The sequence below is a fragment of the Arthrobacter sp. TmtSoilC51 genome, from assembly GCF_055388015.1.
This window is the reverse complement of the sequence record NZ_AP035877.1, coordinates 4302658-4359540: the sequence shown is the minus strand read 5'-3', so window position 1 is coordinate 4359540 and position 56883 is coordinate 4302658. Positions and strand designations below refer to the sequence as shown.

The 56883-nt window shown below is 62.6% G+C and carries 52 protein-coding genes (2 of these 52 cut by a window edge); 21 read left to right on the top strand and 31 right to left on the bottom strand.

Features of this window, described 5'->3' with window-relative positions; all coding sequences use genetic code 11:
• The 3 genes from ACZ5G6_RS19845 to ACZ5G6_RS19835 form a co-directional block, all read left to right on the top strand.
• Window positions 1-554, top strand: partial view of a beta-ketoacyl-ACP synthase III gene (locus ACZ5G6_RS19845; protein WP_498687521.1) — the 3' portion only. 421 nt of this gene lie to the left of the window's left edge; the window shows 554 of its 975 coding nt (coding positions 422-975); the start codon falls outside the window, past its left edge; its stop codon occupies window positions 552-554.
• 88 nt (window positions 555-642) lie between these two features.
• Window positions 643-888 (top strand): acyl carrier protein, encoded by a 246-nt coding sequence (locus ACZ5G6_RS19840; RefSeq protein ID WP_498687519.1) that lies wholly within the window; start codon window positions 643-645, stop codon window positions 886-888.
• A 55-nt stretch (window positions 889-943) separates the two neighbouring features.
• Window positions 944-1555, top strand: coding sequence for a flavodoxin family protein (locus tag ACZ5G6_RS19835; RefSeq protein ID WP_223934522.1), 612 nt, complete (start codon window positions 944-946; stop codon window positions 1553-1555).
• 111 nt (window positions 1556-1666) lie between these two features.
• Here ACZ5G6_RS19835 and ACZ5G6_RS19830 read toward each other — a convergent pair whose 3' ends face one another.
• The 3 genes from ACZ5G6_RS19830 to ACZ5G6_RS19820 all read right to left on the bottom strand — a co-directional run bounded on the left by ACZ5G6_RS19830 (window position 1667) and on the right by ACZ5G6_RS19820 (window position 3574).
• Entirely contained in the window at window positions 1667-2365 is a 699-nt protein-coding gene (locus ACZ5G6_RS19830; RefSeq protein WP_498687516.1) for a thioesterase II family protein, read from the bottom strand.
• A 3-nt stretch (window positions 2366-2368) separates the two neighbouring features.
• Window positions 2369-2776 (bottom strand): winged helix-turn-helix transcriptional regulator, encoded by a 408-nt coding sequence (locus ACZ5G6_RS19825; RefSeq protein ID WP_223934520.1) that lies wholly within the window; start codon window positions 2774-2776, stop codon window positions 2369-2371.
• 78 nt (window positions 2777-2854) lie between these two features.
• Window positions 2855-3574 (bottom strand): HAD family hydrolase, encoded by a 720-nt coding sequence (locus ACZ5G6_RS19820; RefSeq protein WP_498687513.1) that lies wholly within the window; start codon window positions 3572-3574, stop codon window positions 2855-2857.
• 166 nt (window positions 3575-3740) lie between these two features.
• Between ACZ5G6_RS19820 and ACZ5G6_RS19815 the strand changes: the two genes are divergently transcribed.
• From ACZ5G6_RS19815 to ACZ5G6_RS19795, 5 genes are all read left to right on the top strand, one after another.
• Window positions 3741-4418 carry an FMN-dependent NADH-azoreductase gene (locus ACZ5G6_RS19815; protein WP_498687510.1) on the top strand — a complete coding sequence of 226 codons (678 nt, stop codon included), beginning with the start codon at window positions 3741-3743 and terminating at the stop codon, window positions 4416-4418.
• Between the two features lie 9 nt (window positions 4419-4427).
• Complete coding sequence (locus ACZ5G6_RS19810) at window positions 4428-5132, top strand: AAA family ATPase (protein WP_223934517.1); 705 nt, start codon at window positions 4428-4430, stop codon at window positions 5130-5132.
• A 105-nt stretch (window positions 5133-5237) separates the two neighbouring features.
• Window positions 5238-6140 (top strand): helix-turn-helix transcriptional regulator, encoded by a 903-nt coding sequence (locus ACZ5G6_RS19805; RefSeq protein ID WP_498687507.1) that lies wholly within the window; start codon window positions 5238-5240, stop codon window positions 6138-6140.
• Between the two features lie 72 nt (window positions 6141-6212).
• Window positions 6213-7946 carry an ABC transporter ATP-binding protein gene (locus ACZ5G6_RS19800; RefSeq protein ID WP_223934515.1) on the top strand — a complete coding sequence of 578 codons (1734 nt, stop codon included), beginning with the start codon at window positions 6213-6215 and terminating at the stop codon, window positions 7944-7946.
• On the top strand, window positions 7943-9916 hold the full coding sequence (locus tag ACZ5G6_RS19795) for an ABC transporter ATP-binding protein (protein ID WP_498687505.1): 1974 nt from the start codon (window positions 7943-7945) through the stop codon (window positions 9914-9916). The genes ACZ5G6_RS19800 and ACZ5G6_RS19795 overlap by 4 nt, the downstream gene beginning before the upstream one ends.
• A 26-nt stretch (window positions 9917-9942) precedes the next feature.
• On the opposite strand, the gene ACZ5G6_RS19790 is transcribed toward ACZ5G6_RS19795, so the two are convergent.
• A complete protein-coding gene (locus ACZ5G6_RS19790) occupies window positions 9943-10515 on the bottom strand; it encodes an MOSC domain-containing protein (protein ID WP_498687503.1) in 573 nt (190 codons plus the stop codon).
• 90 nt (window positions 10516-10605) lie between these two features.
• Here ACZ5G6_RS19790 and ACZ5G6_RS19785 point away from each other — a divergent pair, with 90 nt between their 5' ends.
• Window positions 10606-11385, top strand: a complete 780-nt coding sequence (locus tag ACZ5G6_RS19785) for an alpha/beta fold hydrolase (RefSeq protein ID WP_498687502.1) — start codon at window positions 10606-10608, stop codon at window positions 11383-11385.
• Window positions 11386-11445: 60 nt separating this feature from the next.
• Here ACZ5G6_RS19785 and ACZ5G6_RS19780 read toward each other — a convergent pair whose 3' ends face one another.
• From ACZ5G6_RS19780 to ACZ5G6_RS19765, 4 genes are all read right to left on the bottom strand, one after another.
• A complete protein-coding gene (locus ACZ5G6_RS19780; RefSeq protein WP_498687500.1) occupies window positions 11446-12807 on the bottom strand; it encodes a phenylacetate--CoA ligase family protein in 1362 nt (453 codons plus the stop codon).
• Between the two features lie 10 nt (window positions 12808-12817).
• Window positions 12818-15184: a heavy metal translocating P-type ATPase gene (locus ACZ5G6_RS19775; protein ID WP_498687498.1), complete on the bottom strand. Its 2367-nt coding sequence runs from the start codon at window positions 15182-15184 to the stop codon at window positions 12818-12820.
• 87 nt (window positions 15185-15271) lie between these two features.
• On the bottom strand, window positions 15272-15538 hold the full coding sequence (locus ACZ5G6_RS19770) for an SHOCT domain-containing protein (protein ID WP_498687496.1): 267 nt from the start codon (window positions 15536-15538) through the stop codon (window positions 15272-15274).
• Between the two features lie 174 nt (window positions 15539-15712).
• Window positions 15713-16210, bottom strand: a complete 498-nt coding sequence (locus tag ACZ5G6_RS19765; RefSeq protein ID WP_498691965.1) for an NUDIX hydrolase — start codon at window positions 16208-16210, stop codon at window positions 15713-15715.
• Window positions 16211-16452: 242 nt separating this feature from the next.
• Between ACZ5G6_RS19765 and ACZ5G6_RS19760 the strand changes: the two genes are divergently transcribed.
• Window positions 16453-17823 (top strand): hypothetical protein, encoded by a 1371-nt coding sequence (locus ACZ5G6_RS19760; RefSeq protein ID WP_498687494.1) that lies wholly within the window; start codon window positions 16453-16455, stop codon window positions 17821-17823.
• 79 nt (window positions 17824-17902) lie between these two features.
• On the opposite strand, the gene ACZ5G6_RS19755 is transcribed toward ACZ5G6_RS19760, so the two are convergent.
• From ACZ5G6_RS19755 to ACZ5G6_RS19740, 4 genes are all read right to left on the bottom strand, one after another.
• The gene (locus ACZ5G6_RS19755) at window positions 17903-18079 is read right to left on the bottom strand and encodes a hypothetical protein (RefSeq protein WP_223934508.1); all 177 of its coding nucleotides are present in this window, start codon (window positions 18077-18079) and stop codon (window positions 17903-17905) included.
• A gap of 7 nt (window positions 18080-18086) precedes the next feature.
• Entirely contained in the window at window positions 18087-19202 is a 1116-nt protein-coding gene (locus tag ACZ5G6_RS19750) for a glycosyltransferase family 2 protein (RefSeq protein WP_223934507.1), read from the bottom strand.
• 191 nt (window positions 19203-19393) lie between these two features.
• On the bottom strand, window positions 19394-19564 hold the full coding sequence (locus ACZ5G6_RS19745) for a hypothetical protein (protein ID WP_216926503.1): 171 nt from the start codon (window positions 19562-19564) through the stop codon (window positions 19394-19396).
• A gap of 180 nt (window positions 19565-19744) precedes the next feature.
• Window positions 19745-20575, bottom strand: a complete 831-nt coding sequence (locus ACZ5G6_RS19740) for an oxidoreductase (protein WP_223934506.1) — start codon at window positions 20573-20575, stop codon at window positions 19745-19747.
• A 355-nt stretch (window positions 20576-20930) separates the two neighbouring features.
• Here ACZ5G6_RS19740 and ACZ5G6_RS19735 point away from each other — a divergent pair, with 355 nt between their 5' ends.
• On the top strand, window positions 20931-22949 hold the full coding sequence (locus ACZ5G6_RS19735; RefSeq protein WP_498687491.1) for a rhamnogalacturonan lyase: 2019 nt from the start codon (window positions 20931-20933) through the stop codon (window positions 22947-22949).
• Between the two features lie 79 nt (window positions 22950-23028).
• On the opposite strand, the gene ACZ5G6_RS19730 is transcribed toward ACZ5G6_RS19735, so the two are convergent.
• The 4 genes from ACZ5G6_RS19730 to ACZ5G6_RS19715 form a co-directional block, all read right to left on the bottom strand.
• Entirely contained in the window at window positions 23029-23670 is a 642-nt protein-coding gene (locus ACZ5G6_RS19730) for an SRPBCC family protein (protein WP_498687490.1), read from the bottom strand.
• 68 nt (window positions 23671-23738) lie between these two features.
• Window positions 23739-24995 carry a metal-dependent hydrolase family protein gene (locus ACZ5G6_RS19725; protein WP_498687489.1) on the bottom strand — a complete coding sequence of 419 codons (1257 nt, stop codon included), beginning with the start codon at window positions 24993-24995 and terminating at the stop codon, window positions 23739-23741.
• A 1-nt stretch (window position 24996) separates the two neighbouring features.
• Entirely contained in the window at window positions 24997-25491 is a 495-nt protein-coding gene (locus ACZ5G6_RS19720) for a GAF domain-containing protein (RefSeq protein WP_498687487.1), read from the bottom strand.
• Between the two features lie 11 nt (window positions 25492-25502).
• Window positions 25503-26897: an MFS transporter gene (locus ACZ5G6_RS19715; protein ID WP_498687485.1), complete on the bottom strand. Its 1395-nt coding sequence runs from the start codon at window positions 26895-26897 to the stop codon at window positions 25503-25505.
• 108 nt (window positions 26898-27005) lie between these two features.
• Here ACZ5G6_RS19715 and ACZ5G6_RS19710 point away from each other — a divergent pair, with 108 nt between their 5' ends.
• Window positions 27006-27884, top strand: a complete 879-nt coding sequence (locus ACZ5G6_RS19710) for a MurR/RpiR family transcriptional regulator (protein ID WP_223934500.1) — start codon at window positions 27006-27008, stop codon at window positions 27882-27884.
• 20 nt (window positions 27885-27904) lie between these two features.
• Here the strand turns inward: ACZ5G6_RS19710 and ACZ5G6_RS19705 are convergent, their stop codons facing one another.
• Window positions 27905-30565 carry an exo-rhamnogalacturonan lyase family protein gene (locus ACZ5G6_RS19705; protein WP_498687483.1) on the bottom strand — a complete coding sequence of 887 codons (2661 nt, stop codon included), beginning with the start codon at window positions 30563-30565 and terminating at the stop codon, window positions 27905-27907.
• Between the two features lie 167 nt (window positions 30566-30732).
• Between ACZ5G6_RS19705 and ACZ5G6_RS19700 the strand changes: the two genes are divergently transcribed.
• From ACZ5G6_RS19700 to ACZ5G6_RS19675, 6 genes are all read left to right on the top strand, one after another.
• Window positions 30733-31080, top strand: a complete 348-nt coding sequence (locus ACZ5G6_RS19700; RefSeq protein ID WP_498687482.1) for an ArsR/SmtB family transcription factor — start codon at window positions 30733-30735, stop codon at window positions 31078-31080.
• Between the two features lie 13 nt (window positions 31081-31093).
• On the top strand, window positions 31094-31591 hold the full coding sequence (locus tag ACZ5G6_RS19695) for an SRPBCC family protein (protein ID WP_498687480.1): 498 nt from the start codon (window positions 31094-31096) through the stop codon (window positions 31589-31591).
• Between the two features lie 162 nt (window positions 31592-31753).
• Window positions 31754-32332, top strand: coding sequence for an adenylate kinase (locus tag ACZ5G6_RS19690; protein ID WP_223934496.1), 579 nt, complete (start codon window positions 31754-31756; stop codon window positions 32330-32332).
• Window positions 32333-32590: 258 nt separating this feature from the next.
• Window positions 32591-34903, top strand: a complete 2313-nt coding sequence (locus tag ACZ5G6_RS19685) for a SulP family inorganic anion transporter (RefSeq protein WP_498687478.1) — start codon at window positions 32591-32593, stop codon at window positions 34901-34903.
• A 530-nt stretch (window positions 34904-35433) separates the two neighbouring features.
• Window positions 35434-36492, top strand: a complete 1059-nt coding sequence (locus tag ACZ5G6_RS19680; protein WP_498687476.1) for an FG-GAP repeat domain-containing protein — start codon at window positions 35434-35436, stop codon at window positions 36490-36492.
• Between the two features lie 97 nt (window positions 36493-36589).
• Window positions 36590-37195 (top strand): DnaJ family domain-containing protein, encoded by a 606-nt coding sequence (locus ACZ5G6_RS19675; RefSeq protein WP_498687474.1) that lies wholly within the window; start codon window positions 36590-36592, stop codon window positions 37193-37195.
• 133 nt (window positions 37196-37328) lie between these two features.
• Here ACZ5G6_RS19675 and ACZ5G6_RS19670 read toward each other — a convergent pair whose 3' ends face one another.
• The 5 genes from ACZ5G6_RS19670 to ACZ5G6_RS19650 all read right to left on the bottom strand — a co-directional run bounded on the left by ACZ5G6_RS19670 (window position 37329) and on the right by ACZ5G6_RS19650 (window position 43854).
• Complete coding sequence (locus tag ACZ5G6_RS19670) at window positions 37329-38651, bottom strand: ammonium transporter (protein WP_498687472.1); 1323 nt, start codon at window positions 38649-38651, stop codon at window positions 37329-37331.
• A 194-nt stretch (window positions 38652-38845) separates the two neighbouring features.
• Window positions 38846-40105 (bottom strand): MFS transporter, encoded by a 1260-nt coding sequence (locus tag ACZ5G6_RS19665; protein ID WP_498687470.1) that lies wholly within the window; start codon window positions 40103-40105, stop codon window positions 38846-38848.
• Between the two features lie 134 nt (window positions 40106-40239).
• Window positions 40240-40971 carry a glutamine amidotransferase gene (locus ACZ5G6_RS19660; RefSeq protein WP_498687468.1) on the bottom strand — a complete coding sequence of 244 codons (732 nt, stop codon included), beginning with the start codon at window positions 40969-40971 and terminating at the stop codon, window positions 40240-40242.
• Window positions 40972-41067: 96 nt separating this feature from the next.
• Window positions 41068-43248 (bottom strand): transglycosylase domain-containing protein, encoded by a 2181-nt coding sequence (locus ACZ5G6_RS19655; protein WP_498687466.1) that lies wholly within the window; start codon window positions 43246-43248, stop codon window positions 41068-41070.
• 105 nt (window positions 43249-43353) lie between these two features.
• The gene (locus ACZ5G6_RS19650) at window positions 43354-43854 is read right to left on the bottom strand and encodes a sensor histidine kinase (protein WP_498687463.1); all 501 of its coding nucleotides are present in this window, start codon (window positions 43852-43854) and stop codon (window positions 43354-43356) included.
• A gap of 475 nt (window positions 43855-44329) precedes the next feature.
• Here ACZ5G6_RS19650 and ACZ5G6_RS19645 point away from each other — a divergent pair, with 475 nt between their 5' ends.
• Window positions 44330-44626, top strand: coding sequence for a hypothetical protein (locus ACZ5G6_RS19645; protein ID WP_498687462.1), 297 nt, complete (start codon window positions 44330-44332; stop codon window positions 44624-44626).
• 81 nt (window positions 44627-44707) lie between these two features.
• Here ACZ5G6_RS19645 and ACZ5G6_RS19640 read toward each other — a convergent pair whose 3' ends face one another.
• From ACZ5G6_RS19640 to ACZ5G6_RS19625, 4 genes are read right to left on the bottom strand one after another with little or no spacing between them, the layout of a single operon-like run.
• Window positions 44708-45520 (bottom strand): bifunctional allantoicase/(S)-ureidoglycine aminohydrolase, encoded by an 813-nt coding sequence (locus ACZ5G6_RS19640; protein WP_223934488.1) that lies wholly within the window; start codon window positions 45518-45520, stop codon window positions 44708-44710.
• Window positions 45521-45533: 13 nt separating this feature from the next.
• Window positions 45534-46796 (bottom strand): DUF6986 family protein, encoded by a 1263-nt coding sequence (locus ACZ5G6_RS19635; RefSeq protein WP_498687459.1) that lies wholly within the window; start codon window positions 46794-46796, stop codon window positions 45534-45536.
• A gap of 1 nt (window position 46797) precedes the next feature.
• Window positions 46798-48411, bottom strand: coding sequence for a malate synthase A (gene aceB / locus ACZ5G6_RS19630; RefSeq protein ID WP_498687457.1), 1614 nt, complete (start codon window positions 48409-48411; stop codon window positions 46798-46800).
• Between the two features lie 16 nt (window positions 48412-48427).
• Window positions 48428-49828 (bottom strand): NAD-dependent malic enzyme, encoded by a 1401-nt coding sequence (locus ACZ5G6_RS19625; RefSeq protein WP_223934485.1) that lies wholly within the window; start codon window positions 49826-49828, stop codon window positions 48428-48430.
• Between the two features lie 221 nt (window positions 49829-50049).
• On the opposite strand from ACZ5G6_RS19625, the gene ACZ5G6_RS19620 reads away from it, so the two are divergent.
• Window positions 50050-50805, top strand: coding sequence for an IclR family transcriptional regulator (locus tag ACZ5G6_RS19620; RefSeq protein ID WP_223934484.1), 756 nt, complete (start codon window positions 50050-50052; stop codon window positions 50803-50805).
• A 108-nt stretch (window positions 50806-50913) separates the two neighbouring features.
• Here ACZ5G6_RS19620 and ACZ5G6_RS19615 read toward each other — a convergent pair whose 3' ends face one another.
• From ACZ5G6_RS19615 to pucL, 3 genes are all read right to left on the bottom strand, one after another.
• Window positions 50914-52134 (bottom strand): integrase core domain-containing protein, encoded by a 1221-nt coding sequence (locus ACZ5G6_RS19615; protein ID WP_223933130.1) that lies wholly within the window; start codon window positions 52132-52134, stop codon window positions 50914-50916.
• A 234-nt stretch (window positions 52135-52368) separates the two neighbouring features.
• The gene (locus tag ACZ5G6_RS19610; RefSeq protein ID WP_223934483.1) at window positions 52369-53877 is read right to left on the bottom strand and encodes a nucleobase:cation symporter-2 family protein; all 1509 of its coding nucleotides are present in this window, start codon (window positions 53875-53877) and stop codon (window positions 52369-52371) included.
• A 156-nt stretch (window positions 53878-54033) separates the two neighbouring features.
• Window positions 54034-54948, bottom strand: a complete 915-nt coding sequence (pucL, locus tag ACZ5G6_RS19605; RefSeq protein ID WP_223934482.1) for a factor-independent urate hydroxylase — start codon at window positions 54946-54948, stop codon at window positions 54034-54036.
• A gap of 370 nt (window positions 54949-55318) precedes the next feature.
• Between pucL and ACZ5G6_RS19600 the strand changes: the two genes are divergently transcribed.
• Complete coding sequence (locus tag ACZ5G6_RS19600; protein WP_175538651.1) at window positions 55319-55495, top strand: hypothetical protein; 177 nt, start codon at window positions 55319-55321, stop codon at window positions 55493-55495.
• 174 nt (window positions 55496-55669) lie between these two features.
• On the opposite strand, the gene ACZ5G6_RS19595 is transcribed toward ACZ5G6_RS19600, so the two are convergent.
• Both ACZ5G6_RS19595 and ACZ5G6_RS19590 read right to left on the bottom strand, forming a co-directional pair.
• Window positions 55670-56605 (bottom strand): type IV toxin-antitoxin system AbiEi family antitoxin domain-containing protein, encoded by a 936-nt coding sequence (locus ACZ5G6_RS19595; protein ID WP_498687454.1) that lies wholly within the window; start codon window positions 56603-56605, stop codon window positions 55670-55672.
• A gap of 151 nt (window positions 56606-56756) precedes the next feature.
• Window positions 56757-56883 carry the 3' end of an 8-oxoguanine deaminase gene (locus ACZ5G6_RS19590; protein ID WP_223934480.1) on the bottom strand. 1217 nt of this gene lie beyond the right edge of the window, so the window shows 127 of its 1344 coding nt (coding positions 1218-1344); its start codon lies beyond the right edge, outside the window; it ends in the stop codon at window positions 56757-56759.

Genomic DNA, 56883 nt, shown 5'->3' with positions numbered 1-56883 from the left:
ACACCTTCACCCGACTGCTCGATCCGACGGACCGGACCACCTCGGTGATATTCGGAGACGGAGCGGGAGCGGCTTATCTGTCGGCCGGAACAGCAGACGAACCCGGGGCCATCAAGGCGTCAACGCTCCACTCCGATGGCAAGGGCGAAACGCTCATCCAAGTGCCGGAAGGTCCGGGTTCATTCTTTGAGATGCAGGGCAAGGAGGTTTTCACGCAGGCGGTCGCAGCGATGTCCGGTTCCGTGCACACCGTGCTCGCCAGCGCTGGCTGGGCTGCCGATGACGTGGATTCCTTGATTGCACACCAAGCGAACCTTCGGATCCTGAACACCGTTGCTTCCGTGACCGGCATCCCAGCATCCCGGGCCGAGGTCCACCTGGACAGGGTAGGCAATACGTCAGCCGCGTCCATTCCGTTGGCCATGACCGACGCCGGAACCAAAGGCCACAGGAGCCCCGGAGACAAGGTGGTCCTGACTGCCTTTGGCGGAGGAACCACCTGGGGAGCCATTGCCATGACATGGCCATCGATCTCGGTTGTCGACCCGCACTAGGGCCGGACACTGATTCCTGCAGGCCGGGGTGCCGTGCAGGACCACTGTGGCACCGGCTAACCCGGGCTACTTGTAAAAGGGGGAAGCAATGGAAATTACAGCTATGGACGTCGTAGAGGCGATTGGGTCCACCATGGACGAGCTCGGCCACATGGGACCGGACGACTCGTTCTCTGACCTTGACATCGATTCACTGTCACTTGTTGAAGCCGCCGTGATCCTTAGCAACAAATTCGGTGTTCGCGTGGATGAATTCGAGCTCACCGAGGCGGGCAGCGCCCGCGCCGCAGCCAGCATGGTCACCGAAAAGCTGGCCCTGCAGCCCGCTATCTAGTCACACCATCACAAGAAGACGCACAGACCACACAGTACAAACAGTAAGGACACCCATGGCCACTCCGGCGATTGCAGTTGTTTATTATTCAGGCTCGGGCCACACCAGGATCCTGGCAGACGCAGTGGTTTCCGCTGCCGCCGCCACCGGAACCACAACGGCTCTCCTGCGCGTGGATGAGCTGACCCAGGAATCCTGGGATTTCATCGACCAGGCAGACGCCATCATTTTCGGAGCCCCCACGTACATGGGAACCGCGCCATCAGCATTCCATGCGTTCGCCGAGAAGACCGCAGGCCGCTGGGCGGTGCAGAAATGGCACAACAAGCTGGGTGCCGGCTTTACCAATGCCGCCTGCAAGGCTGGTGACAAGAATTCCACCCTGGACTACTTCTCCACTTTCGCAGCCCAGCACGGCATGAACTGGATCAACCTGGGCCTGCTCCCGGGATGGAAGAGCACCAAGGGCACCGAAAACGATCTCAACCGCTTTGGCTACTTCAATGGTGCCGCCGCCCAGACATTCTCGGACGTCGGTGTGGACGGCGTGCACCCCGCAGACATCGCTACCGCCGAGCATCTGGGGCGGCGGGTTGCGGAAATGACCGCTATATTCGCCGCCGGCAAGACCGCCCTTGACCGCGAACTGGTCAGCGCGGGAGCCTAGGCCATCTCGTTTCAGGGCCACTGAAAAAGCCTGGCGACGCCCATATCCGGGCGTCGCCAGGCGTTTTCCATGGCGCCGAAGTGTTTGCGTGTCACAACCCCGGTTCAGGTGTCACAAGGGGGCATGCATGTCATAGCTGGCGTCGGCGGACAGAGTGGCTGCCACGATTGCCCTGACCTTCGGGTTGCCGATATGGAACAGATGGCCCCCTGCCGCGACATCGATCAATCGTGGCTTCTGCGCGCACCAGTCCGCCCAGCGCCGCGACTCCGAAGCCGTAACCACAGGATCATCAGAGCTGTAGAGAACTGTGGCCGGCACCTTCAACTGGCGGGCGGGCAGCCTGCCGGGATAGCTCTCCAACAATGCCAGATCCTCAAGCAGCACTTCCCGGGCCCGCTCGGACAGGGCGGTCGTGCTGAGCACGTGCTCGGACAGGGCGGTTACGGACTGCGGAGTCCCGGACCGGGCGCCGGAAGCGGCTGCCGCGGCAGCACCGGCGTCGTACATTCCCGACGGCGGCCGCGCGGCTGCGAGGAAGACGTGCAGCACCCGCCCACTGTCCTGAAGCCGAAGGGCGGACTCGAAGGCGAGCACCCCCCCCATGCTGTGGCCATAGAGCGCCAGTTGGCCCGCCTGCGAGCCTGCGATTTGTTTCGCCATGAGGGCCGCCGCGGCGCCAACGGAACGGAAATCCCTGCCGCGGTATCCCAGCTTGGTGACATGCACGCCGTCAAACCGCCAGCCAGCAAAACTGGCTGTGGTTCCGCCGGCGTGGTGCAGGCAAAACAGGTGGATGCCGGCATCCACGCGCTAGTTGAAAGCGAGCCGGTGGCGGTCGTGTTCCATGCGGGACGCGGCGACGTCGTCCATGTGTTCCTCGGCCCACTCCTTCATCTCGAAGATGATCCGCAGCAGCGAATGTCCGCGCGGAGTGAGCTCGTAGTCGGTTCGCACGGGGACGGAGACTGTCACATGCCGTAAGACCAGTCCATCCCGTTCAAGCGAGCGGAGCGTGGAGGTCAACATTTTCTGGCTTGCGCCGGGTATCCGTTTGCGGAGGTCGCTGTGGCGCTGCTGCCCGTCCTCCAAGGCGAGCATCACCAACGTGACCCACTTGCTGCTGATGGCCTCAAGCAGTTGGCGTGCCGGGCAAAGATCCAGGGACGCGTTGTAGTGCTTCCGGGCCTTCATGCGTTTCTGTTCAGCCGTGAGAGTCATATCCCCAATACTTTCCTCATCAAATGGACTGCTTGCCACAGCATACTTGGGGGTCGTTGCAGGTGGGGAACCGGTGACTCAAACCTTCACTGCGGAAGCGGGTACCAGGTCCGACGCCGGTACGGGGTCCGGAGCGTTCTGAGCCGCCGGGGTGACCAGCAGGGATTCCCCGGCCAACGCCATGAAGGGAAGATCTGAACTGTGGTCCCCATAGGCGAAGCTGCGTGACAGGTCCACCGAGAACCGGGCAGCGTGCGCTGCCACGGCCCTCGCCTTGGCGTCACCTACCAAGGCCTCCTCGATGTCGCCGGTATAGATGCCATTCGCAGCAGTAGGGAACGTGCACAGCAGCTCAAGGTGCGGCCACCGCCGTCGAACCCGTACCAAAGCTGGCTCGAACGACGCACTGACGGCCACGATGCGCCGCCCCGCCGCGGTGTGCTTGTCCAGGAGGGAAGCCACGGGTTCCAGGAAGGCCCAGCTGTCCGGTGACGCGGCCTGGAAAGCTGCCCAGCGCTCGCCGAGTTCCTGGACCTCCCTCACGCTGCGGCCCTGCCACCAGCTGAAGTAGCGGGCGTTCGTCACGGATCTTGGTACGCCGTTCCTGGCTGCAGCCCGCAGGCCCTCAAGGAAGTCCTCCGCCTCGGCTTCGCGGAAGTGGCCGGCATCGAAGCGGAGGAACTCGAAGATGGTGTTGTAGCCAGTGACGGTACCGTCGATGTCGGTGTAGGCGGCCTGGGACGGGCCACGGCGTGAGCCGCCGCTGATGCCCTGCAAGGGGTTTCCGGATTCTTCCACAGGAAGAATCCTATGGACCGCTGCGGCAATTTGAAGCCTTCCAAGGGAGGGCACTTTCAGGTGCCCTAGGCACAAAAAAGTGCGCTCTTACGCGCTGGTCCGATGTCCATGAGGATCGAATGCGGGGCACAAAGCGTCCCCGCAGCAAAGCCTCGAAAGGAAGCCAATGCCTACTATCCTCCACATCAATGCCTCTCCCCGCTACGCCAACAGCGACTCCCTGCGGTTGGCCCGGCACTTCATCGACTCCGTGCAGGCTGCCGGTCCGGAGAGCTTTGAGCTGGAGACCCTGAACTTGTTCGACGACGGTGCGTTGCCTGTTTTCGGTCGGATCGCGGCCGCCGCCAAGATGGCTGTCTTCACCGGACAGGACCAGACGCCGGAGCAGGTTGCCGCTTGGGAGTCCGCCCGCGCTGTCTTCGATCAGTTCGCTGCAGCCGATGCATACGTCTTCAACATCCCCATGTGGAACTCGGGCGTCCCCTACGTGCTGAAGCAGTGGATCGACATCATCACCCAGCCCGGCTGGAGCTTCGGCTTTGACCCGGAGCAGGGCTACCGCGGACTCATGGAAGGCAAGCAGGCCCTTGCGATCCACACCAGCGGGGTTTACGCTCCGGGTGTTCCGGCCGCTTTCGGATCCGACTTCAGCAGCACCTTCTTCGCTGACTGGCTGAACTTTGTGGGCATCGAGGACGCAACGCAGGTCCGCTTCGCTCCCACGGTCCTCAATGGCGACGTCGATGGCACGCGCCAGGTTGCAGAAGCGGACCTGAGCGATGCTGCAATCGAGTTCGCAGGCAAGCTCAGCGCCGCGGGTACCCTCCAGCTCGTCAACGACTAGGAGCTCCTTGTGCGCATCGGCATTTCGGGTACCTATTCGTCGGGCAAGACGTTCACGTCCATGGCCTTGTCCCACTACACGGGGTTGCCCCGCACCAAGGCCAGGACCATGCGGGAAATCCTGCCCGAAGCCGCACCTGGCAAAACCCTCGAGGAATGCACCGCCGCGGAGCTCATCCAGATGATCGTGACCCGTCACGTGGAGCGTGCAGTGTACGAGGACAAGCTCTCGGCCGGTTTCATCTCCGACGGTTCATCGCTGCAGGAATGGATCTACGGGTCCGTGCGGGTTTCCCTCGGGCTGAACCCCAGTGCATCAGCACACCTGGCGGCGGGGGAGAGCGTGGAGAAGACTCCGGAACTGGCATTCTTCGAAGAGGTGATGACCAGTCTGGGCAACAGTTTCAAGACGCACGTAAAGAACTCATTCGATGTGTTCGTGCACCTGAAGAACGAGCTTCCGCTTTCTGCTGATGGACACCGCCCGGTCAACGATCAATTCCGGAACATGTCGGATGAGATCCTGCAGCAAACCATGGACGAGTTGGGGATCCCCTTCCATGTTGTGTCCGGTTCCGTGCAGGAGCGTCTGGTCCAGATTGCTTCCCTGTTCAACCTTGAGCCGCGGATGAGTCCCCAGGACGCCACACGCCTGGCAGCAGAGGAATACGCGCAGCTGGACGTCCGCTCCGAACGTGAGCGGGTCCTGCAGTAACAGGAAACATCCGCCTGGATCCTGCTCACCGGTTCGTCCGGCCAACCGCTGCGCCGTAGCTGCACAGCGGTTGGCCGGACGCTCGTCTTTTCACTGGAGACCACATTGCCAACCGACCAGCCCCTTTTCAATCAAGCCCGCTCCAACCACGCCCGCCTCGGCGAGTTCTTCCGCACGCGCCGGGAGCAGACCCGTCCGGAAGATGTCGGGTTACCAGTCAGCCCACGACGCCGGACGCCCGGACTCAGGCGCGAAGAGGTGGCCGTCCTGGCCAATGTTGGTGTCTCCTGGTACACGTGGCTGGAGCAGGGGCGGGCCATCGGCGCCTCGGAGGAAATCCTCGATGCCATTTCGAACGCACTGCTGCTTAGCCATGAGGACCGGACCTACGTACGACGCCTTGCGTACGGGCGCCGTTCGGGCCCTGCCGGCAACGCGGTCAGCACGGCTGGCGGTCCGACGTTGGGCCATGCCGCCGGTCACAACTTCGACGTCGACGACGCCCAGCTCGCCCTGCTGCAGCAGCTGGTGGATGCCATAGCGAATCCCAGCTACATCGCTGACCCTTTCTGGACAGTCGTGGCCATGAATTCCGCCGCCGCGGAAACCTTCGATACCCGTGTGGGCGAGAGCTGCCTCCAACGCTTCTTTACCGATCCGGAGCTTGCCCGCCCACACGTGCACAAGGAGATGATGGCCCGCTCCATGGTGGCCCAGTTCCGGGCGCAATCGGCCAACTTCCCGGATGATCACCGTTTCGATGCCATGGCACGCGGCCTATGCCAGGTCTCGGAAGCCTTCCGGGAATTATGGCAACGGCAAGTGGTTGGCGATTCGTACCATGTGGATGTTGTGTATGACCACCCGGCGGTAGGCCGCCTCAGCTTTGCTCCCATGGTGCTGGGTGTCCCGCAGTTCCGTGCCCTCCGCCTTTTCACGTACCTGCCTAAAAGCGGAACCGGAACGCAGGCTGCCCTGCAAGGTTTGAACAGGAAAGCAGTGGTCTGAGATTCCCTCTAGTTGCCCACAGCAACCAGACGTAAACTGGCCTTCGGTTCACTACCTTGGTTCGGAGTGCGCATGCTTTGGAAGGTTCTAATCCGGTTCCTGAAACCGCACCAGCGGTTGCTGATCGCCGTCGTCGTTTTTCAATTGGCGCAATCCATCGCCTCGCTTTACCTGCCTACGCTCAACGCCGACATCATCGATAACGGCGTCGCCACCGGCGATACCGACTACATCCTGCGCATGGGCGGCCTCATGCTGCTGATCACCCTGCTGCAGATCGCGTGTGCAGTGGTGGCCGTGTACTTTGGCGCGAAGGCAGCCATGGGAATGGGCCGCGACCTGAGGGACGCCATCTTTGGCAGGGTGGGGGAGTTCTCCGAGCAGGAGGTCACAAAGTTCGGGGCGCCGTCCCTGATTACCCGATCCACCAACGATGTCCAACAAGTGCAGCAACTGGTCCTCATGTCCTGCACGCTGATGGTTGCGGCCCCCATGCTCAGCATCGGCGGCGTGATCATGGCCGTGCGCCAGGACGCCCAACTGTCCTGGCTGATCGCCGTGTGCGTGCCCGTTTTGCTCGTGGCCGTCGGGCTGATCGTGACCCGGATGGTGCCGTTGTTCCGCAAAATGCAGGTCCGGATCGACGCCGTCAACCGTGTCCTGCGCGAGCAACTCACAGGCATCCGGGTGGTCCGGGCGTTCGTCCGGGAGGATATGGAGACCTCCCGGTTTGGCCGGGCGAACGACGACGTCACTGACGTCGCGCTGCGTGCAGGCCGTTTGATGGCGCTCATGTTCCCCGTGGTCATGTTGGTCATGAACATCTCCAGTGTGGCGGTGATCTGGTTCGGCTCCTTCCGGATCGAGGACGGTTCCATGCAGGTAGGCACGCTGATCGCTTTCCTCAGCTACCTCATGCAAATCCTGATGTCCGTCATGATGGCCACTTTCATGGCCGTGATGATCCCGCGCGCGTCCGTTTCTGCTGACAGGATCGGGGAGGTGCTGGAGACCGCCTCCAGCGTCCAGCCGCCGTCGAATCCTGTTACCGGCGGTATCCGCCGAGGCGAACTGGAGATGCGCGACGTCGGATTCGCCTACCCGGGTGCCGAGCAGCCGGTGCTCAGCGGCGTCACCTTCACAGCCCAGGCCGGCCAGACCACGGCGATCATTGGCAGCACCGGCGCAGGTAAGACCACCTTGGTGAACCTCATGCCGCGGCTGTTCGACGCCACCGCAGGAGCGGTTCGCATGGATGGCGTGGACATCCGCGAGCTGCATCCGGACTTGCTGTGGGGGCACATTGGCCTGGTGCCCCAACGGCCCTATCTCTTCTCAGGCACCGTTCGCAGCAACCTCCAGTACGGCAAACCCGATGCCAGCGATGACGAACTGTGGCAGGCCCTTTCAGTGGCCCAGGCACGGGACTTTGTTGAAGAGATGGAAGGTGGACTGGATGCACCCATCTCGCAGGGCGGCACCAATGTTTCCGGCGGGCAGCGACAACGCCTGGCCATCGCCCGGGCACTGGTGAAACAGCCGGAGCTCTACATTTTCGACGATTCGTTTTCCTCCCTGGACACTGCCACCGACGCCCGCCTCCGGCAGGCCCTCAAGCACCACACCAACGGCGCAACGCTGGTAATCATCGCCCAGCGCGTCTCCAGTATCGCGGACGCGGACCAGATACTAGTGCTCGACGACGGCAGGATCGTCGGGCAGGGAACGCACGATGAGCTGTTGGAGACTTCCGAAACTTACAGGGAAATCGTGTCCTCCCAGCTTGCGGCGGAGGAAGCGGCATGAGCGCCATGGCAGCGGGTCAACGCGGACCACAGCGCCCGCCGATGGGGCCCGGACGCGGTGGTCCGTTCGCGGGCATGAGCATTCCGGCCGAGAAGGCCTCCAACTTTGGTGCCTCCGCCCGCAGGCTCTTGGGGACCCTGCGGCCTGAACGGTTCTGGCTGACACTCGTGGTGGTCTTCGCAGTGGTCAGCGTTACTTTGTCGGTGATCGGACCCAGGCTGCTCGGCGAAGGAACCAACCTCATCTTCGCCGGCGTCGTGTCCAAACAACTGCCGGCAGGGGTCTCCAAAGCCCAAGTGATCGCCGGCCTGCGAGCCTCCGGCGAGAACAACAAGGCCGACATGCTGAGCGCCATGGACCTGACACCCGGTATCGGAATCGACTTCGGTGCACTGTCCTCCGTGCTGCTCTGGGTGCTGGCGCTGTATGTCCTGGCCTCAGCGTTCGGTTGGATGCAGGCGTACGTGCTCAACGGCGTCGTGCAGCGCACCGTATACCGCCTCCGCGAGCGGATCGAGGCGAAAATCCATCGGCTTCCCCTGCGCTATTTCGATTCCATCCAGCGCGGTGAGCTGCTCAGCCGGGTGACCAACGACGTCGACAACATCTCCCAAAGCCTGCAGCAATCCATCAGCCAGGTGGTCTCTTCGCTGCTGACTGTGCTGGGCGTACTGGTGATGATGTTCCTGCTCTCGCCCCTGCTGGCCCTGATTGCGTTGGTGACCATCCCGCTCACCCTGGGGACCACGATGGTGATTGCCAAACGCTCACAGAAACTGTTCGTCGCGCAATGGAAAAACACCGGCGAGCTCAACGGGCAGATCGAGGAAACCTACACCGGACACGCGCTGGTGAAGGTTTTTGGCCGCCAAAACGAAGTCCAGGAGAAGTTCAGGGCCAAGAACACCGAGCTGTTCGAGGCGAGCTTCGGGGCACAGTTCGTGAGTGGCCTGATCATGCCGGCCATGACCTTCATCGGAAACCTTGTGTATGTGGGCATCGCCGTGGTGGGCGGCCTGCAGGTGGCCTCAGGCGCGATGCAGTTGGGTGACGTGCAGGCCTTCATCCAGTACTCACGGCAATTCACCATGCCGTTGGCGCAGCTCGGTTCCATGGCCAACCTGCTGCAGTCCGGTGTTGCCTCGGCGGAGCGGGTGTTTGATCTGCTGGATGAGGAAGAGGAATCCGCGGAACCTGTTTCCGGTACGTCCAGGGGCGCGGCGCGTGGTCGGCTCGTGTTCGAGAATGTGTCCTTCCGGTACCTGCCCGACAAGCCGCTGATCACGGACCTCAGCCTTGTGGCTGAGCCCGGCCAGAGCATTGCCATCGTGGGGCCGACGGGTGCGGGCAAGACCACCCTGGTGAACCTCATGATGCGCTTCTACGAGCTCGACGCCGGGCGAATCACCCTCGACGACGTGGATATCGCCTCCATGTCACGGCAGGAGCTGCGCTCACGGATGGGCATGGTCCTGCAGGATACCTGGCTTTTCGGTGGGACTATTCGCGACAACATCGCGTATGGGCGGCCTACTGCTTCCGAATCCGAGATCCTTGAGGCTGCCCAGGCCACCTATGTGGACCGGTTCGTTCGTTCGCTTCCCGAGGGCTATGACACATTGCTCGATGACGAAGGCGGCAACGTCTCAGCCGGCGAGAAGCAGTTGCTTACCATCGCCCGGGCCTTCTTGTCCCGCCCGTCCGTGCTGATCCTGGATGAGGCGACCAGCTCGGTGGATACCCGCACCGAGGTCCTGGTGCAGAAAGCCATGAATGCGCTGCGCTCGGACCGGACCAGTTTCGTCATCGCACACCGGCTTTCCACCATCCGCGACGCCGATCTCATCCTGGTGATGGAATCCGGGCAGATCGTGGAACAGGGGACTCACTCTGAGCTGCTCGCCGCTGGTGGGGCGTATTCGAGGCTGTACGAGGCGCAGTTCGCGGCATCGGCGGCTGAAGAGGTGTGAGCCCTTGGTTTTCGGCGCCACGGGAATCAAGGGAGCCGTGACGGCCTCAGGACCGAGGCCTCGCCCGCGCGGGATGGGTCCAATGGCACTGGACTTACCAAGACGGCAGGTCCGCGGTGCAGGAGACCGCTGGAAATCACCTGGCATCTGACGCCACCCCTGCCCCGCATGGCTTTGTGCGCCCCCGGCGCCAGCATCTGGTCCATCCAGGCGCAGGGATGTGCTGGCCTGCCTGCCTTTAGCCGGACGGAGTCCCCGCCAGACTCCAGAGTGAACTCATGCCCCAACAAGGGGGCCAACTCGGCTCCGCGCAGCACTACGTTTCGCCGGGTTACCAAAGGATCGAAAGGCCCTGCATCCAGTTCAGAGGCGATGGTCTCAAGTGCTTCCACAGCGAATACGGTCACGGCGGCGTCCATGTGGGCTGCCTTGCCGAAGAACCTGTCCCCGACGATGCCCTTGCCGGCAACAAGCTGGGCCTGCTCAGCGTCCGTCGTCGGAACGTCCGCAGCGCCTTCGCGGGCACGGCCAAAATAGGCGTGCGCCGACGACACCAAAAGATGCAGAACCTCAACGTCGTACCTGTACTCAGCGGTCATCTTTCAACGCTAGCGCCTCGAGGCTTCGTGCGGCAGCGCCCTATGCCCCAGGCCACAGCGCAAAGTTCACCGCGAAGATAAAGTGGCACAGTGAACTTTGCCCTGGCCCCTGATGGTGCTGAACTCGCCTGGACGTCCGAAGGCCACGGCGAACCAATGCTATTGATAGCCGGCCAAGCGACCGCCATGGACGGTTGGGGCCCGACGGCGGAGCTTTTGTCCCGCTGTTACCGCGTCATCCGCTTTGATCACCGAGGCATAGGCAGCAGCGGCAAGGGGGACGCCGAGCGGTACACGACGAGGCTGATGGCGGCAGATGCAGCCGCGGTCCTTGAAGCTGCAGGCGTTGATTTAGCACACGTGTACGGCCACTCCATGGGTGGCCGCGTAGCGCAATGGTTGGCCATCGACTACCCACGGAAAGTACGGACATTGATCCTCGCCGCCACCAGCGGAGGGAAGTGGCCAGGTGAGGGCACCCAGCCGGAGAGGGCTGCCCTGGAAGCCCTGGTCAGCGGCGATATGTCCCGGCTCGAGCCGCTGTTCTTCGACGCTGACTGGGTGCGGAACAATCCGGAGGCAACCCACACCTTCTTCAATTCAAAAGCATCCGCGTGGGCGAAGGCACGCCATTTCAACGCCAGCCGCGAGCACGATGCCTGGAATGAGCTCGGCGCCATCACAGCCCCGACGCTCATCGTTCACGGCGCCGACGACGTCCTGACTCCGCTGCCCAACGCGCTGCTGCTGCGTGAACACATCAGCCGTTCGGTGCTGGTTCGCGTTCCCGGCGCGGGGCATGGGTTGCATCTCGACCGTCCTGAGACGGTCCAGTGGATCAGGCAGTTCATCTCACGGAAGAGCGCCTAGCTGGCGAGAAGCATCTTGCTTGATGTTGGTCCGGGGCGTGAATCGCAACGCTGCGGGCTCTTATGGTGCGGTTTTCATTGCGTGTACGAAAGGGGCCTTGCCGAGCGCTGTTCTTTCGAGCCTGTCCACGATTCTTACGTCCACGTCTGTCTGTACCACGCCGGCTTCGGTTAGGGCGGTGTTCAGGCGGGCGCGAATTGCCTCTTGTGAGTTTCCAGGGGCAAGACCGGCCAAGAGGACGCGCAGCTTGCCAGGTTCCTGGATGACTTGCCATCCTGCGAGAACTGCCTGGTCCAGCACGTCGTGGAACACGATGGGATGGACGGTGGCAGCTCCTTTCGTGCCAGGCAGGTGCAGGATGTCTTCGAGCCTGCCTTCGATGTCGTCCATGAGCGTGAAGGAGCGGCCGCAGGGGCAGCCGCGGCTGCCAAGGCGGACGGTGTCGGACATTTCGTAGCGGATCAGCGGGAGGGTGCGTGAGAACAGGACGGTCACGAGGAGCTTTGCGCCGGTGGTTCCCGGCGGCACGGGGCTTCCGTCCTGGTCCACCGGTTCGATGATCAGCAGATCTTCATGGACGTGGCGGTTCCTGAACTTGCAGGGGGAGGCGATACCTGCCGTTTCCGTCGCAGCGTAGACGTTGAAGGGCGCGGTTCCCCAAGCCGCCTCCAGTTCGACTGCGGTCTGCGGGGTGAGTACTTCGGAGGTAGACATCACGCCATGGGGGAAGATGTGCAGCCGTCCGGCGTGCTGTTCCGCGGCGAGGGGTTTGAGTGCTGAGGCGTAGCCGACCAGGATCCTGGGCTGGAACCGGTTCAGAGCGGCGACGGTGTCTTTGATGGGGTCGGTGACGTCCAGCCGGAGCGTGGGGACGAGCCTGGAATGCAGCGAGGCCCCGACGACGGCAGATTGGTGCGTGGGGACCCGGGAGCTGACCAGCGCCACTTTCACTGGCAAGGGCGGTCCGGCGGAGATCTCGGCCCAGTCGTTTGCCCGCGCGTAGGAGGCCAGGACGGTGCCCCATTCGGAGCGGTTCCAGACGAAGGTTCCGCGCCGGCCGGTGGTCCCTGCCGTGGCCGCCGCCCACCACTGGCCCCGCCAGGGCACTCCGGGGTCTCCGCCCTGTTCGGTTAATGACTTCAGGTGGGTTTCAATGTCCGCCAGCCTGAGTGCCGGTGTGGTGATGGCCTCGTCGAAGTGTTCCATCAGATCTGCCTTGGTTACAGTCGGCAGCTGGTTCAGGGGCGCGTCACGCAGGCCGGCGTGATGGCGCCGATAGAACTCCGACCCAGCGTAGGCGGCCTGGCGCAGCTCCTGCAGGGCGTGGTCCTGGTGTTGGATGATCCGGGCGGCGTCCCACCGGTCCCGCTTGCGCCACGAGGCCCGCAGGAACAGCACCCTGGAGACGAGGCGGAGGTCCATGGCCTGGGGACTAACGGTTGCCGGCTGGGGCCAACGGACGGTTCGGGCGGACAGGGATGGCCTCGGGCGTTTCGGGGCGGGGCAGCCTGAGCCTTTTGAGCAGCAGGGCGTTGACGGCGACCAGGAAGCTGGAACCCGACATCGACAGTGCCGCGATCTCCGGGCTGAGGACGATCCCGGCGAACGCGAACACCCCTGCGGCGATCGGCAGCGCTATTGCGTTGTACCCCACTGCCCAGCCCAGATTCTGGCGCATCTTCCGCAAAGTTCCTTTGCCGATCCGCAGCGCGATGGGGACATCCAGCGGGTCCGAGCGCATCAGTACGACGTCGGCCGTTTCAATCGCCACGTCCGTGCCGGCGCCGATAGCGATGCCGAGGTCAGCCTGGGCCAGGGCGGGAGCGTCGTTGACGCCGTCCCCAACCATGGAGACCTTCTTCCCTGCCTGTTGCAGTTGGGCGATCTTGGCTGACTTGTCCCCTGGCAGCACTTCGGCGATTACGTTGTCGATGCCGAGCCGGCCGGCGATCCGTTGCGCGGTGGCTTCGTTGTCGCCCGTAAGCATGACCACCTCGATCCCGGCGTCGTGCAAGGCAGCAATCGCCGCTGGCGCGGTTTCCCTTGGGGCGTCCGCCAGGGCAATCACTGCCGCAGCGCGGCCATCGACGGCGACGAGCACGGCGGTCCGACCGGTTCCCGCCAGATCACTGCGTACCGCGGCGAGGCGGCCGAGGTCTATGTTCCCGTCGGCCATGAGTTTGCGGTTGCCAACCAGGACCCGGCGTCCGTCTACGGTTGCACCGGCGCCGTGGCCGGGAACGCTCAGGAAGTCGCTGGAGTCCAGGGCGGCGGCTCCGTGTTCCCGGGCGTGCCGGACCACTGCTGCGGCGAGGGGGTGTTCGGATTCCTTTTCCACGGCGGCGACCAAGGCCAGTAGGTCTCCTTGGTCGATGCCGTCGACGACGACGTCGGTGACTTCCGGTTCGCCCTTGGTCAGGGTCCCGGTTTTATCCATCACAACGGTGTCGATCCGTGCGGAGACCTCCAAGGCGGTGGCGTTCTTGAACAGGACGCCGCGTTTCGCGCCGAGCCCGGTGCCAACCATGATGGCCGTTGGTGTGGCCAGGCCGAGCGCGTCGGGGCAGGTGATGACGACGACGGTGATGGCGAACAGCATGGCCGCTTGGAGCCCAGCGCCGACGGCGAGCCAGACCGCGAAAGTCACCGTGCCGCCGATCAGGGCCACCAGGACCAGCCAGAACGCAGCCCGGTCGGCCAGCCGCTGGCCTGGGGCTTTGGAGTTCTGGGCTTCCTGGACGAGGGCGACGATCCGGGCCAGGGCGGTGTCCGCTCCGACCTTGGTGGCCCGGACCCGCATGGTGCCGGTGGTGTTGATGGACGCGCCGATCACTTCCGATCCGATGGTCTTGGTTACCGGCAGGCTTTCCCCAGTGACCATGGACTCATCGACCTCTGAATGGCCTTCTTCGACTTGGCCGTCGACGGGGATTTTGGATCCTGGCCGGATCAGCAGCAGGTCCCCCACCTGGACGTCGGAGGTGGGGATCTCGATCATCTCGCCGTCGCGGATAACGACCGCAACTGGAGGTGCGAGCTCGAGCAGGGTGCGGATGGCCTCGTTCGCCCCGCCGCGTGCGCGCATCTCGAACCAGTGGCCCAGCAGCACGAAGGCGGCCAGGACTGTCGCGGCTTCATAGAACACTTCTCCGCCGCCGGTGAGGGTGACCCAGGCGCTGTACAGCCAGCCCGTGCCGACGGCGATCGCCACCAGCACCATCATGTCCAGCGTGCCGGCTTTCAGTGCCCGCCAGGCGCCGTCGAAGAAGATCCAGGCCGAGTAGAAGATGACCGGCAGGGACAGGATCAGGCCCATGACGTCATCGCGGAGCCCGAACGGTGTTGGGGCCGTGAAGCCCAGCATGTCCCGGCCCATCGGGGACCAGAGCGTCACGCCGATGGACAACAAGGCGGCAACCAGGAAACGGTTGCGCATGTCCTTGACCATGTCATCCATCGACATCCCGGCGTGGTGTCCGCCGTGACCCATCATCTCCTGCGGGGTTCCGTCCATCGGGTAGCACACGTGCTCCGGAACCGAAACGCCTCGGCAGTGGTATCCGCAGTCCCGGACCCATCCGGAGATCTGCTCCTCGGATGTCAGGGACGGGTCAAACTTCACGGTCGCGGTCTGGGCGACGGGATTCGCGTCGACTGCCGCGACTCCTGGCCGCCGCAGCAGCACGTGCTCGATGACTGCTTTGGAGGTTGCCCAGTGCTGGCCGCGTACCTCCACAACAGTGCTCTTCAACGTAGCGCTCAATGCTCCGTGGGCGGTGGTCTTCGGGTCAGCTGTCATGGCTGGTCCTTTCGCAGAGTTGTCCGAGCGGGCAGCCGGGGTTTTCACCCGGTGCCGGACGTTCACTGCGTGGGGGCGAGTTGCCGTTCACTGGGGCGCGGCGCGTCCGCGGCGCAGTGCCGCCAGCCGTGCCGTGTATTCGTTTTCATCGATTTCCCCGCGGGCAAACCGTTCTGCGAGCAGGTCCTCGGCGATGCCGTGACCTTGCGCTACGCCCTCGTGCCGCCGGCCGCCAGCTCCCGTGGAGCGGGCGAAAAAGACGATCGCGGTGATGATAGCGCCCCAGAACAAGACGAAGCTCAGGACCATCAGCACGTAGCCCCAGCCGCCCATGTCTCCGCCCCAGTACATCATCCGCCCGACCTCCTGCACCCAAACCGTCCAGTATTCCTACCGTTCACTATCCTTCCCGGAGCTGTGGGGCGTCAGAGTCTTAGGTCCCGGATGCCCGGGTGGGGTGCGGGCTCCGGACGCCGGCCGCCCGGCACCACCTCAGCACCCGGCCATCGCGGCCTGGGTGCAGTCGGGTCAGGCGTTGGTGGCGCCGTCGTTGGGTTCTTCACGAAGGTGCCGGACCAAAGCGTCCACAATAGGCAGCTGCCCTTTGACGAGCTTTGTCCGGGCCGTGGTTTCCCGAAACCAACGGGCGTCGTCTATCTCAGGGAATTCCTTGATGGAGCCGGACCCCTTGGGCCATTCCATGGGAAAGGTATTGCTGACGATTTCATCGGGCTGGAAGGAGCCTGCCTCTGCTGCGAAAATTGTGATGAGTTTGCCTGAGGGTTGTTTGAAAACCCCCAATAACTGGTAGCCGCCAGGTGGCGGTGGAGTACCAATTTCCTCGGCGAATTCGCGTCGGGCAGCAATCAGCGGGTCTTCATCCTCAAGGTATTCACCCTTGGGAATTGACCAGGCATGCTCATCCTTGTGCGCCCAAAAAGGTCCTCCCATGTGGGCAATCCAAAGCTCCAACTCTCCAGTGGAACCTGCCCGGTAGAGCAGGATTCCGGCGCTGCGAATGGTGATATGACCTCCCGAAGCCAGGCCGTGTACGCGAAATGAACAGACAATGCCAAGGTTACTCCGCGCCGGGGTGGCGTTATCCAATTGATGGCATATCTTCCACTTTTATTCTTCAATTAGCTTCCTCAGGACCGACGTCTACTTGATAATCGAGGAACTGCACGTTCCTCGTGGGGGTGGAACGTTGTTGCGGTCTCTGGCTTTTGCCGGCGACGAGTCTGGGCGCATCAATGGAGGACACGGCTATGGCATGGTCAGTAGGGCTCATTCCGCATGGGCGAATCAAAACAACAGGTTTGGCCGTCGTGCTGGCGGTCGGTTTATCAATGCTCGCTGGAACAGGCCCATCACAGGCGGCCGATACAACCCCCATGGCTGAGGACCCCGGCCCTGTGGGGAGCTTCGCCTGGAAGGGTTTCAACTGGCAGAAGCGTTTCTGGGGAGGGGCTCCGATGTACAACGCGAGTTGGGACGCGAACAACGTGAGCAACCCGGACACCAACGGGTACGTCAAACTCTCCATCACCAACCCAACCGGCTCGGCTCCCAAGGGCGCGGAGTTCCAATCCACGCGTGAGGGCTTTGGCTACGGAACGTACAGCACCACCGTGGAAAAGGACGTGAGCGCGCTCCAGAAGGAAGTCGTGTGGGGTTGCCTGTTCACCTACGACCCCGCGGCCCAACCCGGCTATACGGAAATCGACCTCTGCGAGGCGTCCGCCTGGGGAGGTGGAGCTGCCTATGGCCAGAACTGGCCCGTCACTCAAGGGCATGGCTATTGGTTTGACGCCACCCTGCCGCCTGGGCAGGGGAACAACACTGTCACGTTCGATGTCACGAACGCCCCGATCCTTACCCACAGGATGGTTTGGGAACCGGGCAAGCTCACCTTTGAGACGTTTGCCGGCGAAGGCTACGGCGGAACGCTGCTGAAGAGGACGGTCCTGCAAGGCTCCACGGTTCCGCTTCCGGCCAACGAACAGATCCACTTCAATCTGTGGGTTACCGGAGGTGGTGGCGGTGATGCTGCCCATGTGGCCCCTGAATCCGTGACGATTCGTGATTTCTCGTTTGTTCCGGGGATCCCGTTGACGGCCCCGACCCCCACTATCTCCGGAACGGCGTCTGTGGGATCCACGCTGACTGGCAACCCCGGCACGTGGACCACCGGTACGGCACTGACCTATCAGTGGTACAAGAACGGCACGGCCATCGCCGGTGCAACAGCAGCCACCCGTGTGCTGGCGGCCGCGGATCAGGGCGCCAGGTTGGCCGTCCGCGTTACAGGGACAAAGGCCGGCTACGCAACGACCACCAAGGAATCGGCGCCCACGGCTACGGTAGTGGCAGGCACGCTGGTCGCACCCACTCCCACCATCACGGGGACGCTCACGGTTGGCTCCACGCTCACAGCCAACCCGGGGACGTGGACTTCCGGAACCACCCTGACGTATCAGTGGTACCGGTCAGGTGTTGCCATCACGGGAGCAACTGCCAAGAGCTACGTACTTGTCAGTGCCGACCAAGCAGACACCATGAGCGTGCGGGTTACGGGAAGCAAGGCCGGGTACACCACAGTTTCCAAGTACTCCGCCAATACGGGGCCCGTAACGTAGGGCAGGCATAAAACAACAAACCCGCGGTTGTGTCGCGCTGGGGGCATGATCCGACACAACTGCGGGTTTGCTGGGCCTGCTAGATTTTCTGAGCGCGGACCGGGACCATCCTCTTGATGGCCAGGCCAACGGCCAGCATGGCGAAGGCGGCCAGTGCGAACCAGAAGAGGTTCCCGGCGCCGGTCATGGCAAGGGTGCCGGAACCGGCGCCTCCTGCAATTGCTGCGCCTGCGGATCCTGCTGGGTTGTTGTACATGAGTCGTTTACCAAACTTTCTTTCTGTTGAGGACGGCATCCAGGTAGGCCTTGGCGTGGACTGCCTGGAGGAAAACGTCGATGACGGCTTCGTACATGGTTGCGGCAAGCAGCATGTACCTCCAGCCCCGGAGACGCAGGGTAATGATGCGTTCCAGGACGAAGATGCAGGTGACCGTGATCCAGAACGGGTGGAGATTCAGTCCCATTCCGGTGGTCAGGGCAAAGACGATGGACCCGAGGTAAGCCAGCGTCACCAGGACACCGATCATGGAGAGAAACTGGCGTCCCCAGTATGGGCGCGTGACTTTGGTCCACCCGTACTGCACGCAGTTCTCCACGGCTCCGCGCTTCCAGCGGAGCCGCTGAGCCCATAACTCACGCCACGTCGGCATGACTTCGGTGACCAGCGTGCAGTTTGACGGTGACGCTATGCGGTATCCGAGCGTGAGGAGCGCGAAGGACAGTTCGTTGTCTTCGGTCAGCACAGAGGTGTCATAGACGCCGCCCTCGCCGTTGCCGGGAGGAAGTGCACCGTTCAACCGTGATGCGACGACGTCCCGCAGGGTCTTGATGCGGAAAAGCGCGGCAGTCCCGGTGACTACCAGGCATTTGCCGTGGAGGCGCTCCACGTCCCTGGCGTAGCGGGCGTATTCATTTCGCTGCAGGTGTCCGACGAACCCGCCTCCGGGGCCACCGCTGAACACTCCGCCAACGGCGCCCAGAAGTTCATCCTTGAGGAGGTTGTTCGTGGCATTTTCAATGAAGTCCGGCGCCAGCTGCGAATCGGCGTCCTGCACCAGAACAAGGTCTTCGGGATCGGCTCCTGGGAGGAACTGCCCAAGGGCGAAGTTCAGCGCACCGGCCTTCTTATCCTTGTTGCCAACAGTGCGGAGGACTTCGGCGCCCTGGGCCAACGCCAGTTCTTCAGTATTGTCAGTGCAGTTATCGGCCACCACGATCACGCGATCCGGGCGGCGCGTCTGGTTATTCAGCGAGAAAAGTGTTTCGGTAATGCCGCCGGATTCGTTGTGTGCGGGGACCAGAACCGTAACCACTCCACCTGGCGCACGGTGGGATCCCCGGGGTGCAGCAATTGTCTCTGAATTGACGACCTGGTGCACTTGGGATCCTCCGTTCGGAACCTCGTAGTGGTGTTTCACTTAGGGTTCCAACGCAAACGCAAGAAAGCTGCCCGCAAAGCATCAAGGAAGTCTCAAGGTTTGATCAGGAGTTCCAGCCAGGTATTCAGGAAACGCAAGAGGACGACGCCGGGGGTGCCGGCGTCGTCCTCTTGTGGTGTGTTTGAGCTGCTTTAGCGGCTCAGGCTAACGGTGAAGGTCTTCGGTCCGCTGAGCGTTACGGCAATGCCGCAGTTTTCTGCAGCGGCGCGAGGGGAAAGATCCCGGATGGCGGCGTCGATAGTGTGGTCGATCGCCGACTTGTCCCAGATTTTCAGCGTGATGGAGTCAGTATGTGTCGTCATTGTCAGTACTTTCACTCAGGCCGTTAACAGCCCCAAGCTTCTTCGCAGGGGCCGCATCCTCGTCGGTGAGGATTGCTGATTCAGCTTGTACGGGAAACGAATTCCCTCATTCATGGTTCATGCTGCCCACCGCGATTGACAAGCTCATCCGGCCAAGTGTGACGGATTACACGTTGGAGGTTACTCCGTGTAACCCGTACTCAGGCTCTGCTCGCGCCACCGATCCACCTCGGCACGCTGGGCCTCTTCCACCGCGCCGTAGGCGTAGACGGCGTCGGCGCCCAGGAGCAGGAAGGCCGGTGTCTCAGCTGCCTCGACGGCGGCGATAATCACCTCTGCTGCTTTGTCCGGGTCGCCGGGCTGGGTGCCGTGGACGGTGTCATTTTCCTTGCGACGCTTGCCGGCCGTCTCGGCATAGTCATCAATCGCCTGGGCCGACTGCGTCAGCGAACGCCCCGCAAAATCGGTCCTGAACGCACCGGGCTCCACCACTGTCACAGAGATACCCAGAGGCTTCAGTTCCTTCTGCAGCGAACCGGACAGGCCCTCCAGCGCAGCCTTCGTTGCTGAGTAATAGCCGGAACCGGGCGGGCAGATGCGGGCGCCAATGGAGGAAATATTCACGATCGCACCGGATCGGCGGGAGCGCATCCCAGGCAGGACGGCCTTGATCATGGCCACCGGACCAAAAACGTTCGTGTCGAACAGCGCCCGGACATCGCCGTCGTCGCCCTCTTCAATGGCTGCGCGGTAACCGTAACCGGCATTGTTGACCAGGACGTCAACCGCACCAAAGCGTTCCTCGGCCTCCCTCATGGCGGCCTCTATCTGCGACTGCTCGGTGACATCGAGAGCGACGGCGAGGGCTGTCGTCGGAAATTCTGCGGCCAGGTCCTGCAGCTTGGAAGTATCGCGGGCCGTGACGACGGCGTTGTCGCCACGCGCGAGGACAGCTTGGGCCAGTGCGCGGCCGAGTCCGGTGGAGCATCCAGTGATGAGCCAGGTGGTCATGATGTTCCTTTCATGGGTGGACGACTCCCTTGGAACGGTACCCCTGCGAGGGGTCGGCGTGGGCTCCTGACCTTCTTTGAATCTTGGGCGGCGTCAAAACAACTCCAATCAGTTGCATTTGGCGGCAATCGACAGCAAAGAATGTAGGGAAGCAGCGAGTTCAGGCCTATTCAACTTCTGTCAAACTCTTGACTGCCATGTTTTGTCACTGGTAAACATTGAGGCGGAAAGCGTTTTCTCACCCCCTTGGACCCTCAAAAGGTGTTTCGCTTTGCGATTTATTGAAACGTTCCAACCTCTGTGCGGCAGACCTACTGCCGCCCAGCATCAAAGGAGATGTTCTTTGGCTAACCCCATGAAGTGTTCCTCTCGCAGTACCAACGGCCGTGCGTTCAGGGGCCTACCGTTGGCAGCGGCGGCTTCCCTGGCCGCAGCAGCCATAGCCCTGACAGGAGTCCCACTCGCCCAAGCAGCTCCAGCCACTGTCAGCCCGACAACGCAAACCGGTCTTCCCGGCGTCGTGCCTGCCGAAAAGGCAGCCCCGACGCTCAAACGCCAGGTGGAATACTTGGATCGGGCTCCCGTCGCCGTCCTGACCGACCAAGGCGTTACCGTGAGCTGGCGCATGCTCGGCCTGGACGAGGACAGCATTGGTTTCCAGGTGCTGCGCGACGGCGTCAACATCACCGAGGAGCCCATCCGCAACGCCACCATGTTCGTGGACCCGGACGGAACGGCGGCGTCCAGCTACGTCATTAAGACGGTTGGAAATGGCCAAGGGCAGGACAAGTTGACCGAAGCGGTCAAGCCGCTGACGCAGAACTACCTGGCCATCAAGCTCGATAAGCCCGCCGACGGCGTGACTCCCGACGGCAAGGCCTACACCTACGGGGCCAACGATGCGACGGTGGCCGACCTCGACGGCGACGGCAAGTATGAGGTCATCCAGACGTGGGCGCCGTCCAACGCCAAGGACAACTCGCAGTCCGGCTACACGGGCAACGTTTACGTCGATGCCTACAAGCTGGACGGCACCAAGCTGTGGCGCATCGATCTGGGACGCAACATCCGCGCCGGCGCACACTACACCCAGGTTCTGGCCTACGACTTCGACGGCGACGGCAAGGCCGAGGTTTCCTTCAAGACGGCGGACGGCACCCGTGACGCGGCGGGAACGGTGATCGGAAACGCCGACGCCGACTTCCGCAACAGCGCCGGTTACGTCCTGTCCGGCCCGGAATTCCTGACGGTCTTCAAGGGCGAGACCGGAACCATCATGGATACCGTGGCTTACGCGCCCGAGCGCGGCACCGTTTCCAGCTGGGGCGACAACTACGGCAACCGCGTGGACCGGTTCCTGGCTGGCGTGGCGTACCTCGACGGCGAGCACCCCTCAATGATGTTCAGCCGTGGCTACTACACGCGCACAGTCCTGGTGACATACGACCTCGTGGACGGGAAGCTCGTGAAGCGGTGGACGTTCGACTCGAACGTTGCCGGGGACGAGTACAAGGGGCAGGGCAACCACAACCTCTCCGTAGTTGACGTGGACGGTGACGGCAAGGATGAGTTCGTCTTTGGCTCCATGACCATCGATGACAACGGCCAGCCGCTTTACAACACCAAGTTGGGCCATGGAGACGCGATCCACACCAGCGACCTTGATCCATCCAGGCCAGGCCTTGAAACCTTCGCCGTCCACGAAAGTATGAGCCAGAGCGGCAACAGGGGAGCTACCTTCCGTGACGCTGCCACGGGTGAGGTTCTCTGGAGCATCCCGGCCATCAAGGACACTGGCCGCGGAGCCGCAGGGGACATCGATCCCCGATATGCCGGGGCTGAAGGTTGGGCGGTAGGCGGTTCCGCCTCCTGGGATTCGCCTGTAGGCCAGCTGATGTCCGCCAAGGGAGAGCTGATCGCGGAGAAGATTCCTGCCGCGAACTTCCTGGCCTGGTGGGATGGCGATCTCCTCCGCGAGATTGTGGACCACGATTACGACGCAACGGTGTCCCGTGGCGTTCCCACCATCTCCAAGTGGAATTGGGAAACCGAGCAGAGCGACCGTCTCCTGACGGCCGACGGCGCCCGCAGTAACAACACCACCAAGGGAAACCCGTCCATCCAGGCAGACATCCTGGGAGACTGGCGCGAAGAGATCGCCTGGCCATCCACTGACAGCACCGAGCTGCGCATCTACACCACCACGGCTCCCACCGAGGTTCGCCTGCGGACGCTGATGCACGACACCGCGTACCGCACGTCCGTCGCCCGGGAGAACGTGGCCTACAACCAGCCGCCGCACCCGAGCTTCTACATCGGCGAGGGCATGCAGACGCCGGCGATGCCCGCCGTCGCCTATGCAGGCCAGAAGTAGCGGTCACTTATTAACCGCAGTGCCGCCCGGATCGTATTGATTCGGGCGGCACTGGTTGTTTGTTTCGTGCGGGTGGCTGCTACCGCTGCCCCGGCAGCCCACCCATCGGTGGGATGTAACCCGGGCCGAAGCCCTCGTCGTCCTTCCGTTCCGCGGCACTGCGCGTATCGCTGTCCGCAGTCTCGTCGGATTCGCCTTCCAGATCTGCGAGGCCATTGGTCTGATCGAAGGTGTGCGTGATGGGATCTACGATCGGGACGTCGGCGGGTGTAGCCATGGTGCTCGTGTCGGCATCCCGTACGGGTGCCTTGTGCTCGACGTATTCCTTGAACTTCTTCAAGTCCGATTCCGCCTGCCTTTCAACCACATGCAATTTGTCGCCCAGGAATTCAAGGACGCCGTGGGGTTCGTATTCCAGTGACAGATGCAAGGACGTCTGGCTCGGTCCGGCTTCCTTGAAGTCCACCCAGCCGGCATTCTTGGCACCTTCCACAGCGGCCCATGCCACGGCCCGGTCCATGTCCTGCTGGACGATCTTTGCTTCCCAGCGGCGATGGACGCCAGCGATTTCGGCTACCCATTCCAGACGGTCCTCGCCCAGGCGCGTCACGCGTTCCACTCCGCCCATGAAACGGGGGAACTCCTCGAAATGCGTCCACTGACTGTAGGCCGTACTCACCGGAACGTTGACCAGGATTGTCTTGTCTACCTTCGTGGTCACAATGTCCTCCTCTGACTCGGTTCGGTTTTCCCGAGACGACGTCATGCGCCATCCATTAATAAGCTTACTTACCGTTGATCCCCGGGCCCAGACCGGGAGATCACCCGGCCGTCCTGGATCAGGAACTCCAAATGCTCCGATATGTCTGCCAGCACGGAAATGTCCGCCACTGGGTCCGCGCCAAGCACCAGAATGTCCGCGTCCGCGCCAGGTGCGATCACGCCAAGTTCACCTTCGCGCTCAAGCAGCTGGGCCGCCGTCGTGGTTGCTGAGCGGATGGCATCGATTGCTGGCTGGACCTTGCCAAGCAGCCTGAACTGTTCGTTCTGATGGCGGTGCATGCCGCCCAGGAGGTCGGAGCCGAACGCCATTTTCACGCCGGCTTGGTGGGCTCGGGAGATGGCCTCCAGCCCGCTGGTTAGTACGGAGTCCACCTTGGCCCACATCTCCTCGGTGAGCCCGAATTCCTTGCCCTCTTCCTTTAGCGCCCAGTAGGTGACGAGCGTGGGAACCAGGAAAGCGTCCTTCTCGATGAAGAGCCGGAGGCTTTCGTCATCCAGGAGGTTGCCGTGTTCGATCGAGCGGACGCCGGCTTCGAGTGCGCGATTGATGGCACGGGCTGTGTAGGCGTGGGCTGCGACGTAGCGATTGGCGGCTTCGGCTTCTTCCACCGCGGCCCGCATTTCTTCCATCGAGTACTGCGTGGAGTCGATGCGGTCCGTGGGGGAGGAAACTCCACCGGAGGCCATGATCTTGATGTGGTGCGCACCTTTTCGGATTTCGTCGCGTGCGGCAGCGCGGACCGCGTCAACGCCGTCGGCCACGCGACCGATTCCGCAGCATCCGCGCCCATTGGGATCGTGGTCTTCACCCGGAAGCCGCATGTCGCCGTGTCCGCCGGTCTGGCTCAGGGCGTGGCCGCAGAAGTGGATCTTCGGACCCTCAAGCAACCCTTCCTGCTGGGCCATCGCCAGTCCGAAGTCAGCGCCGGACAAGTCGCGGACAGTGGTGAAACCGCGGCGCAGCATCTCTCCCATGATCCGGGCAGTCTGTGCGTACACATACGACGCCGGGGTCCAGGTCAGCGAGCGGAAGTCAGCACTGGAAGCGACCACATGGACGTGCGCATCAATGAGCCCCGGGATGACGAACTTACCGGTGCCATCGATGACCCGCGCACCGGCAGGGACTGCTGCGTTCGGCCCGACGCTGACGATCTTTCCATCAACACTTACGACGTCGGCAGTGGAGTACGTGCCTGCCTCGACGTCCAGGACGCTTGCGTTGCGGATGACGAGCGGGGCGGCTTTGGGGGTGGTGCTCATGCTAGACATTGTCCTTCCCGGGGACTTCGGTGGCTGCGGGGACTTCGGTGGGATGGGATTCAAAGGCTTGGACGATTTCGGCCAGATTCGCATTGACCAGTTCGACGGCGGTTGCCACGCTGTGCTGCGTGTACTTGCCTTCTGCGTCCAGTAGCGCCAGGACTCCTACAACGTTGCGTTGCTGGTCGAGGACAGGGACGTTGATGACGGCGCCGCAGCCGAGTTGCTGAATGAGCGCGGAGTCTGCAAAGACCTCCCTCAGTGCTGTCAGATCGGCGGCCAGGAACGGCTTCTTGTCCTCGATGACCGTCCCAAGCCAGCCAGGTGAGATTTCGACCGTCTTCTCACCGCCCACCGGATACTCGGCCGGGTGGCTGGTGAACAGCCGCTTGAGGCTGGAGCGCTGGGGGATCCACTGGAGGGCGGTGAAGAGGATGACGCCGGGGTCCTGCTGCAGGGCGTCGAAAGCGTGTTGGAACGTGGTGTCGGTTTTCATGAAGTTTCCGCTCATTTGCTCACTGTCCCTGCTGCTGCCGGATCATGATCGGCGCGGGCGTTGATGTCCTCCAAGGACTTGCCCGCCGTGGATGCGCCGAAGATCACCACGCCAAGAACGCCAATGGTTAGCACCACTGTGGTCATGGTGAACACCCCGCCGAAGCCAAGGGAAGCGGCGAAGATACCGATGATGGACGGTGCGAGGATGCTGCCGATACGGCCAACTGCGCTGGCCAGGCCAACACCGGTGGCGCGCATCCAGGTGGGGAAGAGCTCAGGAGTGTAGGCGTAGACGCCGGCATACGTGCCGTTCAGGAAGAAGGACAATGTTGCGGCGGCCACCAGGATCATGCCGGAATCGTTGGATTGGCTCAGCCAGAACGCGCTGAGAGCCGATCCCGCAAGGTACAGGGCGATCGTGTTCTTGCGGTCGATCCGGTCGCACAGCCATGCTGCCGAGAAGTAGCCCGGAATCTGCGCCAGGTAAATGATGATCGAGTATTCAAAGCTCTTGGTTACGGTGATACCCCGGCCCACCAGCAGTGTGGGAATCCAGGAGAAGAAGCCGTAGTAGGAGAAGGTGATCACGAACCAGATCAGCCAGATGACGGCCGTCCGTCGGCGCATGGCCTTGGACCACATGAACTTCAGTGCATTCCAGATGCTGATCTTCTGCTCATGCGTGGCGATTTCCTCCGGGGCTGGAGGCAGGGAAGCGAGGTTTTTGCCCGTGGCCTTGACCACGCTCTGCTCAAAGCGCTCCACCACCTCTGTTGCTTCGGCTACGCGGCCACGGCTGATGAGGAAGCGCGGTGATTCCGGCAGGCTGCGCCGCCACCAGAGCAGGAGAAGGATCGGTATGGCCGTGACCACTTGGGCCCAGCGCCAACCGTCCTCGCCCATCGGCACAATGAACCGGCCAATTAATGCAGCGCCCACAAAGCCGAAGGAGAAGAAGCCGGCAAGGGTTCCAATGAACCAGCCGCGACGCTTCGGGGGAATGAACTCTGACAGGAACGGGGCGATGATGACGCTTTCTGCGCCTGCACCCAATCCTGCAAAGATCCGTGCAATCAGGAAGACCTCGAAGTTGGGAGCCATGGCTGCCACCACTGACATGAGGCAGTAGAAGGCGAGCGCCCACAGCATGACCTTCTTCCGGCCAAATCGGTCGCCCATCCATCCGGAGAGGATGGCGCCAAAGAAGAAGCCCAACGGGGCGGCTGAACCTACCAGGCCGAGGCTGGCAGTGCTGAGGCCCCACAATTCCTGGATTCGAGGGAGCAGGAACGCGACCACTGCGCCGTCCATGCCGTCGAATGAGTAGCCGAGGCCTCCGATGAGGAGAAGCTTGTAGTGTGGTCGACTGAGAGCCAGACGATCCAAGCGTGCGGTGAGAGACATGGTGATTCCTGCCAAAGTGGGCCAAGTTGTACATTTTTAGGAATATGCACAAGTCTGTGCAGATGCGATGTATCGAAGGTACGGCGAAAGTGTGAGGTAGGTCAATAGGTGGAAGAAGATTTCGACTCGTCAACGTTGACCGAGTGGCTGGATAGCCGTGTTCAGGGCCGCAAGCTTGCAGCTCGTCAGATGCAGGTAGTTGGAATCCTGCGCTCGCAGCCCCGCCTTGCTTCCTACGGGTCCGTCAGTGACATTGCTGCCGCGGCCAATTCGAATGCCTCCACAGTGACCAGGACCGCGCAAACACTGGGATTCAAGGGCTGGGCTGACTTCCAATTTGAGCTCAGGTCACGGTTCCTGGCGTCGCTGAGCGCAGTGGAAGTTGCTGCGGAGCACAATGGCCATATCAGTAGTCCTGCACAGGCTGCCGTCTCAACCGATCGCGCCAATTTGGCCCATTTTGAACGAACTCTGGATGCCGACACAATCCACCAGATTGCCCAGGCCATTGCCGGTGCCCGGCAAACCTTCATTGTGGCGGCAGGAAGCTACGCCATCCCCGGCAAGGCCTTGGAGCACAACGCAATCATCGCCGGCTACAACGTCCGGCTCCTCGATGCCGACGTCGCCGCCCTGACCAATGCCATTGCGCGGCTGGGCGCCGAGGACCTCGTCATCGCCATTAGCCTCTGGAGGGTTTACGACAGCACCATTCGCGCCGTGGACATTGCCCACAACATCGGGGCGCCGGTGGTTTCCATCACGGATAGCGCGGGATCGCCTGTGGCAGTGCACGCCCTGCACCGGATCGTCGTCCCCACCGAAGGTGCCGGCTTCTTCCCGTCCCTGACAGGTGCGGTGGCCGCGGTCCAGGCGATCGCCGTCGAACTTGCCTCCCTGGACCGCGAACGCTCCAACCAGAACATCGCTGCCTCCGAGCGCACATGGGACCAGATGCGGATCATGCATCCGCGGTCGAGTTCCTAGCGCCGTGGCTTCCGCAGGACTTACGACGCCGGGACCTCCAAAGCGGGCAAGTCGCCTCCGATGAGGGCCAGGTTTTGGATGACGGCCAGGCCGAACTGGGCGGTGTCATTGGTGGAAACGGTTGGAGCCTCGTCCACCGGCTGAAGGACGAGCGGTGGCAGGATCTCCTTCAGCGTGAAGGCCTCGGCATGGTTGAGGTTCTCGCCGCCCTCGGCAAAGCTCTCCCACGCCAGCTCCGCCAAATCCGGGGACCCGAGTCGAGCTGCGGCGTAGGCCGTGAGTCGGCTGTGCGCCTGAGTCAGGTAGATGCCTGCAAGTGGCTGTCCAACCTCGGCCTTTTGCTCCTCCGGGCTGGCCAGGAATAACCGGCAGTACTGCAGCCACGCGTTCTCAAAAGATGCATCCGGTACCAAGCTGATCAGTTCGCTGCAGATTTCCACCAAACCAAACACGGCACTTAGGTGCGAGACGCTGATGACTTCGCGTCCGGCGTCGAACCTTCCTTTGTCCAGGTCGTAGAGCGCCTCGCCGGTGAGGAAGCCGTACTTGAGCGCGCCGATGTCAGCCATGGTGCCTAAGAGCCGGTCGCGCGAGCGCGGGTTGCCGGTGCGTTCCCAGTCGGTGAGCCACGTGGCGGCGAGCGAGCCCCAGTCGGTACCGAGCCCGACGCCCAACGCGCCGCGGTCCGGGCGGTAGGTATCGGCGTCGGGACGCACTTTGCGGACGGGGTCCAACCCGAGGAAGTTCTGGTCGCTGTCCACAAGCTCGGTGAGGAGATCGCCGGTGCGCTCGTCCGCCGTGAGGTAGTAGTAGAAGCGCCGGTATGCCGGGGTGCTGATGCGTAATTGCTTGGCGCTGCACCCCCAGTGCTGCACGTTGTGCCGGGAGCCCAGGCCACGCCACGGGCCCACATGGTAGACGTCCACCTCGCCAGTGTGGCGCGTCATTGCCTCGGCGAAGCGGAAGACGTCGGCCCGGCCCGAGCGCAGGTACATGTACCAAAGCCAGAGGTCGGGCGAGAGTTCCGAGTTGTCCCACGCGTAGCCGCCGACGTCGTACCGCCAGACGTGCCTGTCCGAATCGTAGGTGTGCATGACGTCCCCGTAGTTCCAGAATCCGTACCAGCGGCGCTGCTCCCTTTGGCCTTGGTAGAAGTCGAACAGGAAATCGAGCTTGTCTTCGAGTGCCGCCCGCGCCGGGGTGCTGCGGTCCACCGGCGTCCAGTCGCCAAAGACACCCGCGGAGTGCAGGTACTCAGGTGATGGCTGCAATAGCGGGGGAGTGGACGCGCCCCGGGCGTCCGCGGCGAGAGATTCGGTGCTGGGCGTGGCGTCGTACGCGAACAGCGTGAGCTCGTGGGTTCGTGCAATTCCCGTGGGATTGCCGAAGCCCGGCTCGTAATCCTCGTACGTGATCTCGAGCCCCTCGAGTTGTTCCTCGAAGGTGTCCTGGCCGAGGCCGTCGTGATAGAAACGCAGGTCCATCGGCTGGGCTTCGGGGGAGTAGAGCCAGGCAGTTACTGTTGCGTTGTCTGTTGCGGCTCCGCGGATGTCCAACTGCCCCGGGTGCGACTGCCAGAAATCCCGCACGCCCACCCCGAATCCGCCCCGCAGGTCACTCAGGGAGCAAAAGCCCGCCGATCGCGTGCCACCTGAGATGCCCACCCAACCGTTGCCCGGTGCCGTGCGTTTGCGCAGCTCAAAGCCGTCCGCGCTCAGCTGTGTGAGGGTGTAGTCGTTCCATGCGGGGATGAGGTGGAGCCGTTCGGAAACCAGTGTGCTCCATTCGTTCAGCGGCGGCGTTGGCCGCCCGGCGACCTGTGCGGCGCGCACATCCTCGCCCGGATCCCTTCTCAGGCCTGTGATTCCACGGACCGCCTCCACAAGGAATCCGCCGTCCGCACCGGCAATCCGGACGTGGCGATCGTGCAATTCGCTCTCGAGCGGGACAGTGAACTGGACGCCGAGTCCTGCCAGAAGGTCCTGCTCGGCATCGCCGTCCCAAATGAATGAGTGCATCACCCGCACACTCCGGGCGCCGGCGTAGAAGTAGAACCGGACGGTAAAAGGGAGCCACTCCCTGGTGCCGGCGTGGGCCTTGTGCTTGCCTTCCAAACGCACGACGGCGCGAACGGGACCGCGCTGCTCGACCGTCAAGGCCGTGACTTCTCCAGTGAAGCCTTCGCGCGTAATGCTGCCCGCGCCTTCCGCAACGCCGTTCTGCAGCAGGCTCACGAGCCGTGCGTCCTTCGCCACCACGGAACCGTCGCGGGACAACTTGCTGAACAGGCTCGCGCCAGACCGCGGCAGGACCATTTCCAGGGGCCCAGTGGAGACGGTGACCGAGTCACCTGTTTCGGTGACCCTCACTTCAGGGGAGCGTTCGACGGCGCCTGCCGGGTCGCCGTCGTGCGCTTGCGTACCGCTTGAGGTGACGGAGTATGCGCTCGTCGGGTTGCTCGTTGCGCCAAGTGCGATGCCCGCCCACTTGAGTGAGCCGTCCGGCCAGGTGGCGAGCGGCCAGGTTTGGGCGCTGACTTTGCGGCCTGTGCTGTCGAGGACGGACAGCTCTTTGGCGTCTTGGACGGTGCCGCGTTGGAATGGCATCCCCCACGTCGTGCCACCACTGAGTCCGGTTGGCGGTTCGCCATCGATCCACGTGATCGGGGCGTGCTGAGTCATGATCGATTCCACCTAAGGGTTGGGAAAACGCTTTCTTTGTGACGTTTCAAAAAGCTACTCGCCTGCGATGCGGGCCGCAAGGGGTGGCCGCGTATTGGTCGCGATCTGGGGGTCCCGTAGCCGGAAATCGTTGACAGTCCCCTTCTCCGGCGATATCGTACAACCAAATGGTTGTAGATCAGCTCAGTTCGGTGCCCGAAAAAGACGTCCAGCTTGACCGCCTGTTCCAAGCCTTGGCAGATGCCACGCGCCGGGACATTTTGACCCGAGTGACGGCCGGGGAGTATTCGGTCTCCGGCTTGTCCGCGCTCTACGCCATGAGTTTCGCGGCCGTACAGAAGCATGTCGCGGTCCTGGAACGGGCCTCCCTTGTGGCAAAGGAGAGGCGAGGGAGGGAGCAGATCGTGCGGGGGAATCATGATGGACTGCAAAAAGCCCGGCGTCTGCTGGATCAATACGAAATGATCTGGCGGGAACGTGCCCACCGGATCGCCGAAATTCTCTCTGAAGATTAGGAAGGGATCTGCCATGACCGTGGTCAGCGTGGACAAGAATGCCGAGGCGCTGAGCCTTACCGTCGTTGCCGAGTTCGACGCCGACGTCCAGCGCGTTTGGAAAATCTGGGAGGATCCGCGCCAGCTCGAACGGTGGTGGGGGCCGCCTACCGTGCCGGCCACGTTCGAAACCCACGATTTCACCCCCGGAGGCGAGGCTGCTTATTACATGACGGTGCCCGACGGCACAAAGGCCCACGGCTGGTGGCAGTTCACTACCATCAACGCCCCGGACCACCTCGAATTCGACTACGGATTTGCCGACGAACAGGGCACCCCCTTGCACGAGCATGGAGCCGCTCACGCCACCGTCAAACTCGAGCCCGTTGGCAGCCGCACCCGCATGACCATGTCCACGCGCTTTGACTCTGAAGAACAGCTTCAGAAGATGTTGGACATGGGCATGGAGGAAGGCCTGCGGCAAGCGATCGGCCAGGTCGACGCACTCCTTGCGGAGCCGGCCAACGCCTGACTCCCGTACCGAGTACAAACCAAAGCCGACGACGGCGGGAGGCTCCCGCCGTCGTCGGCTTGCTGTTAGGTTCCTGCTGACACTGCCGCTGCGCCGCGCCCGTTGCTATGCTCAGTCCCACGCGCGCTGGAGCGCGCGGGCCCTTCGCGAACGGACAGTGACATGGCGCGGCTGATCATCATGGGACCTCCTGGCTCTGGCAAGGGCACCCAAGCGGAGCACATCGCACGGCACTTCAACATTCCCGCCATCTCCACCGGAGACCTCTTCCGGGCCCACGTCGGCAAGCAAACGGAGCTAGGAATCGAGGCCGGCAAATACATGGACAACGGTGAGTTCGTCCCGGATTCGATCACCATTTCGATGCTCCGGGAGCGGCTGGCTGAACCGGACGCGAATGCTGGGTGCCTGTTGGATGGATACCCGCGTACAGTCATCCAGATCGGCGCGCTCGATGAAATGCTGGCTGCCAGACGGGAGCAGCTTGACGCTGTCATCGAGCTGACCGTTGCTGACGAGGAACTCGTTGACCGGATGCTCAGGCGTGCCAAGGAACAGGGCCGCAGCGACGACACAGAGACGGTCATCCAGCGCAGGCTCGAGCTGTATCGGGACGAAACCCGGCCCGTGGTCACCGCCTACTCGCAGCGTGGAATCCTGCTGACGGTGGACGGTTCCGGCGAGCGGGAATCGATTACGGCTGCTGCGATCGCTGCGGTGGAGAAGGCGTTGGCGGGCTAGGCACCCTGCGAGCATCAGAAGCGCGAACTGCGTTGCCTCAATGTATGCCGGCCAAGGCCTGCATACCGGATCCCACATCTTTGGGGAGGTAGGGGCGGAACTCCCTAACGCCCGGCACCCCTGCAGAAGTTCCCATTGGTCCCCACATGACGCCGCCTATTCACAAGTTTTGTCACAAGAATCACATCATCTTGTCATTGCACGTGACAGCATTCCTAGGCTGGAGGGGTCAGCATTTCCGAGCCAAAGGAAAACCAAGTGCCACAGTCGAACGACTCCGCGTCCATCTCCACCGACTCCCACAGCCCGCCGGGCAAGAACCCGCCCGGAAGCCCGGGCAAAGCAACCAAGCCCAACTTCCTCAGCAACCTGAGCGCCGACCTCCCCGCATCCCTCGTCGTCTTCCTCGTTGCCCTTCCGCTCTCGCTCGGTATCGCCGCTGCCTCCGGAGCACCCGTCATGGCCGGGCTCATCGCAGCAGCCATCGGAGGAATCGTCGCGGGCAGCCTGGGCGGCTCCCCACTGCAGGTGAGCGGCCCTGCCGCCGGACTGACCGTCGTCGTGGCCGGTCTGGTTGACGAGTTCGGCTGGCAGGTGACCTGCGCTATTACCGCAGCCGCCGGCGTCGTGCAGTTGTTGCTGGGTATTAGCCGGGTAGGCCGGGCGGCGCTGGCAGTTTCGCCGGTGGTGGTCAAAGCGATGCTGGCTGGCATCGGCATCACGATCATCCTGCAGCAGTTGCATGTGCTGCTCGGTGGCCAGGCGGCTGGGTCCGCCGTCGAAAACCTGACCGCATTGCCAGCGGCCATCACCAACGTCGAACTGCATTCCGCCCTGCTGGGCTTGGCAGTTGTGGCCATCCTCCTTGCCTGGAAATACCTGCCCACTGTAGTGCGGAAGATTCCCGGCCCGCTGGCGGCGGTCGTCGCCATCACCGCTTTGTCTGCAGCAGTTGCGCCCAGCGTTGAGCGCATCAGCTTCAGCGGTTCGCTGTTCGACGCCATTGCCCTGCCCAGCTTGCCCGACGGCAACTGGCGTGCCGCCGCCATGGCAGTCATCACGGTAGCCCTGATCGCAAGCATCGAATCGCTGCTGTCCGCGGTCGCGGTGGACAAAATGCACGCAGGCACGCGCACCAACCTCAACCGGGAACTCGTCGGACAAGGCTCGGCCAACATGGTTTCGGGAATGCTCGGTGGCCTCCCGGTGACGGGCGTGATCGTCCGCAGCGCCACCAACGTTGAGGCCGGCGCCGCGAGCCGGGCGTCCGCCATCCTCCACGGCGTGTGGGTCCTGGTGTTCTCGGCACTGTTCGCTGGCCTCATCCAGCTGATTCCTTTGTCCGTGCTCGCGGGCCTGTTGCTCGTCATCGGCGCCAAGCTCATCAAGGTCGCCGACATCAAAACCAGTCTCCGCACCGGCGACCTCTTGGTCTACGTGGTCACGCTGGCATGCGTTGTTGTACTCAACCTGCTCGAAGGCGTCATTATCGGCCTCGCACTCGCGGCCCTCTGCGTGTTGTGGCGGGTACTCCGTGCCCAGATCCACGCCCATCCTCCCGCCGGGGAGCAGCTCCCGTGGCGCGTTACGATCGCAGGGTCCTGCAGCTTCTTCGCCCTGCCCCGACTGAACCGCGTCCTGCACTCCGTGCCCGAAGGCCAGGACGTGGTGGTTGAACTCAACGCCGATTACCTCGATCACGCTTTCCGCGAGGCGCTGGTCGCCTGGCAGACGCAACACCGCGCCAGCGGCGCCTCGGTGGTGCTGGAGGAACATGGAACCACCGCTTTCACAGACGCCGCGGACAACACGCCCCAGCGCCAGGATCCACGCGAGTTCCCCCTGCCGCCCAGGACTTCCTGGCAGCCGTCGCCTCTGGATGGTGCCCAGCAGGAAGCGCACGACGACGGCGGGCAGCTTCCGCTGCGGTCGATCCTCCTTGGCATCGACAAATACCATCGACGCTACGCAGATAAGGTTCGCCCGCTGGTGCAGGATCTGACCGAGGGGCAGAATCCGGACACACTGTTTGTTGCGTGCGTCGACTCGCGGGTCAACCCAAACCTCATCACCAGCAGTGGACCCGGCGACCTTCTGACACTGCGGAATATTGGCAACGTAGTGTGCCCTGATGGCCGGGATGCCTCGATCGACTCGACACTGGCATTCGCGGTCAAGGGCTTGTCCGTGGACTCGATCGTGATCTGCGGTCACTCCAATTGTGGCGCGATGAAGGCCGTTATAGCCGACGCTGAGGGTGCGCCGGCAGCTTTGGGTGGGGGATTCGATGCCTGGTTGGGGCACGCCCGGCCGAGCTACCGCTCGCTGTTGGACGGTCATCCGGTAGCCCTTGCTGCCGAAGCTGAAGGCTACAGCCGCCTCGACCAGCTAAGCATGGTGAATGTCGCTGTCCAGCTCCAGAAACTCGAAGAGCACCCAGTCACCGGGCCGGCCGTGGCAGCCGGGCAAGTGCAGGCAACGGGTTTGTTCTACGACATTTGCACGGCCCGTGTGGTTCTTGTGACTCCTGAGGGCATCGAGCAACTGGACCCGAGCATGGCCGTTCAGTAGCCTGTGTTGCTTCACGACCTGCTTTGAGATGACACTGGCCCCGACACGCCGTTTACCTGCGGCGTGTCGGGGCTGTTCGGCGTTCAAAGGGGGTCGTGAAGGCACAGATTCAGAGCCGCCGCCGCGGCGCTGCTCTACAAGGTGGTGTTCGGGCGCACGGCTGCCTGAACCGCGCTGATCAAAGCCAAGACGTACGACGACGGCGGGTGCCGCCCGCCGTCGTCGTACGTCTTTCTTGGCACACCGACTCGGCGGCAGACGGAACAGGAAACTGGTGGTAGCTTGGGCGAATTCGTGGCTTGGAAAAGCTTGAAGAAGGGTGTCCTGCAGCGCGGGGCGGAGGGGGAACCATGGCGGTAAATTGCAATCCAAAACTTTGGAGAACTGCAGCAGCAGTCTTGCTGTTGATGTCGTCGGCGGGCAACGGGGCGGCCCCGGCGACGGCGTCCGCCGTTGGGCCCGCAGGATTCATTTCGGCAGAGGGCGTGGTCCCTATGCTGGGGATGCCTTTTGTCGGGTCGGAGCTGATAATGGGTGCGCCGGGCGAATTCGGTGGGTGCGACAAGACCGAATCCGCCCCCAACGGCTACACCATCGAATGGCTCAGCAGCGGACTTCCGCTGCCCGAAGAGCGGCAGGAGGAGACGCTGAAGCTCGTGCCCGAGGACCGCGGGACCTTCATTTCCTTCAGGGTCCGCCCCACGACCCCCGAGAAGCAGGGGTGCCCGGACCAGGCAGAGCTGAGAAGCAAGGAAACCGCACCCATTGCAGCGTCCAACCGCGCCATGGGCTGGACGGGCCGGGGCAATTTCGAGCTTCTAGGGCGCACCGCTTCCGGTGAATTGGTCCTATACCCGAGGACCTACACGTACCAGCCCGGATGGTGCTTCAGTTCCGGAACGTGCCCGGGATACACGTCTGAATGGGACGAGCCCAGTGTGGTCGGGACGGGTTGGGGTGTGTTCAACATTGTGTTCTCGCCCGGCGATTTTGACGGGGACGGCAATAACGACATCCTGGCACGCGATGCGGGTGGCGTCCTCTACCTGTATCCGGGCGACGGCGACGGCGGCTGGCTTCCCCGGTCAGTGGTCGGAACGGGCTGGAACATCTTTAATACAGTCCTCGGGCCCGGCGACTTCAACGCCGACGGCAACAACGACGTCCTCGGTCGTGACGCCGCCGGCAGGCTCCTGCTCTACCCGGGCGACGGCGAGGGCGGCTGGCTGCCAAGTGTCGTAGCCGGCAATGGATGGCAGATCTTCGACACGATCATCGCTCCCGGGGACGTCACCGGTGACGGTTGGGTGGATCTCTACGGGCGGGATCGCGCTGGCTACCTGCACCAGTACCCCACTAACGGCCATCTTGGCTGGTACCCGCCGACCCGACTGGGCCCGGGTTGGGGCGCGATGTCCGGGATCAGCGGCGCTGGAAGCTATACGCACAATGTTGAACTGCCAGTTAATGGCGGCGTGCGACAGCCCCGGAACGACCTCCTGGCCATCAACCCCGACGGCGAGTTGCTCCGCTACTTCGCCGGCGGCGCCATCGGCACGGGGTGGGACATTTTCGTGGAACTGATTTAGTACGTTTTTGGCTCCGCAGCCACCGGGAGTTTGCGGAATACTGGACGCAGAACCACGATTTCCGGCAGGCGAGGGCTGCCGTGCAAGGGGGGGAGGCGTGAACACCGAGAACAGTTCATTCCGGCGACGGCTGGAGCGCGGCGCCGAATTGCGCGCGGTACGGGCCTCGGGCGGCAATGCCCGGGAAGAGGCGGAGCTTGAAGCTGCCGAAGCCGAAGAACGCGAGAAGCGCCGGAAGGTCGATGACGCCGCCCGGGTTGAATACCTCATCCGTGATGCTATGGCCCAAGGCAAGTTCGACAACCTGAAGTATGCCGGCAAACCGATCCCGGGGTTGGGGGAAAGCTACGACCCCGATTGGTGGGTGAAGGGCCTTATCCAGAGGGAGCGCCTGAGCGGGATTGGTCCTCCGGCGATCCTGCTCCGCATCGAGGACGCGGAACTCGACGCGAAGCTGGACCAGCAGTACACGGAGAAACAGGTTCGCGACATCCTGGAGGACTTCAACCAGCGGGTCATCGAGGCCCGGAGACAGCTCCAGGGCGGCCCACCGGTGGTCACGAAGCTCCGCGACGTGGACGTTGAGCTTGATCTATGGCGTGAACGAAGGGCCGCGTACGCTCCGTCACACCCAGAACTCGAGCCGCAGGCGAAACGGAGCTGGTGGCAGCGCCTCTGGAACGGCTCGGGTTCACCCAACTAAGTAGCAGGTCGGGCCGTTCTGAGCCCTCAAAACGGCCCTCATCTGCTACCTACTTGGGCGGGGCCCCGACGAACAGCAGACGACGGCGGCACGTGGGTGCCGCCGTCGTCTGCTGTTTAGCTGTGTGGTGCCGCTAGACCAGGCTGTCTTCCTTTGCCTGCTCCGACTCCTTGCGTCCACCCTTGATCAGCGACGACAAGTGCGCCTGCTGCTGGCGGAAGTGGCCGTGGGCAGTGAGGCCGAACTCGTAGGCGGACTCCGCATGCTGGGTGAGGTCCACCCCGGTGACTTCGTGTTCGTGGGCAACGCGGAAGCCGATGGTCTTGTGGATAGCGCGGCCAATGAGCAGGGTGCCCAGGCCTGATAGGGCGATGGTGAGCAGCACCGCAACGGTCTGAGCCACCAGCTGCTGCACGCCGCCGCCATAAAGGAGGCCGCCGGCCACGCCTTCCGTGGGGAAGGCAACAAAGCCAAGGGAGAGCGTGCCGATCACACCGGCGCCGAAGTGCACGCCCACGACGTCCAGCGAATCGTCGAACCCGAACTTGTACTTCAGGTCCACAAACACTGCACACGCCGCACCAGCAACGAGTCCCAGGCCAAGTGCCGCAAGAGGAGTGATGTTGGCGCAGGAAGGGGTGATGGCGACCAAGCCGGCGACCACGCCGGAGGCGGCACCCAGCGATGTCGGGTGTCCGTGGCGGACCTTCTCGGTCACGAGCCAGCTCAGCATCGCCGCGGCCGGAGCCACCAGCGTGTTGATCCAGATCAGGCCTGCCTGCTCAACTGTGGTTGCAGCACCGCCGTTGAAGCCAAACCAGCCGAACCAGAGGAGTGCTGCGCCGATCATGATGAAGGGGACGTTGTGAGGGCGGTGGTTGGGGTCCTTGGCGAATCCGTGACGCTTTCCCACGATCAATGCGAGGACGAAGGCGGCGGTACCTGAACTGACTTCAACTACGGCACCGCCTGCGAAGTCGATCACCTGGCCGAAGATCTGCGTGACGGCTCCACCTGCGCTCATCAAGCCCCCGCCCCAGACCATGTAAGCCAGCGGGCAGTAGACCACGGTGACCCAGATGGGAACGAAGAGGGCCCAAGCGCCAAACTTGGCGCGGTCGGCGATGGCACCGCTGATGAGGGCCACCGTGATGATAGCGAAGGTCGCGGCGAAGCCTGCCTTGAGGAGATCGGGCGAACCCATGAGGTCCTGGAGGCCGAAGTGGGCGAAGGGATTGCCGAACAGGCGCAGGAAACCGTCGCCGGTGGTCATCGAGTAACCCCACAGGACCCATACGACGCCCACGATGCCTGCCGAGATGAAGCTCATCATGATCATGTTGAGGGCTGCCTTGGCACGGGTCATACCGCCGTAGAAAAGGCCGAGCCCCGGGGTCATGAAAAGCACCATTGCCGATGACAACATCAGCCAGACGTGTTGCGCAGAGATCTCCACTGCGTTCCCTTCTGATCAAGCCTGTCCGAAACGGGCCCGGTGTTGCGTGGCCCTCACTTCCCCCCGATCAATATTCGGTGAGCTATGTTTCCGACTCAGAAGAGCTAAGTTGCGGGTAAGTTACAGAAACCCCACGTTCGTGAAGATCACGTGACTGGCATGTTTCGGGGATGTTACCGGCGCTTCTCGTGTGGTCATTTTTCGCGTGGCCCTGCCGGGTATCCGCCGCGCTTGCTGGAAATGATGATCGCCAAGGCTATTGCTGTTGGCAGCGCTGCGGCCAGCGGCACCAACTGAGCGCCAACAGTGGTCAGCGCCAACGCACCGTACCCGGCGCCGACGGCGATCCCCAGTTGAATGGTCACTACGGTGAGTCCGTTGGCTGCATCTTTGTGCTCCCCGCCAGCGCGAAGGATTGCCGCCTGGTTGTAGATGCCGATCGCTCCGAACGAAACGCCCCAGGCAACCATCAGCGCGAAGACCCCCACCCACGTGCCGCCCAGAACCGGCAGCAGCGCGAAGGCAAGCAAAAGAAGCCCGACGGCGATAATCACCGAACGCCGTGGATGGGAATCGGCGGTCAGGCCAGCGATCCAAATTCCGACCAAGCCAGAGATCCCGACCACAGACAGGGAAATGCCAGTGAGGGCTTCGGGCAATCCGGAGGCGAGCAGGAAAGGGGCAACATATGTAAAGAGTGTGAAGTGTGCGAGCAACAAGAGCGGCCAAGCGGTGGCCACGGCGATCACACCGGGTAGCTTGAGGGCTGCCCGGATCGACGGCGTCTTGTGCGTGCCGGGATCGTGCGCAGCCGGCAGCAGCCAGAGCGCCAAAAATGCCAGTAGGACACCAACCCCGGCCAGGACCACAAAGGAAACCCGCCATGTCATGAGGGTTCCCATCAGTGTGCCGATCGGGGCCCCGACAGCCAACGCGATGCTGGTCCCGCTGAAGACCACCGCCATGGACTTGCCTACTGAGTGCGCCGGGACGATGCGCGCTACATACGGCGCCATGCTCGACCACAACATGCCATGGGCAATACCGCCCAAAAGCCTTGCGGCGATGGCCACTTCAAGATTCGTGCTCAAAGCCAGCAAGACGTTGCTGAGCGCGAAGGCAAGCACCGTCCCCATCAACAGGGTCTTCCGCGGGACCCGCCCACCAAGGAGACGGGATAGGGGAAGGGCTGTGAAAACGATGATGGCTGCATATGCTGCGGTCAGGGAACCTACAGCCGATTCATCCACACCCAGATCCCGGCTGATCTGTGGGAGCAGTCCAGAGGGAAGCAGTTCTGTGGTGACAGCCGTAAAGCCCGCGGCGGCAAGCACCAAAAGGCCGCCCCACGGAATCTTGCTCGCCGCCCGGGTTTTCGCCGGGGTTGGCTTGGTCTTTGCTTCATGTGGTGACGCGTGTACCTGGGCTTCGACCGCCAAAGGGTCCTGCTTCAAAAGATTGCTCCTCATGGATGAATCACGTGCGGGGCATGTGCGTGAGTAACCACAACGCTACCCAGCGATGGCAGCGCGAGGGAGGCTCTGATAGAAACCCCCTCGTGGGGCGCAGAGCAGGCCCCGCAAGACCCCTAGCGAGCGTAGAGTTCCGTGAAATTCCTCAGCACCCGCATGGGTTCCGTCACAGAGGCATGCCTGGCGGTTTCGATGAGCTCATCGGCAGCATGCGGGGGAAAATACCCTGCGTTCTTGTAGATATTAATCCTGGTGATAAGACCATCGACATCCAGTTCCGGGTGGAACTGTGTGGCGTAGAGATTCTTCTTGATTCGGAACATGTGCACAGGGCAGGCTGCGGAACTCGCGAGCAACACAGCGTTCTCCGGCAGTTGGCTGCAGGCTTCCTTATGTCCAACGAATGCTTCGAAGGTATGAGGCAGGCCTTTGAGCAGGGGATCGCGCTCCCCGTCTGCGGTCAGTTTAATCTCCGTTGCACCGACCGGTTCCCCGTAGCGACGGTCGATGATGGCTCCCTGATGAACACCCAAGGTTCCAACGCCGTAGCAGGCACCCAGGAAGGGGAAGTCCTCGGCCACGATGCGATCCAGGAGCGCTGAGAGTTCAGCTTCGACGCGAAGCTGGGCCTGGCTCTTCTCCTCCGCAGGGTCACTGGAGGTGTAAGGACTGCCGCCCACAATCACACCGGAGTAATCGGCTAACTCAACGGCTGGCAATGGTGCCGCCTCCATCCTGACGCGGACCAGTTCCTCAGTCCGGAGCCCGCAGTACCGGAGGTAGGCCTGGTACTCGTCATCCGCTGCTGCGTCTTCAGCGCGGGTCGCCAACAGAAGGAAGGGCTTCACAGGCCCAGTCTGCGGGAGGAATGGCTGGCTTTCCAAGTCTTTCCGTCAGCTGGGCTAGGCGGAATAGCGCGCAGACCGGGCCCCGCAGTGCAGAACTTAGCGCGGCGCTGCGGGTGACGTGCTCGGACCCGGCGCCGGCGGGGGCGCGGGTGGGTTGAAGGCACCGCTCGGGTAGAGGGCGGTCGCCTGCATCATGTAGTTCGCCCACTGCGGGCCGGCGATCATGTAGCCGTCCAATGACTTGTAGAACTTGCCGTTGATGGTGACGTTCTGTCCCGCCCGCTGTTGTCCCGCCGTCGTATCCCCAAAGAATGAGGCCGTGGCGAGCCGGGTGGTGAAGCCAGCCACCCATGTTGCTCCGTTGTTGTTGGAGGTACCTGTCTTGGCCGCTACGGGGACCTGGTTCTGTACCTTGGGTTCGATGTAGACGCCGGATCCCAGCTTGAGCACGTCCTGAAGCACTGCGGTAACCCCTCGGGCCACGGCTGGTTTCACAGTCTCCTTGCATTCGGGAGTTTGGGCCGGATATTTCCTGCCTTGTGAGTCGCTGATATCGGTGATGGCGATGGGCTTGCAGTAGGTGCCATCGTTGGCGAACGTTGCGTAGGCGCTCGCCAGGACCACGGGTGCGACGCCGATGGACCCAAGGAGGTTGCCGATCTGGTGCATGTTGATCGGGGCGTTGTCCAGGCCGCTGTGCAAACCAACCGCGTCCACCATTTTCTGGATGCCGCAGAAATCCAACTGGGCTGCAGTGGCGAATGTGGCGGTGTTGATCGAGTTATAGAGGCCGTAGTTAATGGGCATGGGGCGGTAGTAGCCCTCATCGTTGTTCTGCAGGTCATCGTCCGCGCCAAGGTTCTGCGCCTTCTGCGCGGTGCTGTATCCACCCAGCACCTTCCCACAGCTCGAACGCCACGGGAAGCCAACCGGGTAGACCCGGCGGGAAGCATCCACCACGGCAGTGGGCGACTTGCCCTCGTTGAGCCACTCCGCGAAGATGAACGGCTTCATGGTGGAACCGGGTTGGAACCCGCCTGCACCATTGAGGTCATTGCCGTTTTCGTCCTTCGCATCCACGCTGAAGTTCAGTTGGGTATCGAACTTCCCGTCCTGCGGAACGAACACCGTGTTTTGGGCCATGGACAGGATCTTGCCCGTGCCCGGCTGCACCGTGGTCATGGCAGCGCCCCACTTGTCCGGGTTTGCGCCGGCTGAGGCATCCACTTGTACTTGGGCCGCTGCCTGCAACCGGCTGTCCAACGTGGTGGTGATAGTGAGCCCGCCCCGGTACAGGAGCCGTTCGCGGTCCTCCACGGTTGCGCCGTAGGCTTCATTGTTGAGGATCAGGTGGGACACGTAGTCGCAGAAGTACGTGGCGATGGAGGCCCCTGCACAGCCTTGGAGGGACGGAGTAATTTTCAGCTCGACCGGTGTGGCGACTGCCGCGTCATGATCTGCCTGGGTGATCTTGCCCTGTTCCAGCATCCGGTCCAGCACGATGTTGCGCCGGGCGAACGCTGATTCCGGCGAGGTTGTGGGGTCATAGACGCTGGGCCCGTTCACCAGGCCTGCCAAAAGCGCGGCCTGTGGCAAGGTGAGGTCCTTCGCTGAGGTGCTGAAGAAATAGCGTGAAGCGGCTTCGATGCCATATGCGTTCCGGTTAAAGAACACGATGTTCAGGTATCCCTCAAGAATTTGGTCTTTGCTGAAGCGCTTCTCGAGCTCCAGGGCCAGTTTGATCTCGCGCAGCTTGTCACCCATGGTCTTGTCCCCGCTGAGCACCACGTCCTCGGGCCGCCCTTGCGAGAGGCGGGACTCGTTCAGCACGTTGGTGACATATTGCTGGGTCAGGGTCGACGCGCCCTGCCGGGTCCCCTTGGTCATGTTGGACGTCAGCGCCCGGATGATTCCTTGCGCATCCACTCCCGGATGCTCGTAAAAGCGACTGTCTTCGATGGCCACGATCGCCTGACGAATGAAGGGCGACATTTGGTCCAGTGGTACCTTCACGCGGTTCTCTGCATAAAACGTGGCGATGTGCTGGCCGTCTGCAGTGACCACAGTGCTGGAAAGGGACGGCGAATCAACGTCTAGTTGGCTGGGCAGGCTCTCGTAAAAACCGATGGAACCCCCCATGGTAGTGCTGGTGAACTGAACCACTGGCACCATGAAACCGCAGATCAGCACCCCGCTGAGGATGCTCACGAAGAAAAACGCGAAGATCCTCAGGAGGACCTTGCCCAGACCTAACCGTGGACCCTTGTTCCGCGCCATTTCGTGCCATTCCGTCGAGATGTCAGGCTGAAAAGTAGCTACAGAATACGTCTGAGGACGCCACCGATCCATGGGTTGGGGCCCCAAAAAGGTCCCAAATTGGACTCAATCCAGCGGCAGCGTGACCCTCACACTGGTGCCCCGCCCAACTTCGGAGTCGATCTCGACGGTCCCGCCGGCGTCGTGTACTGCTATGGACATCAGCAGCAGGCCGAAGCCGTGCCGGCGGCCACTGGGGGCGGCGTGGATCTCGAAACCCTTGCCGTTGTCCATGATGGTGAGTTGGATGCCGTGGTAGACGGCGTTGAGGCGGATGGTGAGTTCGCTGGCTTCCGCGTAGTTGAGGGTATTGCTGAACGTCTCCTGGGCCACGTGGTAGAGCAGCGCGGCGGATGCGGACGAGATCTCGATGCCGTGGTGGGGTGTGTGCCAGTAGACGGTCACGCCGGAGCGTCGAAGCGGCGCGGCAAGCCTGTCGATGCATCCTGCGACCCCCAGTGCGTGGAAGTCCACGGGGTGCTGGTCCTGGATGATGCCCTTGACGGCGATCACCTCCGTTGGCGCTGATGCCTGTTCCATTGGTTCCCCCACATCATTGTGATTCATGCTGGTTATTCGTTGCCGAAGCCCCTTTATATTGGTGCTTCGTCTGCTTCCAGCGTGGCGCGGCAAAATCAAGGACTGTGTTTGTTTGGCTCAATTTCCCATCAAGTTTGCGGGGCGGGCTTGCGGAGGTGGGCTACCTCGTGCGGGGGTGCCCGACGGCGGAACTTGCGTCCCGCCGTCGGGCCTTGTTGGTGGGGCCTAACTTTCCTGTGGCAGCTCCGCGAGCAGCAGTCGGCAGGCACTGGGGATCGGTTGGATGATTTCGACGGCGGTTGTTTCGGCAAGGCGTCTGGCGGCCAGGGGCCCCTGCGCCGAGCTCGTGGGAAACGTGCCAAAGCGCAGGGAAGGCTCCGGCGATTTCGCAGCTTTCCAGCGAACTCGCTTGTCGCGGCCATACCGCCAATGCCACAGTGAACCATGGCCACAGAAGTTGCTGTCCCTTAGTTGGGTGGGCGCGCAGGCTAGACTCGCCCGCATGGGGGACAACAATACACTTGGGGGACAACGCCCACCGAGGCCTTCACGGAAACTGGCGGCCGTCGTCGTGCCCATGCTGGGGCTGATCGCCGTGATCGTTGGGCTGGTCGTGGCGTGGAACGGCAAAGACGAACCCATCGGCTGGTTTTCCTATGCGCCACTGAGCAATCAAACATTCGTGGCAAATGGCACGGCATTTATCAGCCAAGGGACGCAGTTCGGGCTGGCCGTGGCGGTTCTGGGCCTTCTCATCCTCGCGTTTTGGGCGGGGCACACCGTCGGCCGCCGCCGCTGAGTTCGCCGCAGAAACGCGAAATCGCCGGTTAGCTCCAGCGAATCAGGAGCTTTCCGGCGATCTCGGCGTGGGCAGCAAAGACTAGGTGAGCTTCACCTGGCGGTTCATGTCCTTGTACAGCAGGTAACGGAACTCGCCCGGACCACCCGCGTAGCAGGCCTGTGGGCAGAACGCGCGCAGCCACATGAAGTCGCCGGCTTCCACTTCCACCCAGTCGTTGTTGAGCAGGTACATTGCCTTGCCCTCGAGGACGTACAGGCCGTGCTCCATGACGTGGGTTTCCGGGAACGGAATCACACCGCCGGGCTGGAACGTGACGATGTTGACCTGCATGTCGTGGGCGAGGTCGCTGGAGTCCGTGAAGCGGGTGGTCTTCCAAGCGCCGTCCGTGTCGGGCATAGCGGTGGGCTCAATGTCCTTCTCGTTGGTCACGAAGGACTTGGCTTCGTAACCCTCAAGCCGCTCGTACGCCTTCCGGATCCAATGGAAGGAGACGATGTCGTCGGAGACGTTCTCCACGCCCCACTCGGAGCCGGCGGCCAGGTAGGCGTAGCCGCCCTCCTCGAGATGGTGCAGTTCGCCGTCGAGGGTGAGGTTCACCTGGCCCTTGGTCACGAAGATGACGCCTTCAACGCCTGCCTCGAACTCGGCCTTGGGAGCCCCGCCGCCGGGGCCGATCTCGACGATCAGTTGCGAGAACGTCGTGGCAAAGCCGGAGATCGGCCGCGCGATGATCCACGAACGCGTGTTGGAGAAACCCGGCAGGTTGCTGGTGACGATATCCGTCATGACACCCTTGGGGATCACCGTGTAAGCCTCGGTGACGATGGCCCGTTCCGTGGTGAGGTGGGTCTGCGGCGGCAGGCCGCCCTGAGGGTAGTAGTACTTGCTCATCGAATGCTCCTCATCAGTGGGAAGTAGGTTGTGCCAGCCGCGGGTGCGCCAGTGCGGTCAGCTGGGAAAGTTCGACGCCGGCAAGCGCCTTGACCTCGTCGGTCCCAACTGCGCCGCACTGGACGCCGCGAAGGACGAAGCCAGCGAGTGCACGCGCAGTGGCGGGTTCGTCCATGACGCCGCCTTCGGTGCGTTCCACGTAGTTGCGGAGGCGGAGTGCCGCGGCGGGCAGGCCCTCGCGATAGAAGGCGTACGACGCCGAGAAGCGGCTGGGCAGTTGGGCGGCGTGCAGGTCCCAACCCTGGTAGTAGCCGTTCTCGAGGGAACGACGCACCAAGCGCCCATGGAGCTTCCAAGCGTCCTCAACGCCATCGCCCACGGGGATGATGTTGGTGGAACCGTCGGAAAGGCGGATGCCGGTGCCGGCCACCGCGAGCTGCATGACTTCCTTGGCAAAGTCGGCCACAGGGTGCTCCATGGACTGGTACTCCGCAGAGATTCCCAGAGATGCACTGTAGTCGTAGGTGCCGTAGTGCAATGCGCTGATGCGACCAGGAACGGCGTGGGGGAGTTGTGCCACGGGAGACGATCCGTCGGCGCCCAGAATGAGCTGCGGCGTCTCCACCTGGACCTCGAAGCGGAGCCTGCCGGCGGGAAGACCGTGGACTTCCTCAAGACGGGACACTGCGAAGTCCATGGCCTGCACCTGCGCAACCGTTGTGACCTTGGGCAGCGTGAGGATCAGTCCGGCCGGGAGCTCACCAGCAGCGGCAAGCGTGGAGACGAACAGATCCAGGGTCCGCAGGCCGCGGGCACGGGTGGCTGCTTCGAAGCACTTGAAGCGGATGCCGATGAATGGCGGAGCAGTCCCAGCCGCAACCGCGGCGGCAACAGTCTCGGCGGCAGCAACGGCGTCGGCGTCTTCTGCCTCATCGCCGCGATCGCCATAGCCGTCCTCGAAGTCCAACCGCAGGTCCTCGATCGGCTCCGAAGCCAGCTTCGCGGCGACGCGGGCTGCAACAGCGGCCGCCAGGTCCGGCTCCTGGCCCAATAGCTGGCCGAGCTTTTCCAGGCCGCCGTGCGCCTCCGCCGTCGCGAGTGCCTGGGCGCCCCACTCGGCAGCCAAGGTAGGTGTGAAGCGGTCGGCGGGCACGTACACCGTGTGGATGGGCTGGCGCGAGCCGTCGTCACCGGGGTAGTTGCGGTCCAGCAACTGGTCGGTGGCGGCGAGCTGTGAATCAATGCTGGCGAGGTCCTCCGGGGTAAAGGAACCCATCTCAGCCCACCAGCTCATACGCGGGAGTGGTAAGGAAGTCCGTGTAGTCGTCGGAGAGGCAAATGTCCTCGATCAGCTTGGACGCCGGCTCATAGTAGGACTTGAACTGCTCGTCGCCGAACTCGATGCGCAGGCGCTCAGTCTCTTCGCCCAGGATGCGGCTGACGAGTTCGCGGGTCACGGTGTTGCCGGTGTCGGCCAGGACCGACTTGTTGCGGATCTGCTGCCAGACCTGCGAACGGGAGATTTCCGCCGTCGCAGCGTCCTCCATCAGGTTGTGGATGGCCACGGCACCGCTGCCGGAGATCCAGACGCCGGTGTACGCGACGGCGACGTAAAGGTTCAGTCGCAGGCCGGCTTCGGTGACTTGGCCGTCGGCGGAGGCGACGTCGATCAACTGCTCCGCGGTGACGTTCACCTCGGGGCGCTGCTTGTCGATCTGGTTGGGCTTTCCGCCGTTGGCAGGGTCACCGAGGACGGAATCGAACACCTCGCGGCACGTGGAAACGAGGTCCGGGTGCGCAACCCAGGAACCGTCGAAGCCGTCGTTGGCCTCGCGCGTCTTGTCGGCGCGGACCTTGTCGAAGGCGGCGGCCGTAACGTCGGGCTGCTTGCGGTTGGGGATGACGGCGGCCATGCCACCCATGGCGAATGCACCGCGCTTGTGGCAGGTCTTGACCAGCAGCTCGGTGTAGGCGCGCATGAACGGCGCCGTCATGGCAACGGATGCGCGGTCCGGGAGGACGAACTCTTCGCCTGCATCACGGAAGTACTTGATGATGCTGAAGAGGTAGTCCCAGCGGCCGGCGTTCAGGCCCGAGGCGTGATCGCGCAGTTCGTACAGGATCTCGTCCATCTCGAACGCAGCCGGGATGGTCTCGATCAGCACGGTGGCGCGGATGCTGCCCTGCGGGATGCCAAGGAAATCCTGGGCGAACACAAAGACGTCGTTCCAGAGGCGGGCCTCAAGGTGGCTTTCCATCTTGGGCAGGTAGTAGTACGGGCCGTGGCCGTTGAGGAGCAGCTGCTTGGCGATGTGGAAGAAGTGCAGGCCAAAGTCCACCAGCGCACCTACGGCGGGTTCGCCGTCGATCAGCAGGTGACGTTCTTCCATGTGCCAGCCGCGCGGGCGGGCCACAACAACGGCCAGAGGAGCGTCGGTCCGCAGGCGGTACTCCTTGCCTTCGGGCGAGGTGTAGCTCAAAGTTCCCTGGGCTGCGTCGCGAAGGTTGAGGATCGCATCGATGACGTTGGGCCACGTGGGCGTGCTGGCGTCTTCGAGGTCAGCGAGCCATACCTTGGCACCGGAGTTCAGCGCGTTGATGGCCATCTTGGCGGGGGTTGCCGGACCGGTCATCTCCACGCGGCGGTCCTGCAGGGCCGCGGGTGCCTCGGCGACCTTCCAGTCGCCGTCGCGGATTTCCTGGGTCTCCGGGAGGAAGTCCAAACGGCTGGTGCGGGCAACGCCGTCGCGCTTGGCCTTGCGGGCCTCCAGCAGCTCGGCGCGGGTGCCGGCGAACCGCTTGTGCAGTTCTTCGATGAAGCCCAGTGCCTTGGGGGTGAGGATTTCCTCGGCGCGATCGATCGGCCGGGGATCAGTGACAGTGATAGCCATTTGGCGGTGTCCTTTTCTAGAGTGCGCTGGCGGCGTTGGCGTGCGCGGCTGCTGCTACGGCACTAGCCACATCGGCGGCAACATGGGGATCGAAGACGCTGGGGATAATGTAACTCGCGTTCAGCTCATCGTCAGCCACCCGGTTGGCAATTGCCTCGGCGGCGGCCACCAGCATGTCCGGCGTGATGTCCGATGCTCCGGCGTCCAGGAGTCCCCGGAAGAAGCCCGGGAAGGCCAGGACGTTGTTGATCTGGTTGGGGAAATCACTGCGTCCGGTGGCAACCACGGCTGCGTGCTTGGATGCGATGACGGGATCGATTTCCGGCGTCGGGTTGGCCATGGCGAACACGATCGCGTTCTCGGCCATCGAAGCAACCTGCTCTTCGCCGATCACGTGCGGGGCGCTGACGCCGATGAACACGTCCGCTCCCTTGAGGGCGTCGTGCAGGGTGCCGGAGAAGCCTTCTTCGTTGGTGTTCGCGGCAATCCAGGAGCGGTGCTCGTCGTCGTACTTCTCGCCCGAGTGGATGGCGCCCGAGCGACCGGCGGCGATGATGTGCTGCGCGCCCTGGGCCTTGAGGAGCTGGATGATGGCGGAGCCGGCAGCGCCGACGCCCGAGACAACGATCTTGACCTCGGAGAGCTTCTTGTCCACTACGCGCAGGGCGTTGACCAATGCGGCGAGGGTGACGATTGCGGTGCCGTGCTGGTCATCGTGGAACACCGGAATGTCGAGTTCTTCCCGGAGGCGGTTCTCGATCTCGAAGCAGCGTGGGGCGGCGATATCTTCCAGGTTGATGCCGCCGTAGACGGGGGCCATGGCCTTGGCGATCATAATGATTTCTTCGGTGTCCTGCGTGTCCAGGCAGACCGGCCAGGCGTCAACGTTGGCGAATTGCTTGAACAGTGCGGCCTTGCCTTCCATGACCGGGAGGGCCGCGGCCGGACCGATGTTGCCCAGGCCCAGGACAGCCGAGCCGTCGGTGAGGACAGCGATCGTATTGCGCTTGACCGTCAGGTTGCGGGCAGCGGCGGGGTCTTCGGCGATCGCCAAGCAGACGCGCGCGACGCCGGGCGTGTAGGCGCGGGACAGGTCGTCACGGTTGCGCAGGGCTACTTTGGGGACGACCTCGAGCTTGCCGCCCAGGTGCATGAGGAAGGTCCGGTCCGAGACGTGCTGGACGGTGACGCCTTCGAGGGCGTTCAGGGCGTCCTTCACGCGGGCTGCGTGGGCATCGTCCGTGGTGTTGCAGGTGACGTCCACAACCAAGGTGTCGTGGTGGGATTCGGTGACGTCCAGCGCAGTGATAGCAGCGCCGGCCGCGCCTACTGCGGCAGCAAGTTCGCTGGTTGCGGTAAAGCTGGACGGTGCGGCGACGCGCAGGGTAATCGAGTTTCCGGGGCTCGGATTCGCCATTGAAATTCCTCCTGTTAGGCCCGTTCCCGGGCCGCCGTTCCAAACTGAATGTTTTCGTATTATGGATATTATTATCTACAAAGTGGAAACACAACCCCTTGCTCGGTCATCTTCGGTGTCGTCGCGCGTGGGGCTAACGTGCTGTATCTTGGGTGTTCTAAGCAATTCTTTTCACGATGCGGATAAGAGTTGTCGGAATCTGAGTCATTGGAGACAAGGGAATGGCTGAAAAAGCCTCCGGAGGCGTGCAGTCCGTTGAGCGCGTCTTTGAACTGTTGGAACTGATCACGGATGCGGGCGGCGACGTCACTCTCAGCGAGCTATCGTCATCCACTGACCTGCCCTTGCCCACCATCCACCGCCTGCTGCGCACCTTGGTATCCCTCGGCTACATCCGCCAGCTGCCAAACCGCCGCTACGCCCTGGGGCCGCGGCTCATCCGGCTCGGCGAAGGTGCCAGCAAGCAGCTCGGTGCTGTGGCGCGTCCTCAGCTGAAGACCCTCGTGGAGCGACTGGGCGAGACCTCCAACATGGCCGTCCTCGATTCGGACATGGTCATCTACGTTGCCCAGGTCCCATCAATGCACTCCATGCGCATGTTCACCGAGGTCGGCCGCCGCGCCCACACGCACGATACCGGCGTGGGCAAGGCCATCCTCGCCCAGCTCGACGACGACGTCGTCCGCGGCATCGTAGCCCGCACCGGCATGCCCACGCCCACGGCCAAGAGCATCGGCGACATCGACTCCCTGCTGGCGGACCTCAAGCTGATCCGGGAGCGCGGCTACTCCATTGACGAGGAAGAGCAGGAGCTCGGCGTACGTTGCTTCGCCATGGCGGTGCCCAACGCTCCCACTCCTACAGCTATCTCTGTCTCCGGACCGATTACCCGCGTGGACCAAAGCTTCGCGGACCGGGCCGTGCCCATGCTTCGCGAAGCTGCACTGGCGATCTCTGCGGAGCTGAACCAGAACTAGGTCCTACCCTCCCCGCCGAGTTGGCATTTGATGGCAATGTTTCCCAGTGTCATGTCTCAGGACATTGAGGACACTTCGAGTCTCAGGACTTCGTGGACACTGTATGTCTCATGACGTCGTGGACACTTGGTTCGCCATGAAGCCGCGGGGTTTGTTGTTGCCTATGTATTTGGTTCCTCTTGGCGGGCGCGGATGGGAAATGATTTCGGTTCCGTGCCCGTCGAAGAACATGATGCGTTGTGCGTCGTAGAGGATGTGGATTGTTTCTCCGGCGCGGTCTCTGCCTACTTGGAAGTGCGTGCCCACGACCGTGACGACGCCCAGGCGGCTGACGGTTCTTCGTACGGTTCGCCGGATCTGGGTTTTGATCTCAGAGATCACGGGGACCGAGGGGGCGGGCACTTTCTCGGTGGCTTCCCAAGCCTGTTGGGGAGTCATTCGGGCCGGCAGTGCCTGATGTTCACGCTCGGTGTTGTAGTAGTGGTCGAAGGTGTCGACCTGGGCTTGAAGATCCTTGATCGTTGAAGCCGGTTTTTGCTTGTGCAGAAACCGGTGCAGTGTGCGGTGGAATCGTTCGTTCTTGCCCTGGGTGGTGGGCTTGTAGGGCTTGCCCGTGATCGGTTCGACTCCGAGAGATCTCAGGTAGTCCACCAATGCCCCGCTTCGTCCCCTGCGTGTGGGGTTCAGGGCCATGCCGTTGTCGGAGAGAAACTTCCGGGGAACCCCGTGTTTACTGATGGCATGTTTGACCACCCGCAGGGCCGCTTCGCTCGTTTCTCCGGCCGCAACCAGTGACGCCAAGGCCAAGCGTGAATGATCATCAATGAGCTGGAAAATCACAACCTTCCGCCCGTTTTCCAGCTGCCATTCCGTGGCGTCGATCTGCCAGCAACAGTTCGGTGCGGGATATACGAACCGGCGGTAAGCGCTTCGAGGCTTCTTCCGCGGCTCCGGAACCACCATGCCGGCCTTGGTAAAGAGCCGGGCAAGCGTTGCCCGGGACGGCGGTTCCACACCGTCCCGGCGCATCCTTGCCTGAACGCTCAAAGGCCCATGGTCATGGCCTTGGGCCTCCAACGCTTCCCTCACATGCAAAGCCAACGCGGTGACCCCTGCGGGAGTAGCGTTAGGGCTGGTACGTGGCTTGGTCGAACGCATAGCCATCGCTTGTGCCGGCCCACCCGACACCGCAGCGGCCCTGACCTTATAGAACCAAGACCGTGAGACGTTGTGCTCGCGGCAGAAGGCTGCCACGGCACCTCGAGGACTCTCCTCAGGCCACGAGGCGACAAGATACCGGACCTTCATATCGGGTTTGAGTTCGCTCATGGAACGAGCAAAACCCGCACAAGTGCCCACGATGTCCCGAGACACACTGTCCACGATGTCCTGAGACAGAAGTGTCCATTAAGTCATGAGACTCCACAGGCAATGTTTCCCAGAAACATTGCCATCTTTTGTCATCTCGGCGCAGTGCCGCCGTCGTAGGTTCTGCACAGGGGCGCAAAGAGCGGCAGTGTCCCCCAAGGAAACACTGCCGCCCGTTATCGTTGCGGAAGGGTGCTAGTGCTCTGAGGCGCTGGACGTCTTGAGCGGGACTTCCTTGCCTTCAGCGTCGATCAGCTTGCCGTTCTCGAAGCGGTCGCCATCGGCCAGGCACTTGATGTCCTCCTCGCTGACGATGCGGTCCGTGCCGGCGACGAACACTGACTGGTTGTCCGTGTTGCCTGCCTTGAAGTGGTTGAACAGGATGTTCAGCAGGATCGCCATGACTGCCGCGGAGCTGATGCCTGAGTGGAAGATCGTGGAGAACCAGGATGGGAACTGGTCGTAGAACTTCGGGGCAGCGATGGGGATCATGCCGAAGCCGATCGATGCGGCAACGATGATCAGGTTCATGTTGTTCTTGTACTCAACCTTGGCCAGGGTACGGATGCCGCTGGCCGCCACCGTTCCGAAAAGCACGACGCCGGCACCGCCCAGGACGGGCGTCGGAACCGCTGCGACCACTCGGCCCAGCACCGGCAGGAGGCCGAGGATCACGAGGATGAGGCCGCCGGCGCTGACAACGAAGCGGCTCTTGATGCCCGTGATCGCCACGAGTCCGACGTTCTGGGCAAAGGCGCTTTGCGTGAACGAGTTGAAGAGCGGCGAGATGGCGCTGGAGAGCATATCTGCGCGGAGGCCATCGCCGATGCGGCGGGAGTCGACTTTGGTGTCCACGATCTCGCCGACGGCGATGATGTCCGCAGACGTCTCGGTGAGGGTCACCAGGATGACGATCAGCATGGAGATGATCGCTGCGATTTCAAACGTAGGAGCACCGAAGGCGAAGGGTGTGGGGAACGCGACGATGTCGCCCTGGCCAACCTTGGAGAAGTCTGCCATTCCGGCAACGAACGCGATGATGGTGCCGATGACCATGGCCAGCAGGATGGAGAGGCGTGAGATGGCGGCGTTGCCAACTTTGCTCAGGAGCAGGACTACGCCCATGGTGGCCGCGGCCAGGCCGATGTTTGCCACGCTGCCGTAGTTCCCGGCCTTGGCGTTTCCGCCCATGGCCCAGTTGGCGGCCACAGGCATCAGTGTCAGGCCAATGGTGGTGATGACCGTTCCGGTGACCACGGGCGGGAAGAACTTGATGATTTTGGAGAAGAGGGGAGTAATGGCCAGGCCGATCAGGGAGGCCACAATGACCGAACCGAAGACCGCCTGGATGCCCCCGCCACCCTGGACGATCGCGACCATTGTTGAGACACCCGCGAAAGACACGCCTTGGACCAGCGGCAATTGCGATCCGAAGAACGGGATGCCAACCGTCTGGAGGATGGTGGCGAGGCCGCCAACGAACAAGCAGGCTGCGATGAGGAGGCCGATGTCCTGCGAGGACATGCCCGCGGCAGCGCCGATAATCAGCGGCGGGGCAATGATTCCGCCGTACATGGTGAGGACGTGCTGGAAGCCGTAAGCGAACGTGCTTCCGATGGAGAGGCGCTTGTCCTCGGGGCGTTCTGGCTGATGCTTCTGCGAAGGGGTGGTATCCGCAGTGCGGGATTTCTTCTTCGTGTTCATGGCAGACTTTCTGGGTTCATGGCAGACGTCTTCGTCTGGCTAACTGTGTCTGGCTAACAAAATCTTGGGGTTTTTGGGGTTGGGTGTGTGCAGGCCAGGATCCTCTTCGGGTTGTTGAGGGCTGGCCTGCACACAGCTATTGGTTACGGGTGGTGCTTAGCAGAAGCCGGCGATGCCGCTCCAGGCAACGGGTGCAGCCGTGGTGTTTTCGCGCTGGACGGTTGCTTCGATGAGGCCGTACGGGCGGTCCGCGGCGAAGAAGACCTCGTTGGGGTTGTCCAGGCCGAACGGGCTCAGGTCAACCAGGAAGTGGTGCTTGTTGGGCATGGAGAACTTGATCTCGTCCACTTCGCTGTGTGCTTCCAGGACCTTTTTGCCCATGTCGAACAGCGTCTGCTGCAGGGCGTGGGAGTAGTTCTCCGTGAAGCCTTCCAGCAGAAGGGCCTTGATGTCCTCGTAGCTCTTGTTGAAGTCCGTGCCAGCCAAGTCGACGTTGGTGTTGTAGCGCCAGCGTGCAGAGACGTCCGTGGCAAGGATGCGGTCCGTGGTTTCCGGCAGGGTGGTGTACTTATCGCGCGGGTAGCCGACAAAACCGGACTGCGTGGTCTTCAGGACGGTCAGGTCCTTGAGGCCGGAAATCACGTGGGTGGTGGCGCCATCACGGACTACGACGGCGGTACGTACCTCTTGTCCGTTGCGGACGAAGCTGTGGTCGTGTCCCTCTCCGTGGGCCTGGATACGGTCCCAGCTGTAGGCCTCGGCTTCCCAACGGCCGCCCGTTACCCACTCGAACTCGCTGGTGAAGTGGTCCGCGAGGCGCAGGAGGAAGGACTCCGGCGAGCCGATGCCGTCACGGGCAAAAGCGTACACAGTGTTCTTCTGGGTATCGGTGGCAACGACGTGGCCGTTGTCGCCTTCGAGGTGTGCCGCCTGGAAATCGCCACGAAGCTGCGAGGTGACGTTCAAGTCTTCAATGTGGTGGCGGTCAGTATCCCGAGTGACTTTGACGACGCGGACTTCCGCTTTGCCGTACTGGTTTTCGCCGAGGACGATGTTGTTGCTCATGGTCATATCCCAACTTCTGTGAGGTGGAACCTACGTTCCATCAATGAAATTAAGCGCGTGTTTCCACCGCGTTTCTGGTGGAGCCGACCCAACAAAAAAGAGCCGGCATCCATTGATGCCAGCTCATTACGACCCTGCCTGCTGCTCTCAGGTTACGTGACGTACGCCACGAACTCATTCGAGAGTAGCGCATGATTTCAGCTTGTGTACATGGCTTTCCGGAGATCGTTATGAACCAGCCGAATGTGACCGGAGCAACTCTGGTTGCCTCTTGGACGGGTCTTGACGCTCGCTTCCCCGCTCCTTACACTTTTCACATAGCAATAAACAATTTCCGAAATACGGAAACTGACTGCACTGGAAAGAGGAGGAACAGATGGACTCGAAGGATACGAACAAGGTCGTGGAATTCCCGGCACCGGGTCAGGAGCTGTACCTGCCCTTCGGTGCAACAGATCCGGACTTCTACATTCCAGCCGACTGTGACCGCAAAGCCGGAGGATTCTCCCGCTGGCTCCGCGCGCTCCCGGTGTTCGGCCGGCAGCGCCCCTAGGATCTTTCCTGCATCCAACGGGCGCGGACTCTGCGCAACAGAGCTAAAGAGGCGGGCGATACCTGGGGAGGTATCGCTCGCCTTTCCGTTGCCCTGCCGGCCTCCGTTTCGTGGGTTCCCGGCGTAGAGTGCCGGGCGTGCCAGCGAATGCGCAGCGCACCCCCGAAACGGGCTCTAGCCTGTCCCGCGCAGAACCCGAAGCACGCTCGTTTTGAACTCCTGTTCTTTGAAGAGGTGCTGCCACTTCACTCGGATAATCTTCCAGCCGAGCTCGGTCAAAGCCTTTTCGCGCTGCCGTTCCTGGTAAATCACCTCGGCAGTGGGTGCGTAATCGAAGTACTTCACCCTTCCATCGAACTCAAGGGCCACCTTCTTCTCCCTCCACGCAAAGTCCAGCCGATGGCGACCTTCCGCGGACGTCACCTCCACCTGTAGGTCGGGCATTTGGATCCGAAGTCGTTGGAGTAGCTCGCGTGTCAGGGTTTCGCCGGGTGACTCGGACCTGGCATCTGCGTTGTCAAGAGCCCGGCGAAGCGTGAGAACTCCGTTGCGGCCGGCCAAGGATGCGCACATCTGTTGCAGTTTCGAGCTGTCCGCACCTTTTCGGAGTGCGTGGTCCATCAGTACCAAGGCTTGTTTGTAGTTCAGCATGAGGCAGCAGTCCACCACTGTCTGTTCAATTGTGGTGCAAGGCATTCCCTCGATGAAGGTAAGTTCCGTTGGCTCCAGCGGACGAGTGTGCGGCACCACGTCCCTGCCGTGTGAAGTGGTTGACGCCGTTGTCTCCGCGGTGACGTGCACCTTGTCTCCCACGTCCCACAGGAACAAGCCGTGGAGGCGCGCGGCTGAGGTGTGGCTGTAGACCAAGCCGCCGGCCGACGTCGGAAGCGTGCCGTGTGCGTGCGCGGCGATCAGCTGCAGACTGCGAACCCATGGCTTTTGGGCTCTCCATGTGCTGCCTCGGATATAGCAACCGCGGCGTAGTCGTACCAAGACACCGGTTCGAACCAATGCTGCAATTCTCCGGTGATTAACCCCCAACTCCTGGAGCTCGTTGGTCCGCCATAAATCCATCCCCGTGGGAAGCTCGTTGCTGTTGATCTTTGTCATGAGTCAAGACTTGAATGAGCAGGAGCGCGAGCACAGGGGTGAGTTGGCCTATGTGGAGAAGCCCGCTTCGAGGGTTCGCTGCGGAAAGTGCCGTGCGAACGGCATGATACGCAGCGAAGCGTCGAAGCGGGCGCCACCCAGCGAAACAGGCCTATCCCGCCACCAACTTCCGGGCCGCCGCCGAGTGCTCAGCGATGAGCCCGGCAACGTCCAACCCGGGAATCGCGCCATCAATCACGCGCCACGCGCCGCCCACCATCACCCGGTCTGCCCGGTCC

What these genes read in the sequence shown, in the direction of transcription:
- ACZ5G6_RS19840 (WP_498687519.1), top strand. Translation starts at nt 643, where the DNA reads ATGGAAATTACAGCTATGGACGTCGTAGAGGCGATTGGGTCCACCATG.
- ACZ5G6_RS19835 (WP_223934522.1), top strand. Translation starts at nt 944, where the DNA reads ATGGCCACTCCGGCGATTGCAGTTGTTTATTATTCAGGCTCGGGCCAC.
- ACZ5G6_RS19825 (WP_223934520.1), bottom strand. Translation starts at nt 2,776, where the DNA reads ATGACTCTCACGGCTGAACAGAAACGCATGAAGGCCCGGAAGCACTAC.
- ACZ5G6_RS19815 (WP_498687510.1), top strand. Translation starts at nt 3,741, where the DNA reads ATGCCTACTATCCTCCACATCAATGCCTCTCCCCGCTACGCCAACAGC.
- ACZ5G6_RS19800 (WP_223934515.1), top strand. Translation starts at nt 6,213, where the DNA reads ATGCTTTGGAAGGTTCTAATCCGGTTCCTGAAACCGCACCAGCGGTTG.
- ACZ5G6_RS19795 (WP_498687505.1), top strand. Translation starts at nt 7,943, where the DNA reads ATGAGCGCCATGGCAGCGGGTCAACGCGGACCACAGCGCCCGCCGATG.
- ACZ5G6_RS19790 (WP_498687503.1), bottom strand. Translation starts at nt 10,515, where the DNA reads ATGACCGCTGAGTACAGGTACGACGTTGAGGTTCTGCATCTTTTGGTG.
- ACZ5G6_RS19780 (WP_498687500.1), bottom strand. Translation starts at nt 12,807, where the DNA reads ATGGACCTCCGCCTCGTCTCCAGGGTGCTGTTCCTGCGGGCCTCGTGG.
- ACZ5G6_RS19775 (WP_498687498.1), bottom strand. Translation starts at nt 15,184, where the DNA reads ATGACAGCTGACCCGAAGACCACCGCCCACGGAGCATTGAGCGCTACG.
- ACZ5G6_RS19770 (WP_498687496.1), bottom strand. Translation starts at nt 15,538, where the DNA reads ATGATGTACTGGGGCGGAGACATGGGCGGCTGGGGCTACGTGCTGATG.
- ACZ5G6_RS19760 (WP_498687494.1), top strand. Translation starts at nt 16,453, where the DNA reads ATGGCATGGTCAGTAGGGCTCATTCCGCATGGGCGAATCAAAACAACA.
- ACZ5G6_RS19755 (WP_223934508.1), bottom strand. Translation starts at nt 18,079, where the DNA reads ATGTACAACAACCCAGCAGGATCCGCAGGCGCAGCAATTGCAGGAGGC.
- ACZ5G6_RS19745 (WP_216926503.1), bottom strand. Translation starts at nt 19,564, where the DNA reads ATGACGACACATACTGACTCCATCACGCTGAAAATCTGGGACAAGTCG.
- ACZ5G6_RS19740 (WP_223934506.1), bottom strand. Translation starts at nt 20,575, where the DNA reads ATGACCACCTGGCTCATCACTGGATGCTCCACCGGACTCGGCCGCGCA.
- ACZ5G6_RS19735 (WP_498687491.1), top strand. Translation starts at nt 20,931, where the DNA reads ATGAAGTGTTCCTCTCGCAGTACCAACGGCCGTGCGTTCAGGGGCCTA.
- ACZ5G6_RS19725 (WP_498687489.1), bottom strand. Translation starts at nt 24,995, where the DNA reads ATGAGCACCACCCCCAAAGCCGCCCCGCTCGTCATCCGCAACGCAAGC.
- ACZ5G6_RS19720 (WP_498687487.1), bottom strand. Translation starts at nt 25,491, where the DNA reads ATGAAAACCGACACCACGTTCCAACACGCTTTCGACGCCCTGCAGCAG.
- ACZ5G6_RS19715 (WP_498687485.1), bottom strand. Translation starts at nt 26,897, where the DNA reads ATGTCTCTCACCGCACGCTTGGATCGTCTGGCTCTCAGTCGACCACAC.
- ACZ5G6_RS19705 (WP_498687483.1), bottom strand. Translation starts at nt 30,565, where the DNA reads ATGACTCAGCACGCCCCGATCACGTGGATCGATGGCGAACCGCCAACC.
- ACZ5G6_RS19700 (WP_498687482.1), top strand. Translation starts at nt 30,733, where the DNA reads ATGGTTGTAGATCAGCTCAGTTCGGTGCCCGAAAAAGACGTCCAGCTT.
- ACZ5G6_RS19695 (WP_498687480.1), top strand. Translation starts at nt 31,094, where the DNA reads ATGACCGTGGTCAGCGTGGACAAGAATGCCGAGGCGCTGAGCCTTACC.
- ACZ5G6_RS19690 (WP_223934496.1), top strand. Translation starts at nt 31,754, where the DNA reads ATGGCGCGGCTGATCATCATGGGACCTCCTGGCTCTGGCAAGGGCACC.
- ACZ5G6_RS19680 (WP_498687476.1), top strand. Translation starts at nt 35,434, where the DNA reads ATGGGTGCGCCGGGCGAATTCGGTGGGTGCGACAAGACCGAATCCGCC.
- ACZ5G6_RS19655 (WP_498687466.1), bottom strand. Translation starts at nt 43,248, where the DNA reads ATGGCGCGGAACAAGGGTCCACGGTTAGGTCTGGGCAAGGTCCTCCTG.
- ACZ5G6_RS19650 (WP_498687463.1), bottom strand. Translation starts at nt 43,854, where the DNA reads ATGAATCACAATGATGTGGGGGAACCAATGGAACAGGCATCAGCGCCA.
- ACZ5G6_RS19645 (WP_498687462.1), top strand. Translation starts at nt 44,330, where the DNA reads ATGGGGGACAACAATACACTTGGGGGACAACGCCCACCGAGGCCTTCA.
- ACZ5G6_RS19640 (WP_223934488.1), bottom strand. Translation starts at nt 45,520, where the DNA reads ATGAGCAAGTACTACTACCCTCAGGGCGGCCTGCCGCCGCAGACCCAC.
- ACZ5G6_RS19635 (WP_498687459.1), bottom strand. Translation starts at nt 46,796, where the DNA reads ATGGGTTCCTTTACCCCGGAGGACCTCGCCAGCATTGATTCACAGCTC.
- aceB (WP_498687457.1), bottom strand. Translation starts at nt 48,411, where the DNA reads ATGGCTATCACTGTCACTGATCCCCGGCCGATCGATCGCGCCGAGGAA.
- ACZ5G6_RS19625 (WP_223934485.1), bottom strand. Translation starts at nt 49,828, where the DNA reads ATGGCGAATCCGAGCCCCGGAAACTCGATTACCCTGCGCGTCGCCGCA.
- ACZ5G6_RS19620 (WP_223934484.1), top strand. Translation starts at nt 50,050, where the DNA reads ATGGCTGAAAAAGCCTCCGGAGGCGTGCAGTCCGTTGAGCGCGTCTTT.
- ACZ5G6_RS19615 (WP_223933130.1), bottom strand. Translation starts at nt 52,134, where the DNA reads ATGAGCGAACTCAAACCCGATATGAAGGTCCGGTATCTTGTCGCCTCG.
- ACZ5G6_RS19610 (WP_223934483.1), bottom strand. Translation starts at nt 53,877, where the DNA reads ATGAACACGAAGAAGAAATCCCGCACTGCGGATACCACCCCTTCGCAG.
- pucL (WP_223934482.1), bottom strand. Translation starts at nt 54,948, where the DNA reads ATGACCATGAGCAACAACATCGTCCTCGGCGAAAACCAGTACGGCAAA.
- ACZ5G6_RS19600 (WP_175538651.1), top strand. Translation starts at nt 55,319, where the DNA reads ATGGACTCGAAGGATACGAACAAGGTCGTGGAATTCCCGGCACCGGGT.
- ACZ5G6_RS19595 (WP_498687454.1), bottom strand. Translation starts at nt 56,605, where the DNA reads ATGACAAAGATCAACAGCAACGAGCTTCCCACGGGGATGGATTTATGG.